The sequence below is a fragment of the Pseudonocardia endophytica genome (assembly GCF_004339565.1).
GTDB lineage: Bacteria > Actinomycetota > Actinomycetes > Mycobacteriales > Pseudonocardiaceae > Pseudonocardia > Pseudonocardia endophytica.
In genome coordinates this window covers 339957-395777 of sequence record NZ_SMFZ01000002.1, presented here as the reverse complement: position 1 = coordinate 395777, position 55821 = coordinate 339957, and the positions used below count along the sequence as shown (strand labels likewise).

The window sequence follows — 55821 nt, the reverse complement described above, 5'->3', positions numbered from 1 at the left end:
AACGGGAAGAGCGACTACTCGGTCAAGGTCTGCGCCCCGAACGGGAAGTGCGCGTTCGCGCCGGTGTGGGACATCGGCCCGTGGAACACGAAGGACGACTACTGGAACCCGAGCCCGCAGCGGCAGCAGTTCAAGGACCTGCCGCAGGGCGTACCCCAGGCGCAGGCGGCGTTCCGCGACGGGCACAACGGCGGCAAGGACGGCTTCGGCCGCAAGCCGTCCAATCCGGCAGGCATCGACCTCGGCGACGGCATCTTCTGGGACGCGCTGGGGCTCAAGGACAACTCACAGGTCACTGTGGACTACCTGTGGACGGGCAACGTGAAACTGTCCAAGGTGTCCACGAACGGGACCCCGGACACGCCGGTCCGGGCGGCACCCGCGACGGACGCCGCGGTGGTCGGAATCGCGGCGGACACGGCCGACGTTCCGGTGCAGTGCAAGCAGCCCTCGTCCGAGGGTGACTGGGTTCGGGTCGGGCAGGGCCAGTACCTGCCGGCCTCCCAGGTCGAGGGTGCGGCCGACAACCCCGCGTGCTCGACGGCTCCGGCTCCGCCGACTCCGGACGCGACCGCCGCCGCGTCCGGCCCGGCTACGGCATCGACCGGTTCGCCGGACGCCGCCACTCCGCAACCGGGCACCACCTCCGCCCAGCCCGGTGCCACCGATCGGTCGGGTGCCGCCGCCGCCCAGCCGGGTGCGACCACGGCCCGGCCGCGGGTGGCGAACGCGGCCCCGGAGTCGTCGTCCGCCGGCCCGGCCCCCGTGCCCGGTGCTCCGGCCGCTCCCGGTCCGGTCGACCCGGCCTCGGCTCCCGCCCCGACCGAGACCGGCACCCACCAGGCGGCGGGTACGACCGGCTCCTCCACCCGAGCGCAGTCCGGAACCTGACCGCCCGTCGCCGACGGCCGCGGTTCCGGGTGCTCTCCGGAACGCGCGCCTCGCGGGACACTCGCCTCACGGAACGCGCGCATCGCGGGAACGCTCTCCCGCTGCGAATGTGTGCTCCGCACGGGAACACGTGCTCCGCAGGAAACGCGTTGTGGTTCGGAGAACGCGCTGGGGTTCGCAGAACGCGCTGGGGTTCGCAGAACGCGCTGTGGTCCGCAGAACGCGCCGTGATCCACAGAACGCGCCGTGATCCACAGAACGCGCTGGGGCTCGGAGAACGCGTGCGTCGGGAAGCGTGCGCCGTCCGGGCCGGAGCGCGTTCCACTGATCACCGCGCGTCCCGCGGGCCGGCGTGGGTGAGCGCGAGGATCCGTCCACGCGGTCCGGCCCGGGGCGTCCGCCGGAGAACGCCGCTCGTCAGGTGAGCCATCCGACCGGATCGGTGGGCTGCTCTCGCTCGCCTACCGGCGGAGTCGGCCGGCTCACGTGAGGGCCGGGTCCGGTGCCGGAGCTACCGACCGGCGCCGATCCCGCCACACGTGTGTGGGCGGCCTCCCATCCAGCCCGACGATGATCGGCGGAACCGGCCGAAACGCGCCACTGGCGGCGCGTTTCTGCCACTCCCGGCGATCATGCCCGCCCCGGCCTGGCAGTGATCAGCGGAACCGGTCGGAACGCGCCACATGTGGCGTCCTGCTTCCACTTCTGCCGATCATGGGCATCGGGTTGGTCCGCACCGGGCGCGTCGGCGCTGCCTCGAGTGACCGGTGATCAGCGCAATCGGTCGGATCGCGCCACTGGTGGCGTGTTCCCGCCGGTTACGCCGATCACGGCCCGTCCCGCCGAGGCTCGGGTGGCGAACCGGCCACGTTCCGCGGATCACGGGCCGTGAGCGGGACCGGCGGCCGGCGGGGCGGATAGATTCTCCGGCGTGGCCACCGTCGCGGAATGGGTCGAGGGCGCGCGTCCGCGCACGTTGCCGACCGCGGTATCACCCGTCGTCGTCGGAACGGGGGCGGCGATCGGCGCCGGTGCGGTCGCGCCGGGACCTGCGTTGCTCGCCCTGCTGGTCGCCGTCGCGCTCGTGATCGGCGTCAACTTCGCCAACGACTACTCGGACGGCATCCGCGGCACCGACGACGCGCGGGTCGGCCCGCAGCGGCTGGTCGGCTCGCGGGCGGCGACACCCGCGACGGTTCGACTCGCCGCGTTCGCCTGCTTCGCGCTGGCGGCCGTCGCGGGACTCGTGCTGGTCGCGGTGTCCGGGCAGTGGTGGATGATCGCCGTCGGCGCCGTCGCGATCCTGGCCGCGTGGTTCTACACCGGCGGGAAGCGGCCGTACGGGTACGCCGGTCTCGGCGAGGTCGCCGTGTTCGTGTTCTTCGGTCCGGTGGCCGTGCTCGGCACGACGCTGACCCAGGTCGGGTCGGTCGGGACCGGAGCGTTGCTCGGCGCGGCCGGGGCCGGGCTGCTGGCCTGCGCCGTGCTCGTCGCGAACAACCTGCGGGACATCCCGGGCGACCGCGTCGTCGGCAAGCGCACGCTCGCCGTGATGCTCGGTGACCGGGGAACACGCGTGCTCTGGGTCGTGCTGGCCGGGCTGCCGTTCGTGCTCGGTCTGGCCGCGGCGTTCACGAACCCGGTGCTGCTGGTGACGCTGCTCGCGCTCCCGCTGTTGGTCCGTCCGCTACGGGTGGTGCTCGGCGGCGCGGACGGCATGGCGCTGATCCCGGTGCTCCGGGACACCAGCTTCCTACTGCTGGCCTGGTCGGTCGCCGCCGGAATCGGTCTCGCCGTCGGCGGGTCGCTCGGCCTCTGAGGCGCCCGCCGACGGGGTCACGGAGCCCGTCGCGGCCTCGGCCTGAACGGACGCGGAGCCGGTCGACTCGGAGCCGGTCGACTCGGAGCCGGTCGACGCGGAGCCGGTCGACTCGGGGCCGGTCGACTCGGTGTCGCTCCCGGAGGCGACGTCCCCCCGCAGTTCGGCACGCAGGGCGTCGCGCTGCTCCCGGCGCTTCGAGCCCCGCTCGGCCAGTGCCGCGTCCAGGCGGGCCCGCAGGCGCCGGAACAGCACCGCCGAGAGCGGCAACGCGACGATCAGCGCGATCAGCAACGCGAGCAGGAACGGCATGCCGGTGAGGGTCAGCAGCGCCGCGATGACCGCGAGAACGCCGACGCGGGCCGCCGTGTAGAGGGTGAGCGTCGCGGCCAGGCCGGGCGCCCGGCGCTCCCGGTTCCCGGCCGTGGTCGGCGGAGTGGGTACCGTCATGGGTCCGAGCCTACGTCCGCGGTCGGTGACCCGGACGGGCGTCCAGCGGCGGCAGCTCGTGCCGGTGTCGGCCTCCGCGTCCGGATCCGGCCTCTTGCCCGATTTGCCCTTTAAGAACCCTTTACCTACGGACAACCGTTCGAGTACCCGAGGTCCGAGGTGTCACGATGGTTCTCGAACTCGGACAGTGCCGGACGACGGAGCTAGCGCGACGAACTTCGCAGCCGACAGAGCCGACACCGTGAAGTACTCGGGAGGACGACATGGCAGCTCCTACTCAGGCGCCGGAGCGACTGCTCACCCCTGGCGAGGTCGCGACCCTGTTCCGCGTGGACCCCAAGACCGTCACGCGCTGGGCCTCGGCAGGCCGCATCGGCTCGATCCGCACTCCGGGCGGCCACCGCCGCTTCCGCGAGTCGGAGGTTCGCGGCCTTCTCGCCGACCTGACCAGCGAGGCGACGCTCTCGCACCACTGATGCGGTGACCGGACGCACCTCGCGGTTCGGCCACTTCACCCGCACATCAGGCCACCTCGGATACCCTCGGGTTCAGGAGGTGGCCTGATGCTTTTCCTGTTCTTGTTGATCGGCGCCGCGATCGTCGCCGTCCTCGTGTGGCGCACTCTGGGCGCCGAGCAGGCGCCCTCCGACGACCGGGCGGTCCGGTCCCCCGACCGCCCGGCCGATCCGGTGTCGCGCCCGAGCCCACCGCCGCGGCCGAGTGGCCCCGACGACGACCCGGACTTCCTCCGTCAGCTCGACGAGAAGGTGAAGGGCCGGGACGAGGAACCCCCCGGAACGTGATCGGGAACACACCGAAAGGTCCTCGCGGCACGCTCTCTGCGAGAGTCGTCCGGTAAAGCCCGGTTCAACCGGTGGTCAGGACGGGAAGCCGTCGGCCACGGCGGCGGCGAGCTCCAGCAGGGCCGTGCGGGTGTCCGGTTCGAGGCGGTCGAGGTCGATCTCGGCGCCCTCCTCCAGGTGCCCGTCGAACGGGACCCGCACGACCGCGCGGCAGCGGCCCGCGAAGTGCTCGGCCACGCGGTCCAGGTCGACGCCGCTGCCCGCCCGCCGGTGCACCGTGTTGATCACGACCACGGCGTTGCGGACCAGGTCCCCGTTACCGTGCGCGTCGAGCCAGTCCAGCGTCGCGGACGCGCTGCGCGCACCGTCGATGGACCCCGACGACACGATGACCAGCTGGTCGGCCATGCCGAGCACGCCGTACATCGCGGAGTGCATCAGACCGGTACCGCAGTCGGTGAGCACCAGGTTGTAGAAGTGCTCCAGCAGGTCGACGGCCTTGCGGTAGTCGTCCTCGCTGAACGCCTCGGACACGGCCGGGTCCTGCTCGCTGGCGAGCACCTCGAGCCGCGAGGCGCCCTGCGACGTGTAGGCGCGCACGTCGGTGTAGCGGCGCACGCGCTGGGCGTCGCGCAGCAGGTGCCGCACCGTCGCCGTCGTCTCCAGCGGGATCTTCTGGCTCAGCGTGCCGCGGTCCGGGTTCGCGTCCACCGCGACCACCCGGTCCCCGCGCAGGGAGGCGAACGTCGCTCCGAGCGTCGCGGTGACCGTCGTCTTGCCGACGCCGCCCTTGAGGCTCAGCATCGCGATCTTGTGCGAGCTGAGCAGCGGCCGGTTCACGCGCACCGTGAGCTCGCGCCTGCGGATGTCGGCCGGGCTCTCCCCCGGGTTGACGTATCCGCGGGTCAGCACGTAGACGAGCCGGCGCCATCCGGTCCGCGGAGGACGCTTCGCGTTGCGCACCATCAGGGGCGTGCCGAACTCGAGCTCGGGCCCGCTCTCCTGCTCGCTGCGGCGTCGCTGCGCCTCCCGGGCTTCGACGGCGTCCGGTGCCGTCCAGCGCGGACGTGCGGTCCGGGCAGCGGGCGGCGGCGGGAGGTCGGGGTCGTCGGCCGGGCGGGCCGGCTCCGGGATCCGGGGTTCGACGGCGTCGGCGCGGGTGGCAGCACGCTCGTCGGCCCGGGAGTCGGCCCGCGAGCCGGCCCAGGGGTCGACACGGTCGTCGGTCCGGGTGCCGTTCGTGCCGGACGCCCGGCCGTCGGCGGGCGGGGCCGCCTCGGGCCGCCTCCACACGACGCCGGCCTCCGGCGGCTCGTCGTCGGCGCGGGCGGGCCCCTCGTCGTAGCGGGCCGGGTCCTCGTCGGCGGGTACGGGCGGGGCCGTCCGGTGCCCGTTCGCGTACGGCCGCACCGGATGCGGGCGGGTGACCGGCTCGTCGTCGACCCCGTCGAGCCGGTCGTCGTGGCCGGACGGGACCTCGTCGTGCTTGACGAGGTCCCGCTCCGGCGCCCCGTGCCGCGGACGGGTGCCACGCAGGGCGCTCAGGTCGGTGCCGTGCGGCGGGGTCTGCGGGTCGATCTCCGAGGCCAGGTCGTCGTCGGCGGCCGGAAGGTCTGCACCCCAGGCGATCCCGCCGGGCGGGGTGCGGGTCCCGGTGGCCGTCGACGCGCCACCGGACTCGTCGGAGCTCCGGCCGGACGACGAGGCGGGCTCGCCGTCGTCGGAGCGACGGGAGCGACGACGGACGCGCGCGGGCTCCGCCGCACCCCATCGCTCACGGACGTACCGCCCCACCGACTCGGGCGTCTCGCCCTCCGGTCCCCTGTCGCTCACGGGATTCGACGGTAGTCGGCCACCGGGCGACGGTCGAGTTCTCCTCACCCGAGGCCGGCGTAGGAGTGCAGTCCGGCGACCACCATGTTGATGAAGAACAGGTTGAAGATGATCACCGCGAAGCCGACCACGTTGATCCAGGCCGCGCGCGACATGCGCCATCCGGCGGTCGCCCTGGCGTGCAGGTACGCCGCGTAGACGACCCACGCCACGAACGCGACCGTCTCCTTCGGGTCCCAGCCCCAGAACCGGCCCCACGCCGCCTCGGCCCACACGGCGCCGCAGATGATCGCGAACGTGTAGAACGGGAAGCCGACGATCGTCACCCGGTAGGCGAGCCGGTCCAGGACCTCTGCCGACGGCAGCTTCTCGACCAACCCGGCCGGACGGCCCCATTTCTTGAGCAGGAACAGCAGGCTCGCCACACCGGGGACGAGCAGCAGACCGGACGCCAGCGAGATCGTCGTGACGTGGATGATCAGCCAGTACGACTGCAGCGCAGGCACGACGGGCGCCGCCTGGGCGTACAGGATCGTGCCGGCGATGAACATCAGCAGCGTGACCGGCGTCAGCACGAACATGCCGATCGGGCGCATGGACGGCGTGCGGCGCAACAGGACCAGCCACGCGACGACGGCGAACAGGCACACCGCCGTCACGAACTCGTACATGTTGCCGAGCGGCCAGCGCGACGTCGCGATGCCACGGAACACGATCGATCCCGTGTGCACTCCCACGGCCAGGATCGTGAGCGAGACGCCCATCCGGCCGTAGCGGTCCGCGCGGGTCCGGCCGGGACGGTTACCGGACTCCACGGGAGCCGGATCGGCGACCGCGACGCCACCGGCCCCGGACGCGCCGGCCGCGGCGGCAGCCGGCGCCTTCGTGCGCGCGGCGACGTACTCGGCCGCGTGCGCGAGCAGCGCCACCAGGTAGACGACGACCGCGCCCTGGAACAGGCGGTCGCTCCACATCGACATGACCGGATCGACGAGCATCGCCTCAACCGTCCTCTTCGCGTTTCCTGCGCAGCAACTCGTCGCCGAGCCGCTCGAACTCCTCGCCGTACCCCGCGCGGTCGCTCCTGGCCAGGCCGCCGACCTGCACGATCGAGCCGGTGCCGTCCGGCGACGGCCGGACGCGCACCCAGAACCGTCGCCGCTTCACCGACAGCGACAACGCCAGCCCGCCGACCATCACGACCGAGAACACCAGCACCCAGATCTGCCCCGGATCGTGCCCGACCAGCAGGTTCACCCACGGCGTGACGCTGTCGAGGCGGACCGTCGTGCCGTCGTCGAGACGCACCGAGTCGCCGGGGGCGAGATCGGTCTGCGCGACCTTCTTCAGCGCACCGGAGTCGATCTGGCGCTGGTCCACCTGGAAGATCGACTGGCCGCGGCCGTCGTCGATGCCCAGGTCGCCGCGCAGCACGGACAGCTGGACTACCGGGTTGCGCAGGTCGGGGTAGGCCGAGACGAACCCGCCGTTCGCGTCCATGGCGGCCGTCGGGGCGAACAGGCCGGTGAGCGCCAGCTGGCTGGTGCGGCGCTGCTCGGCGTCGGCGACGCCGGGCCGCTCGAACTTCGTGGCGCCCTCGGACAGGATCGTGGAGCGGTCGACCGGACGCCACTGCACGACGCCGGTGCGCGACTGCCCGTCCGGCCACGTCACCGTGAACTTCGGCGCGTAGCCGTAGCCGGTCAGGTAGACGCGGTCGCCGTCGGTGCGCAGCGGGTGGTTCACCGAGATCGTGTCCGGCCGCCACGTCGACGAGCCGTCCTCCAGATCGCCAGCGGACTGGTAACCGACCTGCGCCTGGAACGTCGACGGCTGCCCGTTCGGCAGCCAGGTGCCCTCGAACGCGTCGGCCTTGACGCAGAACGGGTTCAGCTGGGTGCCGTCGACCTGCAGACCGGCCCGGAACGAGTCGTAGCCGAGGATCGACGTGTTGCAGAACTCGCTGCCGTCGGCGAGCACGATCACGTCGCCGTCGTAGCCGTAGAGCTTCCCGCCCGCGAAACCGAGCAGCAGGCCGATCAGGCTGAGGTGGAAGATCAGGTTGCCGGTCTCGCGCAGGTAGCCCCGCTCCGCGGAGACCGTGCGCATGCCGCCCGGTTCCTCGCGCTCGACCTTGCGCCATCCGCGCAGCACGGTCCGCGTGCGCTCGAGGAACGCGTCCGGGGACTCGTCGAGCGTCCCGGCCGCGTGGTGCGGGAGCCGGGACAGGTTGCGCGGCGTCGCGACCGGCACCGCACGCGTCGCACGCCAGTACTCCAGCGAGCGGGGCAGCACGCAGCCGATCAGCGAGATCATCAGCAGCAGGTAGATCGCGGCGAACCACGGGCTGGCGAAGATCTCGAAGGCGCCGACGGCGTCGAGCACCGGCGCGAGCGTCGGGTGGTCGGCGACGTACTGGTCGACGAGCTGCTGGTTCAACGAGCGCTGCGGCAGCAGCGCGCCGGGCAGCGCGGCGAGCGCGAGCAGGAACAGCAGGACCAGCGCCGTGCGCATGCTGGTCAGGCCCCGCCAGGTGTTGCGCAGGAACGCGAGCGCGCGCAGCAGCGGACCCTGACCGGTCCCGCCGCCGGGCGGTTCGGCGTCGGGGCGGGCCTCGGGTGGCGAGGGCGGCGCGGTCGGCGGGGAGCTCATCAGATCGGCGGCGTGAATCCGGCGATGGCGACCTGCAGCTGCGCGAGCAGCAGCCCCCAGCGGCCGCTGACCAGCAGGACGCCGACGGCGACGAGCAGCACCCCGCCCGCGATCTGGATCGCCCGGGTGTGCCTGCGCAGCACGGCCAGCGCCCGCACCGCGCGCGTCGCGCCGAGCGCGATCACGACGAACGGCAGGCCGAGCCCTGCGCAGTAGGCGAGCGTGAGCAGGACGCCGCGCAGCGAGCCGCCCTGAGTGCCCGCCGCGACGGCGAGGACGCCGGCGAGCGTCGGGCCGACGCACGGGACCCAGCCGAGCCCGAACACGGCGCCCAGCAGCGGAGCGCCCCACAGCCCGGCCCGCGGCACCCAGTGCACGCGACGCTCCCTGGCGAGCGCCGGGACGAGCCCGACGAACACAGCGCCCATCACGATCATCACGACGCCGCCGATGCGCTGCAGCAGCACCTCGTTGCGCACCAGCACGTCGGAGAGCCAGACGACACCGACCAGGATCGCGCCGAACACGACCGTGAACCCGGCGACGAACAGCCCGGCCGCGCCGGCGACCCGCCACGGACGGTCCGGCGTCGTCGGAGCCTCCGAGGGGGCCGGTGCCGGGGCCCCGACCCGCGAGAGGGCGCGCGCCTCCGCCTCGGGAGCGGTCACCGGCGGCGCCTGCGACCCGACGAGTCCGGCCAGGTAGGCGAGGTATCCCGGCACGAGCGGCAGCACGCACGGGGAGGCGAAGCTGACCGCGCCCGCGAGCACCGCGACGACCGCTGCGACCAGCAGCGGCCCCGTCGTCGCGAGCGTCGTGGGATCCATCGGTCACCAGGGTAGGCGGCCGACCGCGCAGGTCGCCCGCCGGGTTCTACAGCATGTAGTCGTCACGCCGCGCCGGGAGGCTCCGCAGCGAGCCGCGAGACGACCGGCATCAGCTGCGAGGTCGTCACCGGCTTCAGGTAGACGGCCGCGACGCGGTGCGAGCGGTCCAGGACGATCGTCGACGGCACGACGTTGCGCGGGTACCCGGACAGCGCGACGAGCGTGCGGCCGGGGAAGTCGTAGACGGAGTCGTAGGTCAGGCCGCGGTCGCGCACGAAGTCCTGTGCCGCCTGACGGTCGTCGCGCACGTCGATGCCGAGGACGGCGGTGTCCTTCGCGGTCGTCGCGACGGCCTCCAGCTCCGGTGCCTCGGTCCGGCACGGGCCGCACCACGAGCCCCAGATGTTCAGCACGACGACCTTCCCCGGGTACGAGCCGATCCCGACCTGGGTCCCCGGCTTCAGCAGGCTCTCCCCGGAGAGATCGGAGACGCGACCGCGCGCCGACGGCGGGTCGTAGAGGATCTCGGTCTGCCCGCCGGGCGCGACGAACTGGAACTCCCCGGACGAGTCGACGGCGTCCTTGCTGGTCGAGCAGCCCGCGACCAGCAGGACCGCGCACGTCGCGAGCAGCAGGCGGCGGATCATGCGCCGGTCACCATGGCCCCGCTCGACCCGGCCGGCTCCGCGTAGTGCAGGCCGGTCATCCGGGCGCCGGTGAACTCGACACTGGTCAGCGACGCGAGCGCGCACTGGCGGCGGCGCGGGTCGTGCCACAGGTGCTGCCCGAGCAGGTAGCGGCGCAGCGTCCAGATCGGGAGCTGATGCGACACGCACACGATCTCCCGGCCGGGCGCGAGCGTGCGCGCCGCGTGCACGGCGCCGAGCATCCGGTGCGCGATCCGCAGGTACGGCTCGCCCCAGGACGGCGTGAACGGGTCGCGCAGCAGCGTCCACTGCGACGGGTGCCGCAGCGCCCCGTCGCCGACGCCGAACACCTGGCCCTCGAACGCGTTGCCGGCCTCGATCAGGCCGTCGTCGGTGTGGATCTCCGCTCCGTGCGCGGCCGCGATCGGCTCCGCCGTCTGCTGCGCGCGCAACAGCGGGGACGCGACGACGGCCGCGATGTCGTTGCCGGACAGGTACTCCGCGACGGTCTTGGCCTGCAGCTCGCCGAACTCGGAGAGCCGGAAGCCCTCCAGGCGGCCGTAGAGCACACCGTCCGGGTTGTGCACCGTGCCGTGGCGCAGCAGGTGGACGGTCGTCCGCGGGCCGCTCGGTTCCGGCGTCGTCATGCCGCGGTCGCCGCGGCCGCCGCCTTCGCCGCGTGCGGGAGGGCATCGGCGATCTGCGAGAACGCGGCGTCGTCGAGCGCGGTGGAGACGAACCAGCCCTCGAACGCGCTGGGCGGCAGGTAGACGCCGCGGTCCAGCATCGCGTGGAAGAACGCCGGGTAGCGCCAGGTCTCCGCGGCCTTCGCCTCCGCATAGCCGTGCACCGGGGTCTCGGAGAAGAACGGCGAGAACATCGTGCCCGCGTACTGCACGACGTGCGGCACGCCCTCGGCGGCCAGCGCGTCGGTCAGCAGCTTCCCGAGCTTCTGCGCGTTCTCCGACAGCCGGGCGTACGCGGCGTCGTCGGCGTGGCGCAGCGTCGTGAGACCCGCGGCGACCGCGACCGGGTTCCCGGCCAGCGTCCCCGCCTGGTACACCGGCCCCGCCGGCGCCAGGTACGACATGTGCTGCACCGACCCACCGAACGCGGCCGCGGGCAGCCCGCCGGACATGACCTTGCCGAACGTGTAGAGGTCGCCCGCGACGCCGTCGCAGCCGTACCAACCGGTGGCCGACGCGCGGAAGCCGGTCATCACCTCGTCGATCACGAGCAGGGCGCCGTGGGCGTGCGCGATGTCGCGCAGGCCCGCGTTGAAGCCCTCGACCGGCGGGACGACGCCCATGTTCCCGGCCGCCGCCTCGGTGATCACGCAGGCGATCTCGTCGCCGCGCTCGTCGAACACGGCACGGACGGCGTCCAGGTCGTTGTAGGGCACGACGACCGTGTCCGCGGCCTGCGCGCCGGTGACGCCAGGGCTGGACGGGAGGCCGAGCGTCGCGACGCCGGAGCCCGCGTCGGCGAGCAGCGCGTCGACGTGTCCGTGGTAGCAGCCGGAGAACTTCACGACGACGGTTCGCCCGGTGATGCCGCGGGCCAGCCGGATCGCGGTCATCGTCGCCTCGGTACCGGAGTTGACGAGCCGGACCTGCTCGACCGGGGTCCGGGCGACGATCTCGGCGGACAGCTCGATCTCACCGGGCGTCGGCGTCCCGAACGAGAGCCCCTTCGAGGCCGCCTCCCGCACCGCGTCGACGACGGCGGGGTGCGCGTGCCCGAGGATCATCGGCCCCCACGACGACACGAGGTCGACGTAGGTCGCGCCGTCGGCGTCGGTGAGGCGGCACCCCTGCGCGCTCACCATGAACCGGGGCGTTCCGCCGACCGAGGCGAACGCGCGGACCGGTGAGTTCACGCCGCCCGGCGTCAGGGCCTGCGCGCGCTCGAACAGGCGCGCGGACTCGGCGGTTCCGGGGGTCACGGACGAGGTGGACACGGCGTCGGTCACCCGGCCAGTCTCCCAGCAGGTCCGCACCACGGCCCGCGGCCCCGGGCGTGAGCCCGGTCGCGGCGAATTCGGCGGACCGGCCGGCCGCCGTCGGCTACGGTGCCGCCCATGGCAGCCGCCGCGACCACCCTCCGCCTGCGTACCCGTCGCTGACGGCGCAGGAGGACACACCCGTTCGCATCTCTGCGCCGCCGGCATCCCCGCCGGGCGGCGCGTCGTGCTGCCCGGCTCCGCCCTCCCTTCCTGGAGCCGATCCGTGTCCGCACATCACCGCCCTGGCCCACACGAGCTGGGCCAGAACCACCTGACCGACCGCCGGATCGTCGACGAGATCGTCGCGCTGGTGGCCGACCGCGACCTCCCTGTCGTCGAGTGGGCCGCGGGTACCGGGGCGATCACTCGTGGCCTCGCCCGGCTGGGCCGCCCGGTCGAGGCCGTCGAGCTCGACCCGCGATCACTCGAGCATCTGCGCCGGATCGCCGGGCCGCACGTCCGGGTGACCGACCACGACATCCTCCGGCACGCCCCGCCGACGACCGACCACGACCTCGTCGCCAACGTGCCGTTCGCCCTCACCACACCGGTGCTGCGACGACTGCTGCGCCTGGGCGCCTGGCAGCGCTCGGTCCTGGTCACCCAGTGGGAGGTGGCCCGCAAGCGGGCCGGAGTCGGTGGCGCGACGCTGCTCACGGCCCAGTGGTGGCCCTGGTACCGCTTCACGCTGCAGCGCCGGATCGCCGCCTCCGCGTTCCGGCCGCGGCCGTCGGTCGACGCGGGGCTGCTCGTGGTCGACCGGCGCCCGCGGGCGCTGGTACCCGAGCGTCCCGGCTACCAGGCCTGGGTCCGGTCGGTGTTCCAGGGACGCGGGCGGGGTGTCCCGGACATCCTGGTGCGCAGCGGGATCCCGCGCAGCGCCGTCCGCTCGTGGGCGAGCGAGCACCAGGTGACCGAACGGTCGCTCCCCCGGGACCTCACTGCCCAGCAGTGGGCTGCCGGACACGCGCTCGCCACCGGGGCCCGCCGGGTGGCCGGGCGCGGGATCCGGCGGTGACGTCCGGCGGCGCGGTCAGCGGCGCGCGGCGAACCAGGCCCGCGACTGCGCGGAGAACATCAGCGTGACGCCGACGATGCTCGTCCCGAGAACGATCACCGGGAGGATCGCGCCGATCGGGTTCGTGGCGGCGGACAGCAGTGCGAGCAGCCAGAACAGGTCGAACAGCACCGTCAGCACGGTCAGCGTGATCAGCGCACCGAGCTTGCCGAGGAACGAGACGACGGCCAGCAGCGCGTAGACCACGGCGAGCACCGCGAGCACGGCACCGAACGTGCGCATCGCGGACAGCAGCTGCTCCATGGTCAGGCCGGACGCGGTCAGCGCCTCCTGGATCCCGGTCTCCGGCGGGAACATGTCCGGGGTCAGCGGCGCGAGCGCCAGTACCAGCCCGACCACGATGAACAACGCCGGTGACACGAGCAGGAACATGAACCCGGTGACCACGTTGCGCGGACGGCCCGTCGCACCGGTCTGCCCGACGTACTGCGGGCCGGTCCCCGCCGGGAACGGGCCTCCGTACGGGTAGGTCTCCTGCGGGCGCGCGGCCGGGTACCCGCCTGCGAACTGCGGCGGCACCCCGGACGAGCCGGGGCCGTACGGGTTCTGCGGGTACTGCGGGTAGTAGCCGGACGACGGGCCCGGCCGGTAGTAGGCCGGTCCCGCGGGGGCCGCGCCGCCGTCACCTGCAGAGGGTTCGGTGCCGTCCTGCGGGCCGGATGGCGTACTCACACCACCCACGGTAGTGGTTGCGCGCGCACCGTCGCCACGACGGACCTCAGCGATCGATCATCCCGGCGACCTCGGACGCCCAGTACGTGAGCACGACGTCCGCTCCGGCCCGCCGGATCGACGTCAGCGTCTCCAGGATCGTCCGCTCGCGCTCGAGCCAGCCCTGTGCGGCCGCGGCCTCGATCATCGCGTACTCGCCGGAGATCTGGTAGGCGGCGACCGGCACGTCGGCGACGTCGGCGACCCGGCTCAGCACGTCCAGGTACGCCAGCGCCGGCTTCACCATGACCATGTCGGCGCCCTCGTCGAGGTCGAGCGCGAGCTCGCGCAGCGCCTCACGCGCGTTCGCACCGTCCTGCTGGTAGGTCTTGCGGTCGCCCCTGAGCTGCGAGTTCACCGCCTCGCGGAACGGCCCGTAGAACGCCGACGCGTACTTGGCGGTGTAGGCGAGGATCCCGGTGTCGGCGAACCCGGCCTCGTCCAGCGCCTCGCGGATGACGCCGACCTGGCCGTCCATCATCCCGCTCGGGCCGACCATGTGGGCGCCCGCACGGGCCTGCTCGACGCCCATCCGCGCGTAGACCTCGAGCGTGGCGTCGTTGTCGACGCGGCCGTCCGCGTCCAGGACGCCGCAGTGGCCGTGGTCGGTGAACTCGTCCAGGCACAGATCGCCCATCACGACGGCGTCGTCCCCGACCTCGGCGCGCACGTCGCGCAACGCGACGTTCAGGATGCCGTCCGGGTCGACGGCGCCGGAGCCGGTCGCGTCGTGGTGCTCCGGGACGCCGAACAGCATGATGCCGCCGACACCCGCCGCGACCGCCTCGGTCGCCGCCTTGCGCAGGGAGTCCCTGGTGTGCTGCACGACGCCGGGCATCGACGAGATCGGCACCGGGTCCGTCGCGCCCTCACGCACGAACATCGGCAGGATCAACTGCCGCGGGCGGACCTCGGTCTCGGCGACCATCCGTCGCAGCGCCGGGGTGGACCGCAGCCTGCGTGGCCGCTGTGCCGGGAAACCCATGCGTCCAGCCTACGACCGGGACTCGTCCCCGTTCGGGTCGGACGGGCCGTCGACCAGCTCGTCGAGCGTGACGAACGGGACGGCGTCACCGCGGGCCACCAGTGCACGGGCGCGGGCGGTGATCCGCTTCAGCTCGTCGGCGGACACCACGCGGGTCTGCACGATCTCGCCGTCGTCGTCGGTCAGCGTGACCGCGACCAGCCCGGTCCCTGGCTCCTCGGAGAACGACAACGGCACGCCCCGAGCCTAGGCAGGACGAGCCGTCGACGCATCCGCCTTGCCGTCGGGGCGCCCCGAGATCCGGGGTGACGTGAACGTGACGGTTGTCCGGGGACCGGCGGGCAGCCGTGGTGTTCACATCGGCAGCGCCCGGACAGCGGACGACCCCGGACCGGTGTGGTCCGGGGTCGTCCCGGGAGTGGTGCGGCGCTCAGCGGCGGCGGGCCTTGACCTTCCGCGGCGGAGGCAGGGCACCCTCGGCGCGGAGCTTCGCGGTGTGCTCGGCCAGTGCGTCGACCAGCGTCGGGACCCGGGCCTCCTCCGGCTGCACGTCCACGCGCAGGCCGAACTCGCGGGCGGTCTCCGCGGTGGCCGGGCCGATGCAGGCGACGAGCGTGCGGGTGTGCGGCTTGCCGGCGATGCCGACCAGGTTCCGCACCGTCGACGACGAGGTGAAGCACACGGCGTCGAACCCGCCGGTCTTGATCGCCTCGCGGATCGGCGCGGCCGGCGGGGCGGCGCGGACGGTCCGGTAGGCGGTCACGTCGTCGATCTCCCAGCCGCGGTCGCGCAGACCGGCGGCGAGCGTCTCGGTGGCGATGTCGGCGCGCGGGAGCAGCACCCGGTCGACCGGGTCGAGCACGTCGTCGTACGGCGGGAAGATCTCCAGCAGACCCTCCGACGTGTTCGTCTGCGCCTCGTCCACGTCCGGCACCAGCTCGGGCACGATGCCGAACTCGCGCACCTTCTCGGCCGTCGCGTTGCCCACGCAGGCGATCTTCACGCCGGAGAACGCACGGGCGTCGAGGCCGAACTCGTGGAACTTCTCCCAGACGGCCTTCACGGCGTTCGTCGAGGTGAACACGACCCACTGGTAGCGGCCGTCGACGAGGCCCTTCACCGAGCGCTCCATCTGCGCAGGGGAACGCGGCGGCTCGACGGCGATCGTCGGGACCTCCTCCGGGATGGCGCCGTGCATCCGCAGCCGCTCGCTCATCACGCCGGCCTGGTCCTTGGTGCGCGGCACCAGGACCCGCCAGCCGTACAGCGCCCGGGACTCCCACCAGGACAGCTCGCCCCGGCGGCCCGCGGCGTCGCCGACGGTGAGCACGAGCGGCCCCTCCAGCTCGCCGCCGTCGGCCGCCATCGTGGCCAGCGACGAGGAGAGCGTCTTCTGCGTCGACGTCGTCCCGCCGGACGTGATCGCCACCGGGGTGTCGGCGGGGGCGCCCTGGTGGGTCAGGCCCTCGGCCACGTCGGCCAGGTGCGCGGCCGACGCGTGCAGCACGACCGGGCCGGGGGACGCGGCCAGCGCGGCCCAGTCGACGCCGGCGCGGACGTCGGCCTCGACGTGCGCGGATCCCAGCGCGACACCGGCGTAGGCGGGCACCGCGGTGCTCGCCGGGACGCCGGGAACCACGTCGAACGGGGTGCCGGACGCGGACACCGCCAGCGCCTCGGCGACGACGGCGTCGTTGGTCAGCGGGTCGCCCGCGACGAGGCGGGCGACGGACCGGCCGCCGTGCGCCTCGGCGAGCAGGTCGCCCGCGACGTCCCCGGGCTGGCCGACGGCCGGGCGCACCTCGGCACCCTCGGCGGCGAGGGCCAGGATCGACTCCGGCACGTCCGGGTCGGCGATCACCAGCGGCGAGGCGGCCAGGACGTCCCGTGCGCGGACGGTCAGCAGCGCCGGGTCACCGGGGCCGCTGCCGACGAAGGCGATGCGCCCCGCTGAGGATGGTCCACGGTTCATTGTTGTTCCACTCCCGATACGTCAGTACCGATGCTCGTCCCGCCTACGCTTCTCTCGCCGCCCATGTCGAGCAGCTCGTGCGCCAGCGCCGCTCCGAGCTTCTCGGCGGCGTCCATCTCTCCGGTCGCGGAGGCACGCAGCAGGGCGCCCTCCGTCAGGTCTCCGATGCCCAGCACGGTCCGCAGCGAGATCCGGTCGATCGCGCGGCCGTCGTCGTCCAGGTCGGAGACGACGTCGGCGTGTGCGGCGATGGGCAGCTCGCATCCGGCTTCCAGCGTGGCCAGCACGGCGCGCTCCGCGGTCACCGCGGCGCGGCTGACCGGGTCGTCCAGTGCGGCCTTCAGGTCGCGGGCGAGGTCCGTGTCGGTCCCGCGGCACTCCACCGCCAGCGCCCCCTGTGCCGGGGCGGGCAGCATCTGCAGCGGATCCAGCAGCTCGTCCGCGTCGTCGATGCGGCCGAGCCTGCGCAGTCCGGCGGCGGCGACGACGACGGCGTCGACCTCCCCGGAGTGCACCTTCCCGATCCGGGTCTCGACGTTGCCCCGGATCGGCACGACCTCCAGGCCCAGGCCGAGCGCGTAGAGCTGCGCCGTGCGCCGCGGCGATCCGGTGCCGACGCGCATGCCCCGGCCCAGCTCGCCGAGCACGCGCCCGCCCGCGACGAGCGCGTCACGGGGGTCCTCCCGGACCGGCACCGCGGCCAGGACCAGCCGCGGATCCGGTGCGCTGGGCAGGTCCTTGTACGAGTGCACCGCGACGTCCACCTCGCCCGCGGCGAGCGCGTCCCGCAGTGCGGACACGAACACGCCGGTGCCGAGCGTGGTGATCGGCGCCATCGAACGGTCGCCGGTGGTCGAGACCGGAACGAGCTCGGCCTCGATACCGGCCGCGTGCAGCCGGTCGGCCACGGTCCCGGCCTGGGTCATCGCCAGGTTCGACGGACGGGTGCCGATCCGCACGGCCGTCACCGGTCGCCTCCCTGCTCCGGCGGGGCGGTACCGATCGTCGTCGCCGCGCCCGCCGTCGACGGGTCGAGCGCCGCGGAGAGGTCCCCGCCCATCTCGACCGGCGTCGCGACGGCGGCCGCGACCTGCGGGTCGAGCTCGAACAACGTCCGCAGCGCGGCCGCGTACCCGGCCCCGTCCGGCCCCTCGGCCAGGCGTTTGACCTGCACGGTCGGCGTGTGCAGCAGCTTGTCGACGACGCGGCGGACGGTGCGCGAGAGCTCCTCGCGGGTCGTGGAGTCCAGGTCCGGAAGTCGCGAGTCCAGCCGCAGCAGCTCGGCGTCGACGACCTCGGACGCGCGGCGACGCAGCGCGGTGACGGTCGGCGTGACCTCGGCGGAGCGCTGCCCGGCGAGGTACTGCTGCGCCTCCTCGGCGATCATCCGGCGGGCGACGGCGACGGAACCCTCGTCCTCGGCGTCCAGCAGCCGCTTCTGCAGCGTGACCAGATCGACGACGCTCACGCCGGGCACGTCCGCGACGGCCGGTTCGACGTCGCGCGGCAGCCCGAGGTCGCAGACGACGAGCGACCGGTCCGGGCGGGCGGCCACGGCGTCGCGCACCGGCTCGACACCCACGACGGCACCGACCGCGCCGGTGCAGGCCATCAGCACGTCGGCGTCGACGAGCTCGGCGCCCAGCTCGGTCAGCGGGCCGGAGCGGGCCGTGCCGCCCTGCTCGCGCACCTTCTCGGCGAGCCGCTCGCCGGACTCCGCGGACCGGTTCAGCACCACCACCTCGCGGGCGCCCGCGCGCAGCAGGTGGGCCGCGGCGAGCGCACCCATCGCCCCTGCTCCGACGATCACGGCGCGAGCCCCGTCGAGCCCGCCGCCCAGCGCCCGGTCGGCGTCGCGCAGCGCCTCGGACACCACGGAGGCACCCGCTGCGTCGATCCCGGTCCCGGCGTGCACACGCTTGCCGACCCGCAGCGCCTGCTGCACCAGCTCGTGCAGGACCTTGCCGACCGAGCCGGACTCGTCGGCCGCGGCGTAGGCCGTGCGCAGCTGGCCAAGGATCTGCGACTCGCCGACGACCATCGAGTCCAGGCCCGCGGCCAGCGAGAACAGGTGCTGCACGGCGGAGCCCGCGTAGTGCACGAACAGGTGCTCGGACAGCTCGCCGAGCTCGAAGCCCGCGTACCGGGACAGCACGTCGGTCACGTGGTTCAGGCCGCCGTGGAACGCGTCCACCACGGCGCAGACCTCGACGCGGTTGCACGTCGAGAGCAGGACCGCCTCGTCGACGTGCGTGCCGTCGAGCATCTCCTCGAGCAGCTTGGGGACATCGCCCGGCGGCACCGCGAGGCGTTCCAGCACCTCGACGGGCGCGCTCCGATGCGACAGCCCGACCACGAGGACACTCATGACGGAGACACCACCGATCCGTTCACCGTTCCGTTCGTACTGCCCAGGGTGCCCGCGACACCGTGGCGGCGCGCCACGTGGAACGCGAGGACCTGCAGCTCGACCGCCAGATCCACCTTGCGCACCTCGACCTCGTCCGGCACCTGCAGCACCACGGGGGCGAAGTTCAGGATCGACTCGACCCCGCCCGCCACGAGCAGGTCGCAGACGTCCTGCGCGACCGGAGCGGGCGTCGCGACCATCCCGATCGTCACGCCGCGCGCGCGACACACGGTCTCGATGTCGCGCACGTGCCCGACCTCGATGCCGTTGATGGTGCTCCCGACGAGGTCGGGGGAAACATCGAACATCGCGTCGATCGGGAAGCCGCGGCCGCCGAAGCCCGCGTACCCGGCCAGCGCGTGCCCCAGGTTCCCGACGCCGACCAGCGCCACCGACTGCCGGTGGTCCAGGCCGAGCACGCGCTCGAGCTGGTGCTGCAGCGCGCCGACCTCGTAGCCGACGCCACGGGTGCCGTACGAGCCGAGATAGGACAGGTCCTTGCGGAGCTTGGCCGAGTTCACCCCGGACGCCGTCGCCAGCTCCTCGCTGGACACGGTCGCCGCACCCTGCTCGGCGAACTGGCCGAGCAGCCGCAGGTAGACGGCCAGACGGGAGACGGTCGCGTCCGGGATCGGGCGCGGGAGACGCACGCCCGCCGGGTCGGCGGCGGCCACGACGCCCGGCGAACCGGATGCGGCGTCGCCTGCGCCGGACTCGGACGCTCGCGTCACGCGGACTCCTGCGGGTCTTGTCCCGCGGGCCGACATCGTCGACACTGTCGACGCCGACAGCCCGTGGTGGGCACGGTCTGTTCTGCTGCCCGCCAGAAGGTGGGCCACGCCGGAGCCGATGGGGCTCGCCCGGCGGGCGCCGGACGAGGGTCAAGCCCCCGATCCGGCGACGAGGACCCACGGTAGCCGCTTGTGAACTCGCGGACAAAGTTGCGATCTTGGTCCTCGACGTGCTCGATCGGGCCGGTGACCAGGACCTACCGGCGAACGAACCAGAGACGCCGCTCGTCGTGTGACGAGCGCTACGCGACGGCTCCGAGCGTTGCCGGGGTCACCGCGCGACCACCCGCCGGGACGGCCATCCGGTCGCCCCGTCCGGCAGCACCGGCGCCTCCTGCGCGGTCTGCGTCCGCCCGTCGCCGTCGGTCGCGCGGCACACGACGTTCCGGCCGCCAGGGGCCATGTCCACGACCGCGCGCCACATCCGCCAGGCGTCGCCGGAGTCGGCCGCGCCGAGCTCGGCGTCGACCCACGGCCCGTCGTCCACCCGGACCTCGACGCGGGAGATGCCGCGCGGCTGCGACCACGCCGTTCCGGCCACGACCACCCGGCCGGCCGCGACGTCGCCGTACGCGGCGGGCACGTCGATCCGGGACCCCGTCTTGATCGGACCGAGCACGCCCCACCCGCGGTCGGCCCAGTACGACGACCGCCCGGCGAACGTCGTCAGCTCCAGGTCGGCCAGCCACTTCGTGGCCGAGACGTAGCCGTACAGGCCGGGCACCACCATCCGCACCGGGAACCCGTGCTCGCGGGGCAGCGCCTCGCCGTTCATCCCGACCGCGAGCAACGCGCCACGGCCCGGCTCCAGCACGACGCCGGTCGGTGTACCCGCGGTCCATCCGTCGGTGCTCGTGGACAGCAGCTGGTCGGCGCCGACGTCGGGCCCCGCCTCCAGGAGCAGGTCGCGCAGCTCGACGCCGACGAACAGCGCGGTGGACGCGAGGCTGCCGCCGACCTCGTTGGAGACGCAGGTCATCGTCACCCGGCGTTCGACGAGTGGTCGGGACATCAGCTCGTCGAAGGAGATCTCGAGCTCGCGGGCGACCCGCCCGTGCACCCGCAGGCTCCAGTCCTCGGCGCGCAGCGAGGGGACGCGCAGCGCCGTGTCGATCCGGTAGAAGTCCGGGTTCGCCGTCACGAACGGCGTCACGCCGGGCAGGCCGAGGTCGGCCCCGGCCGGCAGCGCGGGCGCGCGGCGGACCCGGGCTGCGGCGAGCCGTGCGGTGACCGTCGCCTGCGAGCCGGTCGTCCCGCCCGCGGCGGAGATCCCCGCGCCGAGCGCCGTTCCCGCCGCACCGGCCGCGACCGCTCCGGCACCCGCCGCGGCCGACGCCTGCAGCAGGCGCCTCCGGCTGGTCACCGCGGGACGGCCGGTCGCCGGAGGACGGTCGGTCGCCGAGGGGCTCGCCGCGGACCGGTCCGCCGGAGACCCGGTCGCGGGTCCCGGCGGGTCGGTCGCAAGTCCCGTCGGGTCGGTCGCGGGTCCCGGCGGGTCGGTCGCGGGTCCCGGCGGGTCGGTCGCGGGCGGGCCCGCAGCCCGGGCCGCCCGCCGCGCGAGCCGGTACAGCCTGCGCCACAGCCAGGTCGCGACGATCAGCGACACGGCGGGCGCGAGCAGGTCCAGCGGACCGAACGCGGGCCCGGTGATCACGGCGACCACACCGATCCCGCCGAGGACCGTCAGCACCGCCGTCCCCGGCCGCTCGTCCCGGCGCGAGAGCGCCCCCGCCACGAGCGCCGCCGCGGTCAGCACGGCCAGCACGCCCGCGACCAGGACGATCTTGTCCGCGGCGCCGAACGTCGCGATCGCGAACTCGGTCAGCGCGGTCGGGACCGTCCCGACGACCCGGTCGGCGACGGCCAGCACCGGGGCGGACGACGGCGAGACGAGCCCGCCGAACAGGTGGCCGGCACCGATCCCGGCCGCGGCGGACAGCAGGGAGAGCCCGCACCGCGTGCCCGCCGGGACCGGACGGGTGGTGCTCCTGCTCGCGGCCGGTGCGCTCACGGACCGGTGAGCGCGGCCCGCAGGCGGTCCGGCTCGACCGTCCAGAACCCGTGCTCACGGCCGTCGACCATGATCACCGGTACCTGGTCGCCGTACTCGGCGCGCAGCTCCGCGTCGGAGTCGACGTCGGTCGCCGACCACGGCACGTCGAGCTCCGTGCAGATCCGTGCGACCTCCTGCTCGGCGACGTCGCACAGATGACAGCCGACGCGGGTCAGCACCTCCACCCGGTGCGCCACGGTCACATCCTCGCCAGCGTCCGACGGGCGATCTTGCCGGTCGGGGTGCGCGGCAGGGCGTCGGTGAACGTCACCTCGGCCGGGCGCTTGAACCGGGCGAGGCGGGCGACGCAGTGGTCCCGCACGGCCTGCTCGGTCAGCGAGCCGTCGGACGGGACGACGACGGCCTTCACCGCCGCGCCGGTCCGGTCGTCCGGCACCCCGACGACGGCGACCTCGGACACCGCGTCCAGCTCGGCGATCACCTGCTCGACCTCGCGCGGGTAGACGTTGAACCCGTTCACGATCACCAGGTCCGAGGAGCGGTCGACCAGGTGCAGGTCGCCGTCGGAGTCCAGGTAGCCGACGTCCGCGGTGCGGAACCAGCCGTCGGCGTCCGGGCCTCCGTCGGAGTCCGGCCAGTAGCCGGAGAACAGGTTCGGCCCGCGCAGGGCGATCAGCCCGGTGTCGTCGGACGGGTCGGAGCCGTCCCCGAGGAGGACGTCGCCGTCATCGTCGTCATCGTCGGCCGGTACCAGCGGGTTGCCGTCGGAGTCCACCAGCCGCAGCTCGACGCCCGGCAGCACCCGGCCGACGGAGCCCGGCTTCGGCGGGCGCCCGAGGTCGTTCGAGGTGATCACCGGGCCACCCTCGGAGAGCCCGTAACCCTCGTGCAGCTCCAGCCCGGTCGCCTCGCGGAACGCGGCCAGCCACTCCCGCGGCAGCGGGGCGCCGCCCGAGGTGCACAGCCGCACCCCGCCGAGCGCGGAGCGCAGACGGTCGGCGGGCACGTCGAGCAGGGCGCGGAACATCGACGGGACGCCCGCCACGACGCTGACCCGTTCGGATGCGACGGCGTCCACCGCGACGTGCGGGTCGAAGCGTCCGGGGATCACGACGGTCGCGCCAGCCCAGCAGACCTGCAACAGACCCGCCGCGAGGCCGTACACGTGGTAGAGCGGCAGGGCCAGCAGCACGCGGTCCACCGGGGTCACCGGCGCGGGCCGCAGCGCGGCCGCCTGCTCACGGTTCGCCAGCAGCGCCCGGTGCGAGAGCTGGACGCCGCGCGGACGGCCGGTGGTACCGGACGTGAACACGATGAGCGCCAACGACTCCCCGCCGCCCCGACCGTCCGCCGCCGCTCCGGCACCGGCCGACGCCTCGGTGGACGGCGGGGGCAGCAGCCGGGCACCGGCGGCGTCCGCGGCAGCCGCCACGGTGCGCTCACCCTCCTCGGCCACCACGACCGCGGGCTCCGCCTGGCCGAAGACGATCTCCAGCTCGCGCGGCACGGACCCGGTGCCGACCGGCACTGCGGCGGCACCCGCCCGCATGGCGCCGAGCAGGGCCACGCAGAACGCGGCGCCGTCCGGCAGGGAGACGACGACCCGGTCGCCATCCGTGACCCCCGCGCCCGTGAGGCGCTGCGCCTCCGCGTCGACGGCCGCGTCGAACGCCGCCCAGGTCAGCGACACGCCGCCGGCCAGGTCCCGGATCGCCTCGTGGTCCGGCCGCTCGGACGCGGCGCGCGCGACCATGTCCGCGACGTGCGCGGACCGGGCGGTCTCGGCGCGGGAACTCTGCACGGTGCGACTCCTCGACGACTGCGACGACGGCCGGTGGCCGAGACGTCGGCGGGGGCAGGTGCCCCCAGTCTGACAAAGACCGTCGCACGCACCGGCCGCGTGGGCACGCCGCTCGCCGTGCGAACACGCCGTGTCGGACTGGACACGCTGAGCCACCAGTGCACTGACCGCGCGTAATCGCCCGCTCAGCGGACGACCGCGTGGTGAACCGACGGCGAGTGCGGAGGCCCTCGGGATCACGTCGTATGCTCCGCCGCTACATGAGGTTCAACGCGCGAACCCCTGCGTTCGACGCGCGACTCACCCAAGGGAGTGGCATGCAGCTCGTTGCCAGCGCACCGCGGGGCCTTCCGCGGTGCGATGACCGGTGCCGGCCCCTTCGGGATTCATGACCCGGCCGATGCGACCGCAGCGGCTGCTCCGCCAGCATGTCCGCCCCGACGTCCGGACCGACACCGGCGAACACCGCCCGGTCGGACCGGACCGGACCGACACCGTCCGCCCCCAGCCGGACGGGGAGGCACCGATGCCGTCTGCAAGCTCCCCCACCCCGACGATGGCCCACACCGAGGCCGTCGCCGAGGGACAAGGACCACCGGGCTCCGCACAGTCGATGCCGCTCCCCCGGCAGCGCCCCCGCGACGTCGCCCAGGCCGACCCCCGAACGGCCGCGGTCGACACCCCGCAGGAGCAGGAGCCGCCGGACCCCTCCACCGAGGAGGGCAGTTCCTGGGCGCTCGTCGAGGCCTGCCAGGCCGGTGACGCCCGTGCGTTCGGCGAGCTCTACGAGCGCTACCACGACGTGGTCTACCGCTACGTGCTGTTCCGGATGGGCGACCGCGCGTTCGCCGAGGACGTGACGCAGGAGACGTTCGTGCGCGCGCTGCGCCGGATCTCCTCGGTCAGCTACCAGGGCCGCGACATCGGCGCGTGGTTCGTGACGATCGCCCGGAACCTGATCTTCGACTACGTGAAGTCCAGCCGCTACCGGCTGGAGTCCACGACCTCCGAGATCGTCGAGCTCTCCCCGGCCACCGGCGGCCCCGAGCAGCAGGTGCTGGAGAACGCGACGAACTCCGAGCTGGTCGCCTCGATCGACAAGCTCAACCCGGACCAGCGGGAGTGCATCCAGCTCCGGTTCCTCAAGGGCCTCTCGGTCGCCGAGACGGCCGAGATCATGGACCGCAACGAGGGCGCCGTGAAAGCGCTCCAGCACCGTGCGGTCCGCCGGCTCGCCCAGCTGCTGCCGGACGGTCTGCGATGACCGCCGCGGCCGTCGTCGACCGCCGATCTGGACGGCGACAGGCCGTAGCAGCGGCGAGCGTACGACTCGATGCGGTGAACGGTATTTCGACCGTAACCTCCGCGCCTGCCCCTCGTTGTGCAGACGAACGCGCCACAAGCGCGTCGCGTCGGGACCGGACAGCGGCGGCCGTAACGCCGTCGGACTCCGGAACGACGTCTACAAGCAGCACAGGACTGCAGTGAGGACGGGCAGCATGCCGGGGGCATGGGACGACGACAGGCCACGGGCCGAGGACGGGCGCGGATTCGACGCGCCCCTCGGCGCGACCGCCGTGGAGGAGCTCGAGCACGAACTCGCGCTGGCCGCGGCGCTGGACCGTAGCCGTCACACGCTCTCCCCCGACGAGCAGACCTCCGCCCGGATGCGCCGCCGCCTGTTCGAGGCGATGGCCGAGGAGAGCTTCGGCCGAACGGAGCAGAGGCAGGATGCCATCCGGCCTCCGGCCCCCGCACCCGAACCCTCCGAACTGACCGCGCCGCTCGGCGCCCCGCCGATCACCGACGCGTCCGGACCGGCCACCCGCCCGGTCGGACCGCCGGTGCCGGACGTGGAGCCGGACGTCCCGGCCGCGTCCGTCGGTCGGGCCGCCGGCGAGCACACGCTCTCGTCGAACGAGACGAGCAGCCTCCCGACCCGGTCCCGCCGGGCGCGGCACGTCCTGCCGTCGGACCACCCGGACCACCCGGTCGAGGCCGAGCAGTCGACGCGCTCGACGCGGCCCGACCGCGACCGCAGTCGCCCCGGCAAGACCGGTGGCCGTCGCAGGCCGAGCATCCGCAAGCGGTTCGGCGTGCTCGTGACGTGCGTCGCGGCGCTCGCGGTGATCGTCGGCGTCGCGGCGACGGCCAGCAAGAACGCGCTGCCGGGTGACGCCCTGTACGGGGTCAAGCGGGCGACGGAGTCGACCGGCGGGCTGTTCACGTGGGGCGACCAGGCCGAGGCGACCCAGCAGCTCGAGGTCGCCAGGACCCGGATGGACGAGGTCCAGGGCATGCTCCAGAGCGGGAGCGCCGACCCGGCCGCCATCACGTCGGCGATGAACGACTTCGACACCGCGACCGCCACCGGCAGCCGGATGATCCTGTCCGGGGACCGCAACGCGGGCGGGTCGGATCTCGCCGACCTGCGGACGTGGGCCACCGCGCAGTCCGACCGGATGGCCGAGATGCAGTCCTCGTGGCCGGCGGCCAACGCGTCGGACGCCGAGGCGTCGAAGACGCTGCTGGACCGCGTGCTCACCCGGACCGAGGCCCTGCGGGCCCGCACCGGCTGCGCCGAGGGTGGCACCGCCTCCGTCGACGACCTGGGTCCGCTGCCCTCCGACGGCCCGTGCACCGGTCAGTCCGGGCAACCCTCCACCGAGGGCCAGCAGTCCCCGGAGGGCACCACGCCCGACAGCACGTCGCCGAGCCCGTCCGGCAGCACCTCCCCGGAGACGTCGACGAGCGGTGGCACGTCCACCGACCCGACGACCGAGGAGCAGCGCGGCCTGCTGCCGCCGCTGCTGGGCAACGACACGGCGAAGTCGCGCAGCGGTGGCGAGCCGAGCACGTCGTCGTCCACGACGACGACCAGCAAGGACTCGGACTCCCTGCTGCCGCCGATCACGCTGCCGCCGCTGCTGCCCGGGCTCGGCCCGGTCACCATCGGCTGAGGCACGACCGCGTCGAAGTCCCGCCTGCCGGTCGGGCAATCGCAGTAAGGTGAACGTCGTAGTTGCTCGACCGGCAGGAAGGCTCGCGTGGTGACAGATCCCGGGTCGCGGTCCGACGAGCCCGAGATCCCGTCCACAGGGCGTCCCGAGGTCGCCGGGATCGCCGAGTCGGACGAGGTCCTCTCACGTGTGACCGCCCTCGATCCGGCCCGCAGGGCCGGCGAGGCGTCGGCCGCCGCCGCGGTCGCCGCGGGCGAGGAGCTCACCGTCCCCGGAGAGGGTGTCGAACCCCCGCCGGACCTCACCGCCGCCGCGTTCTTCGACGTGGACAACACGATGATGGTCGGCGCGTCGATCTTCCACTTCGCCCGCGGTCTGGCCGCCCGCAAGTTCTTCACGACGTCGGACATGGCGGGCTTCGCCTGGCAGCAGATCAAGTTCCGGGTCGGCGGCCGGGAGAGCGACGTGTCCGGGCACCGGGACACGGCCCTCTCGTTCGTCGCCGGGCGGCCGGTCGAGGAGGTCGTCAGGCTCGGCGAGGAGATCTACGACGAGCTGATGGTCGACCGGATCTGGGCGGGCACCCGTGCGCTGGCCCAGATGCACCTGGACGCGGGCCAGCGGGTCTGGCTGGTCACGGCCACTCCGATCGAGCTGGCGCTGATCATCGCGCGGCGTCTGGGGCTCACCGGTGCGCTCGGCACGGTCGCGGAGAGTGTGGACGGCTGCTACACAGGCCGCCTGGTCGGCGAGATCCTGCACGGACCCGCGAAGGCGCACGCGGTGCGCGCGCTGGCCGCGTCCGAGGGTCTCGACCTGCGTCGCTGCACGGCGTACTCGGACTCCGTGAACGACGTCCCGATGCTGTCCGCCGTCGGCACGGCCGTCGCGGTGAACCCGGACTCGGAACTGCGCGACGTGGCCAAGTCCCGGGGCTGGCAGATCCGCGACTTCCGCACCGGCCGCAAGGCCGCCCGGATCGGCGTGCCGTCCGTGCTGGGCGCGGGAGCCCTCGCCGGGGCCGTGGCGGCCGGTGTCGCCTACCGCAAGCGTTAGCCCAGGAACACGTTGCGCCGCTGGGAGAGCAGGCGGTACAGCGTGTGCTGGATCGTCTCCCGGACCTGGTCGGTCAGGTTGAACACCAGCATCGGGTCCTCGGCGTCGGCGGCCGTGTGGTCGTCGGTGCGGATCGGCTCGCCGAACTCGATGTACCACTTCGACGGCAGCGGGATCAGCCCGGCCGGGCCGAGCAGCGGGAACGTCGGCGTGATCGGGAAGTACGGCGCGCCGAACAGCCGGGCGAGCGGCGGGACGTCCCCGATCTTCGGGTAGATCTCCTCGGCTCCGACGATCGCGCACGGGATGATCGGCACCCCGGTCCGCAGCGCGGCCGACACGAACCCGCCGCGGCCGAAGCGCTGCAGCTTGTACCGGTCCCGGTACGGCTTGCCGATCCCCTTGAAGCCCTCCGGGAACACGCCGACCATCTCGCCGCCCGACATCAGCCGCTCCGCGTCCGGGTTGCACGCGAGCGTGGCCCCCGACTTGCGGGCGACCGACCCGGCCACCGGCAGCCGGAACATCAGGTCGGCCCCGAGCAGGCGCAGGTGCCGGTTGTTCGGGTGCGCCTCGTGCACGGCGACGGTCGTCATCAGCGCGTCCAGCGGCAGCGTCCCGGAATGGTTCGCGACGAGCAGGGCGCCACCGGTGTCCGGTAGGTGGTGCGAGCCGATCGTCTCGACACGGAACCAGCGCTCGTAGAGCGGCCGCAGCGCGGGCATGACGAGCGCGTCGGTGAGCTCCGCATCGAACCCGAACTCGTCCACCGTGTAGTCGCCGGACAGGCGGCGGCGCAGGAACGCACACGCTTCGACGAGCGCCTTCTCCCACTCCGGTGGCACGTCCGGCTCGTCGGGCACGGCGGCGACCGGTTCGACGGGTTCGGCCCGGACCGTCTTCCCGGCCGGGCCGGCGACGGGCGTGGCCGACGTCGACGACCGGCGCGTCCGGCTCCCCCGGATCGGGATGACCCGCGCCTCCGCCATCGTCGCGTCCTCCCTCGTCCGCTTCCGGTCGGTCATCGCAGTGCCCTCGCGGCGCCGAGCACGCCGCGCTCGATCGCCTCCAGCCGTTCCGGCCCGAGAACCGGACTCAACGCCTTGCCGCGCACGAAGTCGTCGAACGCCTGGGTGGTGGTCCACCGCGGGGTGAAGCCGAACTCGGTCTCCAGCCGGTGCAGGTCCACGACGCGGCCGAAGTTCAGGAACCGCATCTGTTCCGGCGAGAAGTCGACGAGGCGGGCGCCGCGCAGCACCCGGCTGACCGGCCCGACGGCCGAGCTCGGCACCGGGACGGCGACCTTGCCCGCGCGCCGGATCGCCTGGGACAGCATCAGCACGCCGTGCGCCGCGACGTTGAACACGCCGGGCACCTCGTGCGTCGCGGCCCGCTCGAGCACGGCGAGCGCGTCCTCCTCGTGCAGCAGCTGCACACGGGCGTCGAACCCGAGCACGGTGGGCACGACGGGCAGCGCGAAGTACCGGGTCAGGACCGTGTCGATGCGCGGACCGATGAAGTTGGCGAAGCGCAGCACGGTCGTCGTGACGTCCGGGCGGCGCCTGCGGAAGCCGCGCAGGTAGCCCTCGATCTCGGCGGCGTCCTTCGCGTAGCCGCCGGACGGGAGGTCCTTCGGGCCGGTGGCCTCGTCGAACACGGCCGGGTCACGAGGGCTGGAGCCGTAGACCGCGGTCGTGGACTTCAGCACGACGCGCCGCACCGTCTCCGCCTTCTGGCAGGCGGCGAGCAGCTGCATCGTGCCGATGACGTTCATCTCCTTCATCGTCGCCCGGCCACCGGCGGAACCGGGGCTGGCGGACAGCGAGGCGTGCACGACGGTGTCCACCGACGCGGAGGAGATGACCTTGGAGATGAGCGGGTTGCGGATGTCGGCGCGCACGAACTCGGCACGCCCCATCCGCTTCAGGAGATCGCGCGGCGGCGGGACGGTGTCCACGCCGAGCACCCGGTCGATGTCCGGGTTCGCGGCGAGCCGGGCAGCGAGGTGGCCACCCAGGAACCCGCTCACACCGGTCACGAGGACGACCGAGGGGGTCTCCTGCGGCATGGATCGACCTCACAGCACACGTCGAGGTGGGGCGCCGGAGACGAACGGCGACGCCGGTGAGGAACCAGATCCTAACCGCCGACGTACGCCGAACACACCGGCGACGGGCGGTGACATGCATCGCGGCGGGTTACCGCCGCGACGCGGTGGGTCACTTGCCGAGCTTGCGCCTCTGCACCCGGGTCTTGCGCAGCAGCTTGCGGTGCTTCTTCTTCGACATCCGCTTGCGGCGCTTCTTGATGACCGAGCCCATGGGGCGTTCCTCCTGTTGCTGGACGGTGGTCGGGCGATCCGATCACGCCGGATGGCCGGTGGGTCGGCCTGACCCGCGCGGAGACCGCGACGAGCCACGCGACCGGCGACGGATCGACAGCCGAGAGGTCACTCTACCGTCCGACGTCCGCGGAGCGACCAGGGGACCCTGGGCTCAGCCCGCGTCGAAGTACGCGTTGCGGAGGTAGTCCTCCACCGCGCGCTGCGGTACCCGGAAGGACCGGCCGACCCGCGCCGCGGGCAGCTCGCCGGAGTGCACGAGCCGGTACACGGTCATCTTCGACACGCGCATCATCGAGGCCACCTCGGCCACGGTCAGGAACTGGACCTGCGTCGACCGTGCCGGCTCGGAACGCTCGGGGGGCATCCGGGCACCGCCTTCCCTCTTTGCACCTCCACGGCACGGGCCGTGCGCCGCGCCGTTCCGGTGTTCCCGACGAGAGTACCGGGACAGATGTGACGGATGACGCTCGGCCATGACGCCCGATCGTGGTATTCAGCAGGCCCGACAGAGTGACACCCTGTCACCCGTTACGGGCGAACGGGTTACGCTGAGCTGCGACCAAGATCCACCGACCGCTGGTGTGCCGCCACGATCGCGTCCATCCACGCGGACCGCACGCCGTGGCGCTCCAGCTCGCGCAGCGCGGCGGCCGTCGTACCGGCCGGAGACGTGACGTTCTCCCGCAGGATCGCCGGGTGCTCGCCGGTCTCGCGGAGCATCCGGGACGCGCCGAGCGCGGTCTGCACGGTCAGCTCGGTGGCCGCCGGCCGGGTCAGCCCGAGCGCGACCCCCGCCTCGATCATCGCCTCGGCGACCAGGAAGAAGTAGGCGGGCCCGGATCCGGAGATCGCCGTGGCCGCGTCCTGCTGCGACTCGGCCAGCCGGAGCGTGGCGCCGACCGTGCCGAGCATGGACTCGGTGCGCGACAGGTGGTCGTCGGTCGCGTGGGTGCCCGGCGAGACCGCGCACATCGCGGCGCCGAGCAGCATCGGCGTGTTCGGCATGACGCGCACGACCGGGGTGCCGTCCGGCAGACCGCCCTCGAACAGCGACGCCGGGAGCCCGGCGCACAGCGACACCACGAGCGTGCCCGGTTCCAGGACGTCCTTCAGCTGTCCGAGCAGCGGGGCGATGTCCTGCGGCTTGACGGCGACGACGACGGTCTCCGCGCCCGTCACCGCGTCCGCCACCGGCTCCGTGGCCACGCCGTAGCGTTCCCGGAGCTCCTGCGCCCGTTCCGGGTAGCGCTCGCTGACCACGAGCCCGCCGGCCTCGTACCCGGCCGCCAGCAGGCCGCTCAGCAGCGCCTCCCCGATCCGTCCCCCGCCCAGCACCGCGATCCGTGTCATGGCACCGAGCCTAGAGTTCAGCCTTTCGGCGCCAGCGCCAGCTGCCGTGCCTGGCACACGAGGCGACCGGCCGAGTCGACGACGGAAACGTCCTCGTCGAAGAACGCCCCCGTCACCGACCTGCTCTCCGAGTCAACGCGCAGCCACCCGGGTGCCGGACGCCCGCGCAGCAGCGCGGTCAGCTGGATCGTCGGTGCCCAGCCGAAACGGCCGCCGAGGTTGAACACGGTGGGTGCGAGCACGTCGCCCGCGAGCAGCGCGAACAGCACGTCCGGCTCCTCCCCGAGGGGACGGACCCATCCGCTCATCCGGGGCGGGCCGGTCTCCCCCCGCATGAACGGGTTCGCGTCCGCGGGGAACCGCAGGTCGCACGCTGCGGCGAGACCGACCGCGGGCCGGTCCGGCGTACCGGCGCCGAGGGCGTCCGCCGTCGGCTCGGACGGGTGCAGGACCGGCTCCGCCCAGCGCGGCTCGTCGGCCGGCAGCGTCCCGGCGGTCACCGTGGCGGACAGCATGAGCCGCTCGTCCTGCAGGAGCCGGACGGCGACCACGGACACCGTGCGGCCGGTCTTGAGCACCTCCGTGCGCAGCTCGACGGGGCCGAGGTCCGGAGCGCGCAGGAAGTCGGCCGCGACGACGAGCGGCTCCGGGTCGGTGCCCGGCGCCCCGTCGGCGGCGCGGGTGATGGCGGCGCGGGTCATCACAGCCATCAGCAGCCCGCCGTGCGCCTTCGCCCCGATCGACCACGCCTCGTCGAGGTCGGCACGGAAGCGGCCGTCACCGAGCGGGGTGATGCCGAGCGCGTCGGAGAACGGACGGCCGGTGCGTGCCGGGGCGCTCACGGTCGCGTCCCGCAGATGATCCGCATCAGGCAGACCTACCACCCGTCGGCGACGCGGGCCACGGACGGGCCGTGTGATCTGCGTCAGCGCAGGGCGGGCTCGGGCAACGCGGATCCCACCGGCAGCTCGTCGGAAGCGACGGCCGGCGCGAGGTGCAGCCGGGCGAACAGCAGCGACTCGGCCAGCAGGGCGGTGCGCTCCTGGCGGGTCCGGCATCGTCGGGTGCTGACCTCGAGCACGGCCGTGCCCCCGGCCTGCGCGAACCCTCCGTCGGCGAGCAGCTCGCAGACCTCGGCGCACGGCTGGTTGCCGCGGCCCGGGACCAGGTGCTCGTCCTTCGTCGAACCGGAGCCGTCGGTGAGGTGCAGGTGCGTCAGCCGGTCACCCATCCGCTCGGCCATGGCCAGCGCGTCCGACCCGGACGCCGCCGTGTGCGACAGGTCCAGCGTGTACGCGTGGTGGCCGACCTCGGTCGGGTCGAATCCCGGCGAGTACGGGACGGTGCTGATCGAGCCCCTTGTCACCGGGAACATGTTCTCCACCGGCAGCGAGATCCCGCGGACCTCGCCGGCGCGGGCCACCTCGTCGCGGAACTGCGCGGCGTAGGCCCGTTGCCAGCGGAACGGCGGGTGCATGACGACGGTCCGCGCGCCGAGCCGGTCCGCCGCGTCCACCGAGAGCCGGATGCGCTCGATCGGGTCGGCGCCCCAGACCCGCTGGGTCACGGCGAGACACGGCGCGTGCACGGCCAGCACCGGCACGCCGTACCGGTGCGCGAGCCGCTCGACGGCGCGCACGTCCTGGCTGACCGGGTCGGTCCAGACCATCAGCTCGACGCCGTCGTAACCGAGCTCGGCGGCGATGGCGAACCCCGCCTCGACGCCCTCCGGGTAGACCGACGCCGTGGACAGCGCCACCGGGATCTCGCGCTCGGACGGAGACACATAGCGTGGAGTCGTCCCGGAGACACGCATCGTTACCGGTCCAGGAGCACGAGCAGCGCCGGGGACACGGTGAGCAGCAGACCGACCAACACCGCGAACATGGTCGTGCGAAGGTCGTCGTTGCGCAACAGTGCGCGGACGCCCAGTACGAGACCCACGGTCAGCACGACGGCGAGCGCCAGCGCGACCACCGGCAACGAGTACCAGAGGTAGCGGAACCCGACCCACACGCCGGCACCGACGATCGCGCCGCCGACCCACTGGGCGATGACCATCGCCCAGGCCTGGCCGGTCCCGGCCCCCTTGCCGTCGCCGGACGCCTCAGCCAGGTCGTCGTCGTCGAGCCCGGCGACGGCGCTGCGGCGGCGACCGCGGCGGTACTCGTCCGGGTCGTCCTGCGCGCCGGCGGCGTACTCGCCGTGGTCCTCGTAGTCGTCGTCGGCGCCGTCGAGATCGTCCGGGCCGAAACCGGCCCGGGTCGGCTGGCCGCCGTCGGCGGGCGGGGCCGGGCGGCGCTGCGCCGGCGCGGCGACCGTGGCCTGCTCGTCGGCCATCTCGCCGGTCCAGGCGCGCTGGTCGAAGTCGTCGAGCTCGTCGTCGTCCAACGGGGGTGCGCCCAGCTGCGTGGGCGGGCCGGCGTCGAGGTCCGGCGGCGGTCCGCCGTGCCCGGACGGCGCGGCACCGTGCGCCTCGAACGCACCGGTCGGCGACTCGGGGTCGTACGGACCCTGCGCAGGCGGCATGCCGCCGGGCGGGCCGGGCTCCGGCCCGCGCCGCCCGGGCGGCGGGGGTACCTGGCCGGGCACGGCCGGGCGGCCACCCGCGGGCGCCTGGGGGCCGCCGCGGTTGGGGAACGCCGGGGGCTGCCCGAACGCGTCACCGTCCGGGCCGTAGCCGTCGGCCTCGTATCCGTCGGGGGTGAAACCGCCGCGGTCCGGGCCGTTCGGGGCGCCGTACCCGTTCGGCGCGTACCCGTTAGGCGCGTACCCATTGGCCGCGTAACCGTTGGCCGCGTGGCCGTTCGCGCCGTACCCGTTCTGGCCGTACCCGTTCTGCGCGGGGCCGCCGGGGCCGTGTCCGTTCGGACCCTGGCCGCCCGGCGGCGGACCCTGCGGCTCCGGCGCGTGCCCGCCCGCGAACCGGCCGGTCGCCTGCGGCGGTCCTCCGGGGGCCCCGTACGGCGGGGCGGCACTTCCCTCGTCAGGGGGTGGGCCTGCCTCGAACGGGGCGCCGTCGTCCTCGGCCGCACGCCTGCGACGGCGACGGCCGCTCTGCGCGCCCCCGTTCTCGGCGAGCAGCTCAGCGACGGTGCGCTGTCTCGGCTCTGGGTCCACACTCATCCCGACCACCGTGCCCTGTGCTTTGTCAAGGGTCCAGATCCATCACCCGCATCGTGCGCCGAGCGGTCGGCACTGGTCGTCAGCGTCGACGGATGTTCCGCCGGTTGCGCCCCGTCCAGCATGTCGAAGCGCCGGAGGATGACTCCCTCACGCAACGCCCACGGGCAGATGTCCAGTTCGGACACGCCCAGCGCGTCCATCGCGGCCTGCGCCACGATCGCCCCGGCCACCAGCTGGTGTGCCCGGGAGCTGCTGACGCCCTCCAGCTCGGCCAGGTCGTTGCTCGACATGCGGCTGATGAACGCCGTCAGCTGGCGCAGCCCGACGGCCGTCAGCGTGCGCGGCGTGCGCGGGCCCGCGCTGGACGGGGCGGCGCCGCTGAGCCGGGCCAGCGACCGGAACGTCTTCGACGTGCCGACGGCCCGGTCCGGTTCCCCGGCGACCCGCAGCCGTCCGGCCACCGGCGCCAGATCGGCCTGCACCTTCTCCCGCAGCGCCTCGATCTCGGCGCGGGGCGGCGGGTCCGCGGTGAACCACTCGCGGGTCAGCCTGCCCGCCCCGAGCGGCAGCGACTCGGCCACCTCCGGCATCTCGTCGCGACCCACCGCCAGCTCCAGCGACCCGCCGCCGATGTCGAGCACCAGCAGTCGACCGGCCGACCAGCCGCACCAGCGGCGGACGGCCAGGAACGTGAACCGTGCCTCGTCCTCGCCCGGGAGTGCCTCGAGCTCGACACCCGTCTCGCTCCGGACCTTCTCCAGGACCTCCGCGGAGTTGCGGGCGTCGCGCAGCGCGGACGTCGCGAACGCCATCAGATCGTCGCACCCGGCGGCTCGCGCCGCGTCCCGCGCCTTGTGCACGGTCTCGATGAGGGCGTTCACACCGCCGCGGGTCAGCGCACCGTTCTTGTCGAGGTTCTCGGCCAGGCGCAGCTGGTCCTTGTCCGAGGACATCGGCTTCGGATGCGCGCCGCTGTGGGCGTCCACCATGAGCAGGTGGACCGTGTTGGATCCGACGTCGAGAACGGCGAGACGCACGGGCCCAGGTTACTAAGCCGTTATCCGGGACCCGACGAACGGTGCCCGGTCACACATCGAACTTGTATCCGAGACCTCGCACGGTCACCAGGTGCTGTGGTGCCGACGGGTCGTTCTCGACTTTCGCGCGCAAACGCTTGACGTGCACGTCGAGGGTCTTCGTGTCGCCGACGTAGTCCGCGCCCCACACCCGGTCGATCAGCTGCGCCCGCGTCAGTACCCGGCCGACGTTGCGCAGCAGGTACTCGAGCAGGTCGAACTCCTTGAGCGGGAGCGCGACGTCGGACCCGTTCACGGACACGACGTGCCGCTCCACGTCCATCCGGACCGGCCCGGCCTCCAGGATGCCGAGGTTGCCGTCGGTCTCGGCCGCACCCTCGTTGCCGCGGCGCAGCACGGCCCGGACCCGGGCGATCAGCTCGCGCGCCGAGTACGGCTTCGTGACGTAGTCGTCCGCGCCCAGCTCCAGGCCGACCACCTTGTCGATCTCGCTGTCCCGCGCCGTGACCATGATCACCGGTACGGCCGAGCGGGAGCGCAGCGCCTTGCACACGTCGGTGCCGCTCATCCCGGGCAGCATCAGGTCGAGCAGGACGATGTCGGCGCCGTTGCGGTCGAACTCGGCGAGCGCGTCGTTGCCGTTCGCCGCGACGGCCGTCGTGAAGCCCTCCTTGCGCAGCATGAACTCGATCGGGTCGGCGAACGACTCCTCGTCCTCCACGATCAGCACCCTGGTCATGTCATCCTCCAGCTCGTCCGGCCGCGGCCGGGTCGGGAGCGGCTGTGGTGGTGCCGGCCTCCGCGTCGGGGGTGGCGGGGTCGGTCTGGCGTGCGGAGATCCGCGTGGGCAGGCGCATGGTGAACGTCGATCCGGTGCCGGGGCGGCTCCACAGCCGGACCTCGCCGCCGTGGTTGGCGCAGACGTGCTTGACGATCGCCAGCCCGAGCCCGGTACCGCCGGTCGCCCGCGACCGGGCCGGGTCGACCCGGAAGAACCGCTCGAACACCCGCTTCTGGTGCTCCGGTGCGATCCCGATGCCGCGGTCGGTCACGGCGATCTCCACCGAGCCGTCGACGGCGCGCCGGGTCACCGACACCGACGAGTCGGCCGGCGAGTAGGCGATCGCGTTCTCCACGAGGTTGGTCAGCGCCGTGACCAGCAGAGACCGGTCGCCGTCGACGACGAGTCCGGACGCCGGGTCCGCGGTGATCTCCACCGCGCCGGACTCGGCCGAGTTGCGGCTGCGCGCGAGCGCCTCACCGACGATGTCGTCCACGTCGACGGCCGCCAGCTCGGGCAGCCGTTCTGCGCCGGTGAGCCGGGACAGCGCGATCAGCTCGGAGACGAGGCTGCCCATCCGGTTGGACTCGCGGAGGATCTTCTCGCCGAAGCGTCGTACCTCGGCGACGTCGGAGCCGTCGGAGCCGTCAGGGGGTTCCAGCCCGTCGAGCGTGTCCAGCAGTGCCTCGGCCAGCAGCGCGACGGCGCCGACCGGCGTCTTCAGCTCGTGCGAGACGTTCGCGACGAAGTCCCGCCGGGTCGCCTCCAGCCGCGCGACCTCGGACGTGTCCAGCGCCTCGACCAGCGTGTAGCCCTCGCCGAGCGCCCGGACGATGGCCTGGACGGCGACCGGGCCGCGCGGGGCCCGTTCGAGTGGCGAGAGGTCGACCTCGAGCCGGCTCTCACCGCCGAGCACCCGCTGGCAGGCGGCCCAGGCCCGCGGGTCGAGGCGGCCGGCCGTCACCGCGCCGAGCCGCTCGGCCCGGGCGTTGTGCAGCAGCACGTCGCCGTTGGCCGCGACGACGGCCAGCCCGGACCCGGACTGGCGGAACGTGCGGTGCAGCAGCTCACCGAGGTCGGGCACGTCGGCGTCCGCCCGGCGCCTGCGCGGCGGGTCGAGGGTCTGCGTCGTCGGGTCGGAGGCTCGGCCACCGGCCCGGCGGACACGTCGGCCCAGCACGGCCCCGGCGACGAGACCGAGGCCGAGCGCAGCGGCGACGATCAGCCACGCAAGCGCGGTCACGGCCGCATAGTAGGCAGTCCGGACAGCCGGAACACCACCGTCGGGCCCCGATGGTGACGCTCCCGACCCCCGTCCGAGCAAGTGTTCGGCGCCCGTTCACCGCCGGTTCAGACTGGGCCCGCCGTGCCGCGGGTTCGCTCCGCGAGCGTCGCTCAGCGACCCTGTGCGGCCACCCCCGCGATCGCCTCCTCCGCCGCGTCCGGGTCCAGGTAGCGACCGCCCGGCGTCGTCGGGACGAACCCCTCGTCGAGCTCGTAGACGAGCGGGATGCCGGTCGGGATGTTCAGGCCGGCGATGTCGGTGTCCGAGATGCCGTCCAGGTACTTCACGAGCGCCCGCAGCGAGTTGCCGTGCGCGGCGAGCATCACGACCTTCCCGGCCCGCAGGTCCGGCAGCACCCGCGACTCCCAGTACGGCAGGAACCGGGCCACGACGTCGGCCAGGCACTCGGTCAGCGGCGCGTCCACTCCCTCGTAGCGCGGGTCGGCGTCCTGGGAGAACTCCGAGCCCTTCTCGATCGGCGGCGGCGGGGTGTCGTACGAGCGGCGCCAGAGCATGAACTGCTCCTCGCCGAACTCCTCGAGCGTCTGCTTCTTGTCCTTGCCCTGCAACGCGCCGTAGTGCCGCTCGTTGAGGCGCCAGTCGCGGGTGACCGGGATCCAGTGCCGGTCCGCCGCGTCGAGGGCGATGTTCGCCGTCGCGATCGCGCGGCGCAGCAGCGACGTGTGCACGACGTCCGGCAGCAGGCCCTCGTCGGCCAGCAGCTTCCCGCCGCGCAGGGCCTCCTGCTCGCCCTGCTCGGACAGCGGGACGTCGACCCATCCGGTGAACAGGTTCTTCGCGTTCCAGACGCTCTGACCGTGGCGCAGCAGCACGAGAGTCGGCATGGCGGACAGCCTGCCATCGAGTCCGCGCCGACGTGGCATCCGTGCGCCTCACCGGAACGAACGCCACACCCGTGCCGGGTCAGTCGGGGATGCGGGCCGCGATCGCGGTGAGGATCTCGCGCAGCTGGGCGACCTGCTCGGCGGTGAGCGCGTCGAACAGGTGCTCCCGGACGGCCCGCACGTGGGCGGGCGCCGCCGCGGCCAGTGCGGCGTAACCGGCGTCGGTGAGCTGGGCGAACGTGCTGCGCCGGTCGTCGGCGCACGGGCGGCGCAGCACCCACTGCCGCGCCTCCAGCCGCTTCACCGCGTGCGAGATCCGGCTCGGCGAGCTCTGGGTGATCTCGGCCAGCTCGGTCATCCGCAGCGACCGGCCCGGCGCCTCGGAGAGCATCGCCAGCAGCTGGTAGTAGGCCAACGGCATGCCGGCGTCGCGCTGGAGCTGCCGGTCCAGCACCGCGTCCAGCGCCGCCGTCGTGCCGAGCAGGGCCAGCCAGGTCCGCCGCTCGGCGGCGTCCAGCCAGCACACGTCGTCCACGCGCGGAGCGTAGCCGCGGGACAGCACCTCCACCCCCGTCGCAACCACCCCCTTTCGCAACGAACGGCACCTTCGAGCAATGTGACTGCTCGAAGGTGCCGTTCGTTCGCGGGTCAGGAGTGGAGCACCGCCGCCAGCGCGTCCACCGCCTCGTCGATCTCCGATGCTTCGACGACGAGTGGTGGCGCCAGGCGCAGCGTCTCGCCGTGCGTGTCCTTGGCCAGGACGCCGTGCTCCGCGAGCAGCTCGCACACCCGGCGCCCGGATCCGACGGACGGGTCGACGTCGATCCCGGCCCAGAGCCCCGCGCCGCGGACGGCCGTCAGCCCGTGCCCGACCAGCTCGCCGAGCCGGGCGTGCAGGTGCGCCCCGAGCACGCGGGCGCGCTTCTGGTACTCCCCGGTCTCCAGCAGCCCGACCACGGCCGTGCCGACGGCCGCGGCCAGCGGGTTCCCGCCGAACGTCGAGCCGTGCTCGCCGGGACGCAGCACGCCCAGCACGTCGGCGCGCCCGACGACGGCACTGACCGGCACGATCCCGCCCCCGAGGGCCTTGCCGAGCAGCATCAGGTCACCGACGACCCCCTCGGCCTCGGACCGGAACGTCGTGCCGGTGCGGCCGAGCCCGGACTGGATCTCGTCGATCACCAGCAGCACGCCGCGCCGCTCGGTGATCCGCCGGACGGCCGCCAGGTAGCCGGGCGGCGGCACGATCACGCCGGCCTCGCCCTGGATCGGCTCCAGCAGCACGGCCACGGTGTCGTCGGTGAGCGCGGCCTCCAGCGCGTCCGCGTCGCCGTACGGCACGGCGTCGAACCCGGGGGTGAACGGGCCGAACCCGTTCCGGGCGTCCGGGTCGTCGGAGAAACCGACGATCGTCGTCGTGCGGCCGTGGAAGTTGCCGTGCGCGACGACGATCCGGGCCCGCCCGTCGGGCACGCCGCGCGCCCGGTAGCCCAAGGCGCGCGCGACCTTGATCCCGGTCTCGACGGCCTCGGCGCCGGTGTTCATCGGAAGGACGGTCTCGACTCCGGCCAGAGCCGCGAGTCGCTCCTGGAACGCGGGGAGCCGGTCGTTGTGGAACGCCCGGCTGGTCAGCGTCAGCGTGTCCAGCTGCCGGTGCGCCGCCTCGACCAGCACCGGGTGGCCGTGCCCGAAGTTCAGCGCCGAGTAGCCGGCCAGGAAGTCCAGGTAGGAGCGGCCGTCGACGTCGGTGACCCGCGTGCCCCGTCCGGACGCGACGACGACCGGGAGCGGCGCGTAGTTCCGGGCACCCCAGCGCTCGGCGCGGGCGATCTCGGCGGCGGACCGGCCCAGGACGGCCGTCATGACCGCAGCTCCAGCGTGCAGCACTTCACGCCACCGCCGCCGCGGAGCAGCTCGGACAGGTCGACGCCGATCGGCGCGAACCCGCGCTCGGCGAGCTGCGCCGCGAACCCGGTGGCCTGCGCGGCCAGCACGACGTGGTGCCCGTCGGAGAAGCAGTTCAGTCCGAACACGACCGCGTCGTCCTCACCGACCAGGATCGCGTCCGGGAAGCGGGAGGCCAGCAGCGCGCGGGACGGCTCGTCGAACGCCTCCGGGTAGTACGCGACCTCGTCCTCGCCCTCACCGTCGGACAGCACCGCGAACGCCGTGTCCAGATGGTAGAAACGCGGGTCGACCAGGCCCAGCGAGACGACCTCGCGTCCGAACACCCGGGCCGCCTCCGCGTGCGACGCCGGGTCGCTGCGGAAGCCGCTGCCGGCGAACACGGTGTCCCCGACGAGCAGGAAGTCGCCCTCGCCCTCGTTCGTCGCGACCGGCTCGCGGACGTCGTAGCCGTGGCGGCGGAACCACTCCATGTAGAGCGGCCCCTCCGCGGCCCGCTCGCCGTGCCGGAACCGGGCGCCGTGCGCGACGCCGTCGACGACCTGGCCTCCGTTCGCGGCGTACACCATGTCCGGCAGGCCGGGCACCGGGTCGATCAGCTGCACGTCGAATCCGAGCCGCAGGTAGGTGCGGTACAGCTCCTCCCACTGCCGGACGGCCCTGGCGGTGTCGACCGGGTCCTGCGGCCGCATCCACGGGTTGATCCGGTAGCTCACGGTGAAGTGGTCCGGCCGGCACATCAGGACGGTGCGCGGGACGGCGATGCGGGGGCGGATCTGCGCCATCGTCATGGGTCCAGTCTGCGACGCAGGCGGCCGACGTTTCCCGCTTCGGAGCGCTGGTTTCCCGGATTTTCCCGGGTCGATACGCAAGAATCGTGCGCATGGATGCACTGGATCGCAGGCTCCTCGACCTGCTCCGCGCGAACAGCCGGGCGGGCTGGGCCGAGCTCGGCGACGAGATCGGGCTGTCCGCGTCGGCGGTGAAGCGACGGGTCGACCGGCTCGTCGCGACCGGCGTGATCCGGTCGTTCACGATCCGCGTCGACCCGGCGATCGACGACCGCGGCACCGAGGCCTACGTCGAGCTGTTCTGTCGCGGCACGGTCGCACCGGTGGAGCTGCGCCGCATGCTCTCCCGCGTCCCGGAGGTGGTCGGCGCCGGGACCATCACCGGCGACGCGGACGCGATCGTCCACATGCGATCCCGCGACGTGTCCTCGCTGGAGGACGCACTGGAGCGCGTCCGGGAGGCCCCGAACGTAGAGCACACGCGCTCCGCGATCGTGCTCAGCCGACTCGTGGACCGTGAGGGTGACTAGCGCGTACAGTGGTAGTTGAGAGTTCAACTCAAGGAGGTCCGATGCCCGTCCAGCGCCTCAACCACGCCGTCCTCTACGTCCGCGACGTCGACCGCAGCGTCGCGTTCTACTCCGAGGCCCTGGGCTTCCGGGTGATCACCTCGGTCCAGGGCCGGGCCGCGTTCCTGCAGGCGGAGGGATCGACGAACGATCACGACCTCGGCCTGTTCGGGATCGGCGCGAACGCGGGCGACTCCGGCGCCGGCTCCCGGACCGTCGGGCTCTACCACCTGGCGTGGGAGGTCGACACGCTCGCCGAGCTGGCCCGGATCCAGGACGTGCTGCTCCGCATGGGCGCACTCGTCGGAGCATCGGACCACGGTTCGACGAAGGCGCTCTACGCCCAGGACCCGGACGGACTCGAGTTCGAGGTCAGCTGGCTCGTGCCCGCCGAACTGCTCGGCGAGGACACCGGGATGCGCACCGCGCCGCTGGAGCTCGACGCCGAGATCGCGCGCTACGGCGCCCAGACCCGCGGCGGCGTCGGCGTGTCCGTCCCCACCGCCTGACCCGTTCTGGTCAGGCATCTCCCGCGCGACCGGTGAGCGGGCGGTCCATCAGCCGATCCCTCCGGCCAGCCGTGATCAGCGATGGTGGCGCGGGTCGTTCGCGCAGCGAACGGTGGGCTCCGCAACCGGCGATCATCCGAACGCCCCGACGGCGCGGGCGCAGCGCAGGATCGCCTCGGTGGGGTCAGGACCCGGTCGGGTCGACCAGGTCGACGCGGTAGCCCGCCCGGTCGGAGAACTGGGCGGTCACGCTGAACCGGTCGCCGCGCACCAGCGTGTGCCGCCACTCCACGGCCCGCCCGTCGGCCAGGCCGCACCGCTCGATGGCCAGTGCGGCGACCGTCCCGTCGATCCCGAGCAGGTGCCGCTCGGCGTCGGTCGGGGTCACCGCGCGGATGTTCTCCCGGCCGCCGGTGACGCGGATCCCGCACCGCCTGCGGTACTCGGGGTAGAGACCGGTGTGGCTGAAGTCGACGTCCAGCAGCGGTTCGGCGAGGGCCAGCGGCAGCCAGATCCGGTCGACGGCCAGCGGCTCGGAGTCCGCGAGCCGGAGACGCTCCAGGTAGACCAGCGGCGTCGACTCCTCCAGGCCCATCCGGGAGGCGACGACGCCGTCGGCGCGGGTGTCCAGCACGTGCACGACGCTGCGCTGGGTCCGACCGGTCGCCTCGACGGCGACGAACAGGCTGTACGGCTCGGACAGCGGCTGCTCGATCGGCTCCGGCGTGACCCGCCGGGCCACCCGGCCGCGGGTGGAGACGACGGCCCCGTCGTCACGCAGGCGTCGCAGCGCCTCCCGCACGGTGTGCCTGCTGACCGAGTACTCGGCGGCGATGGCGAACTCGCTGGGCAGGCCGTCGTCGAACTCCCCGGACTCCAGCCTCGCCCGGAGGTCGGACAGCAGCTGGTGCCACAACGGCCGCTCGTTGCTGCGGACCAGCTCCTTCCGGTTCATGGACACACCGTATGGGGTGGGGTGTCAGACCCGGTCGCCCGACCTGCGTCGCGTCACCACGAACGACACGACGACCACCACGACGGCGATCACGGCCGTCATCGCCAGGTCGAACCGGGAGCCCTCGCGGAAGGCCATGTAGACCAGCACCAGCGGGATCACGACGATCACGGCCCAGGTCAGCCCCGGGTAGGCCCACATCCGCACCGGCATCGTCGTACCGTCGCGCTCCAGCGCCCGCCGCATCCGCAGCTGCGACACCGCGATCACGAGGTAGACGAGCAGCGCGATCGCTCCGGACGTGGCGAGCAGCGTGGAGAAGACCTCCTCGGGAAACGCGTAGTTCGCGATCACCGTGAGGAACCCGACCGCGGTGGACGCGAGCACGGCGGTGCGGGGCACGCCCGCCGACGTGGTGCGCATGACGGCCGTCGGCGCCTGGCCGCGCCTCCCGAGCGAGTAGATCATCCGCGACGCCGTGTACAGCGCCGAGTTCAGGCAGCTCGCGACGGCGACGAGCACCACGATGTCGACGATCGTCTTCGCGCCCGGGACGGCGAGCACCTCCAGCGCGGTCTGGTAGGAGCCGTGGTCGGGCAGGCGCGGGTCGGTCCACGGCACGATCGCGACGACCAGCAGGATCGAGGCCAGGTAGAACACCGCGATCCGCCAGATCACCGAGCGGGTGGCCTTGCGGATCCGCTCGGCCGGGTGGTCGGACTCGGCCGCCGCGATCGTGACGATCTCGGTCCCCATGAAGCTGAACATGGTCAGCAGCACGGCCGCGACGACGGCGCCGATCCCGTTCGGCAGGAAGCCGCCCTGGTCGACCAGTTTGGACAGACCGCCGACGTCACCGGCCGGTCCGGGGAACACGCCGAGCACGGCCAGCGCCCCGACCACGATGAACGCGATGATCGCGGCGACCTTGAGCAGCGCGAACCAGAACTCGAACTCACCGTAGTTCGCCACGTTGAACAGGTTCGTGACGGTCAGCAGGAGCGTCACGACGAGCGCCCACACCCACTGCGGGACCGACGTGACGTAGGAGTTCAGGATCGTCGCCGCCGCGGTCGCCTCGACCGGGATCACGAGCACCCAGAACCACCAGTACAGCCAGCCGACGGTGAACCCGGCCCACGGCCCGATCGCACGGTCGGCGTAGGTGGAGAACGACCCGGAGTCCGGCTGCGCCGCGGCCATCTCACCGAGCATCCGCATCACGAGCACGACCAGTGCCCCGGCGAACAGGTAGGCCAGCAGCACGCCTGGCCCCGCCGTCGCGATCGCCTCCCCGGAGCCGACGAACAGGCCGGCCCCGATCACGCCCGCGATGCTGATCATCGTGACGTGCCGGTTGCGCAGACCGGTGGACAGTTCGTCGCGCGTCTGTGTATCCGACATCACGCCCCCTCCCGACGTTCAGCCCATCGTGAGCGTCCGACCCCGGTCCCGCCAGAGCGCAGCGTTACGACTCGGAATCGAACGAGACTGTCGGTGGTCGCTGCCATGCTGCGCGCGTTCCGGTCGTATCCCTCCCGGGAGGTCCCCGTGCTCGACCATCTGTCCATCCCGACCCGCGACACGGCGGCGTCGGCGGACTTCTACGGCTCCGTGTTCGCGCCACTGGGCGCGCAGGTGATCATGCGGTTCCCACGCGGGGACGGCGAGGTCGTCGGGCTCGGCGGGCCGGACGGCAAGCCGAGCTTCTGGCTCGGCGCCGGTCCACCCTCCGGCGAGCTGCACATCGCGTTCGTCGCGCCGGACCGTTCGTCGGTGGACGCCGTGCACGCGGCGGCGGTCGACCGGGGCGCCGAGATCCTGCACGCGCCCCGGGTGTGGCCGGAGTACCACCCGTCGTACTACGCCGTGTTCGTCCGCGATCCGGACGGACACAACGTGGAGGCCGTCTGCCACACGTAGCCTGAACGGCCGTGTCGTTCTGTGCACGGATGCGAGAGGTCACGGCTCCGGTCTGGCGGGCGGCGGTGGAGCACCGCTTCGTCGACGAGCTGTGGTCCGGCGAGCTCGACCGCGAGGTGCTGACGCGCTATCTGGCACAGGACCACCAGTTCGTCGATGCGTTCCTGGCGCTGCTCGGTGCCGCCGTCGCCGGAGCGGACCGTCCCGGGCCGCGGGTGCGGCTGGCCCGCCAGCTCGGGCTCGTCGCCGGTCCGGAGAACGACTTCTTCGACCGATCGCTCGACGCGCTGGGCTCCGACGGCCCGGTCGAGCCGCTCGGCCCGACGACGGCGTTCGTCGAGCTGATGCACGACGCGGCGGGCGCCGGGTACGCGGACGCGCTCGCCGTGCTCGTCGTCGCCGAGTGGCTCTACCTGGACTGGGCGAGCCGCACGGGCACCACGCTCCCCGACGACCCGATCCACGCGGAGTGGATCGAGCTGCACCGGGGTCGGGAGTTCGCGGAATGGGTGGAGTTCCTGCGCGACGAGCTCGACCGGGCCGCGGACGGCTTGGACCGCGATCGCGCCGGCCAGGTCGCGACCCGGTTCGTGCGGGCCGTGGACCTGGAGCTGGCGTTCTTCGACGCCGCGTACGGCTGAGCCGGGTCCGGTTTCTGTCCGCGATCGCGGCCGGACGGTCCGGACCGAAGCCATCTGTCGCGAGCCCGGAGATCGGCCCTCATGGTGACGTCGACCCTCCGAGGTTCGGCCGTCACGACGTGGCGGTGGCGACGACCGCGACGTGACCGTCGACGCCGCGTCCGGTTCGAGAGTCACCTCCCGGTCACGCGGACAGCCGGGACGTGGCAACCGATCGGCGACGCTGGTCGACGTCGGATCCGTATCGACCCCGCGCAGCCACCGGATCGGCTGGGGCGCCTACTACCGGGGTTCGCAGGGGCGGGTGCCCGGGTGGACCGCGTCGGGCCGGGTGGAGCGCGTCGGGCCGGGTGGAGCGCGCCGGGCCGGGTAGCGGCGCGCCGACCGGCGGCAGTGACGAGGCAGCGCCGCGGATCGACGACGGCACGGTGCCGACTGCCGCCGGCCCGACCACCCCGGCCCGCCGGACCGGGCAGACGGCCGACCGAGCTCCCCACGGGAGGACGAGGCGGTCCACGTGATCGACACCGGTTGAGATGGCGCTCATGGCTCCCCCACCCGTGATCGAACAGCCATGACTGCCATCTCGCGGGATCGGGCGGCGGCCGGACGGGACAGCGGTGGCGGGATGAGGCGGCGACGGCCAGATGAGGCGGCGGCGGCCGGGTCAACCGCACCGGAGCGCCCGGGCCGGGCGCTCGTCGACACGTGTCGGGTTCCGCACGGGCGGGTTCCGCTCCGGACCCGTCGCGCGCCACGGTGGGCCGGTGACCGGATCACCGAACCGCCGCGCCGTCGTCGTCGGAGCCGGGATCACGGGCCTGACCTGCGCGATCCGGCTGCTGGAACGCGGCTGGTCGGTGCGTGTACTCAGCGACGCGCCGGTCGAGGGCACCACGTCGCACCTGGCCGCCGCCGTCTGGTTCCCGACCCGGGCCGGCCCTCGCGACCGGGTCCTGGACTGGGGCAGGCGCACGTTCACCGAGCTGGCCGCGCAGGCGCGGGCCGGCGTGCCCGGCGTCGTGATGCGAGAGAGCCTGGCGCTGTACCGGTCCGAGCCGGAGGAGCCGTGGTGGGCGGCCGCCGTCGACGGTCTGCGACCGGCACGCGCCGACGAGCTCCCGCCCGGTTACCGGTTCGGACTGCGGTTCGCGGTACCGCTCGTGGAGATGCCGGTGCACCTGCCGTGGCTGGCGGCCGAGCTGGAGCGGCGCGGTGGGACGCACGAGACCCGACGCGTCGCCTCGCTCGCCGAGGCCGGTCGCGGCGCCGACGTCGTCGTGCACTGCTCGGGCCTCGGCGCCCGGACGCTCGCGGGCGACGCATCGGTGATCCCGGTGCGCGGGCGGATCGTGCGGGTGCCGAACCCCGGACTGACGCTGTCGGTGCGCGACGAGCAGCACCCCGACGGCCGCGCCTACGTCCACCCGCGCGCCGACGACTGCATCCTCGGCGGCACGCTGGACGAGGACGAGTGGGACGCCACGCCGGACCCGGCGGCGAGCGCGGCGATCGTCCGTCGCTGCACCGACATCGTCCCGGCGTTGCGGGACACCGAGATCCTGGAGCACGTCGCCGGCCTGCGCCCGGCCCGCCCGGAGGTCCGGCTGGAGATGGAACCGGCCACGGCCGACCGTCCGCCGGTGATCCACGACTACGGCCACGGCGGCTCCGGGATCACGCTCGGCTGGGGCTGCGCCGACGACGTCGCAGCGCTCGCCGATCGTGTGACATGAGTCACACTCGTCGGACAATGATCATGGATAGAGTGCTGTCTTGGGGCGGTGCGCGATGACGAGATCCGCGAGTACCTGACCGCCCACTTCCCCGGGACCCGCCTGCTCGAGGCGAACGGCGACGCGTTCGCCGTCCACGACCCGGGCGGCGACCTCCCGCCGGAACGCCGGCTGCCGTGGGCCACCGTCGTGACCGCCGACATGTACACGCCCGACGGCGATCCGTGGGACGTCGGCTCGCAGCTCGACCGCCCCGGGATCTTCCGGCTGAACATCGGCCTGCCGCGCGCCGCCTACCGCGAGCTGGACCCGCCCGAGGGCGACCTGACCGCCGTCGACGTCCTGCTCCCGCACCCGACCTACGCCTCGATCGGCTGGGTCTGCGTGCTCAACCCGGACCGGACGTGGCCGGACGTCGTCGGGCTGCTCGACGAGGCGTACGGCTTCGCCGCCCGGAAGTACGAGAACGCCAGGGACCGCCGGTAGCGTGCGGCGCATGCCCGCCGAGCACGTCGTCGTCGCGTCCACCACCGACAGCGAGTCCGAGGCCCGCTCGCTCGCCGCCGGCGCGATCGAGGCGCGGCTCGGCGCGTGCGCACAGATCGTCGGACCGGTCACCAGCGTCTTCCACTGGGAGGGCGCGGTGCAGACCGAGCACGAGTGGCGCGTCGAGATCAAGACGGCGGCCGACCGGGTGCCCGCGCTGACCGCGCACCTGCAGGCGGCCCACTCCTACGACGTCCCGGAGATCATCGCAATGCCGATCGAGGGCGGCAGCGCCGCCTACCTGTCCTGGCTCGTCGACGAGACCCGCTGACGTCTCGGTCGGCACCGCGGCCGGAGAGCCTCGCGCACGACCGATGAGTCCCGGCCGCGGCGGCGGTCGGCCCTGCATGGCACGACAGCTCGTGATCACCCAGAACATCACGCTCGACGGCGTCGTCGAGGCCACCGACGACTGGTTCGGCCCCGCCGACAGCGACGGCGACGGCGGCACGGACATGCTCGCGACCGTCCGGGAGCACATGGCCGAGGAGGTCGGCTTCCTCGTCGGACGGCAGACGTTCGAGGACATGCGCGGTTTCTGGCCGAACCAGACCGGCGACACGACCGGCATCACGGCTCACCTGGACGACGTCGCGAAGTACGTCGTCTCCTCCACCCTCACCGACCCGCGGTGGCAGAACTCGACCGTCCTGCGTGGTGGCGACACGCTCACGAAGGAGGTCGTCGAGGTCCTCGCGGACGGGCCGGACGGCACCGTCGGCGTCACCGGAAGCATCCGGCTCTGCCACGACCTGCTCGCCGCCGACCTGGTGGACGAGATGCGCCTGTTCGTGTTCCCGGTGGTGCTCGGCCGCGGTCGGCGGCTGTTCCCGGACGGAGTGGAACTGCGGTCGTTGTCGCTGGCCGGGTCCCGCTCGTTCCGCTCCGGCGTCACGCTGCAGCGCTACCGCCTGCGCTGACCTATCCGTCCCATCCCGCGCGGCGCAGGATCTCCATGATCACCGGCCGTTTGGCCTCGGCGTAGTAGTTCACGTCCGGCCACTCGCGGCCGGTGAGCGAGCGTTTCGTGTCCTCGTAGAGGCGCCGGTCGGCGTCGTCGGAGCGCAGGCGGTCACGGAACAGCAGGTAACGATGCACCTCGTCGTCCTCCGGCCGGTAGCAGTGCAGGTTGACCGGCTCGTCGGGCTCTCCGATGCGCAGGCACCGGTGTCCCGGTTGGCGGACGCGCACGTCGTAGCCGACGGCCTCCAGCTCGGGGAGGTAGGCGGGTTCGTCGTCCGGGTCGTCGATGCCGACCACGATGTCCACGATCGGTTTCGCGGCCAGGCGGGGCACCGCCGTCGAACCGATGTGTTCGACGAGCCGTGCCCGTCCACCGAGCGCACGGCGAAGTTCGGCCGCCCGGACCGCGAACCGGTCCGCCCACGCCGGGTCGTGCTCGGCCAGTTCGACACGGACCGGTGTCGGTCCGCGAACCAGCGTGGAGCGCAGCACGTCGTCGGTCAGCCCACGGTCGGACACGGGCGCACCTCTCGTCGGGGCGGACCATGATGGCTCGACGACGGTCGTCGACGCAGCCGGATTCCGGCGCGGGCTACCGTCGAATCATGATCACTACCCGGCGGGCGGAGTCGCGGGACGCCGACGCGGCCGCGCGGCTCGCCCGCGACGCATACCGGCACTACGTCGATCGTATCGGCAGGGAACCGGCTCCGATGACCGCCGACTACGCGGCCGCCGTGGACGCCGCGACGCTGTGGGTCGCCGAGGACGCCGGCCGGATCGTCGGCATCGCCGTTCTCGTCGACGAGGGAGACCACCTGCTGCTCGAGAACGTCGCCGTGGACCCGGCGTCGCAGGGGCGCGGGATCGGCGGCGTGCTCCTCGCACTGGCCGATGACGAGGCCCGCCGCCTCGGCCACGACCGGATCACCCTGTACACCAACGTCGCCATGACCGAGAACATCGCGTACTACCCCCGCAGGGGGTACGTGGAGACGCACCGGGCCGAGCAGGACGGCCGCCACCGGGTCTTCTTCACGAGGACCCTCGACAGTGGACCTCCGCCCGCACTGTGAGCGGCGCCCTCCGGCACTAGGGTCCGCGCCCATGACCAACCTCGCGGCCAACCTCGTCCGATCGGCAACCGAGCACGGCGACCGGGGCGCCGTCCGCCTGGACGACGCCGTGCTCACCTACACCGACCTGCACGCGGGAGCCGCAGCCGTCGCCGGCATGCTCGTCGACCGCGGGGTGAAGCCGGGCGACCGCGTGGGACTCGTGCTCCCGAACGTGCCGGCGTTCCCGATCCTGTTCTACGGCTCGCTGCTGGCCGGTGCCGCAGTGGTTCCGATGAACCCGCTGCTCAAGGCACGCGAGGTGGAGTACTACCTCACCGACTCGGGCATGTCGCTGGTGTTCGGCTGGGACGGCGGGGGCGACGCCGTCGCCGAGGCCGCGACGTCCGTCGGGATCGACTCCGTCGTCGTCGGAGCGATGGGGCCGTCACCGGAGCAGCTCACCGGCACGCCGGTGACCGACGCCGTCGAACGCGCCGACGACGACACCGCGGTGATCCTCTACACCTCGGGCACCACCGGCCAGCCCAAGGGCGCCGAGCTGACCCACCACAACCTGGACACGAACTGCCGCACGTCCGCCGAGACACTGATCGAGATCGGGCCGGACGACGTGGTGATGGGCTGCCTGCCCCTGTTCCACGTGTTCGGGCTCACCTGCGGGCTGAACGCGTCGGTCGCGAGTGGCGCCTGCCTGACCCTGATCCCCCGCTTCGACGCCGGCAAGGCACTGCAGGTGATCGGCCGCGACGAGGTCACCGTGTTCGAGGGCGTCCCCACGATGTACGCCGGGATGCTGCACCACGACTCCGCAGGCAGCGCCGACGTCTCGTCGCTGCGCACCTGCATCTCGGGCGGTTCGGCGATGCCGGTGGAGATCATGAAGGCGTTCGAGGACGCGTTCGGCTGCATCATCCTGGAGGGCTACGGCCTGTCCGAGACGTCGCCGGTCGCGTCGTTCAACCAGCCCGGCCGGGACCGCAAGCCCGGGTCGATCGGCTTCGAGGTGCGCGGCTGCGAGATGAAGGTCGTCGACGACGACGGCAACGAGGTCGGGGTCGACGAGCCCGGCGAGATCGCGATCCGCGGCGAGAACGTGATGAAGGGCTACTGGGGGCGCCCGGAGGCGACCGCCGAGTCCATCCCGGACGGCTGGTTCCGCACCGGGGACGTCGCCACGAAGGACGCCGACGGCTACTACACGATCGTCGACCGCAAGAAGGACCTGATCATCCGCGGCGGCTACAACGTCTACCCGCGCGAGATCGAGGAGGCGCTCTACGAGCACCCCGCGGTGGCCGAGGCCGCGGTGATCGGCATCAAGCACTCCGAACTGGGCGAGGAGGTCGGCGCCGCGGTGGCGTTCAAGCCCGGCGAGTCCGCCGAGCCGGACGACGTCCGGGCGTTCGTCAAGGAGCGGGTGGCCGCCTACAAGTACCCGCGCCACGTGTGGACGGTCGACGAGCTGCCCAAGGGCCCGACGGGCAAGATCCTCCGGCGCGAGGTCCACGCGCCGGAGGGCACCGGGGACTGACCGTCCGGCCGTCGGGTCAGGCTCCGTCCCTCTCGCGGTCCTCGACGACAGGATCTTCCGCCAAGCGGATATCGCTTTCCTGAGGGCGGAGCAGTCGGGACAGCGGGTCGGAGCAACTTCACACCGATCCGACACATGACCGATCCGGACGGCGGCGGGAACCGAACCACATGGTCCGAGCGGCTACGAACCACACCACGCTCGCGATCGGAGGTCACCGATGTCGAACGCGATCCGCGGCTACCTCGGCGTCATCCCCTGCCTGCTGTACTCGAACCCGTCCGCCGCCGCGGACTGGATCGCCCAGGTACTCGGATTCCGCGAGTCACCGCGATGCGCGGAGCAGTGCCGGTGCGCGGCCGGGCAGGTCGAGCTGGAGCGTCGTGACGGGGCGATCCTCGTCCTCGGCCGCAGCGACACGTCGTGGCGCGGCACCCGCAGTCACACCCGTGTGATCGTCGACGACGTCGACGACACCTGCCTGCGTGCGCTCTGCGCCGGCGGCGCGGTGGAGCGTGGTCCGACGGACGAGCCGTCGGCGCTGGTGTCCGATCCGGAGGGCAACCGCTGGGAGCTCGTGCCCGCGCCCGTCTGAGTCGGCACCGATGAGAACCACCGCGCGTTCCGGTCACTGAGGCGGGACCGGCCGGGGTTCCCGTGACCTGACCGCGGAGGGACGCGCATGGGACAGCTGATCTACGTGACGCCGACGTCGTTGGACGGCTTCATCGGCGACGGCGACTACTCCTGGGCGGAACCGGACCCGGAGTTCCTGGCGGCGGTCACGGCGACCGTCGCGCAGGCGGGCACGTACCTCTACGGCCGCCGGACCTACGAGACGATGATGGTCTGGGAGACCATCCCCGAGCTGGCCGAACAGTCCGACGGGGACGCCACCTTCGCCGCCACGTGGCAGGCCGCCGACAAGATCGTGTTCTCGTCGACGATGGCGCAGGCGGACGTACCGACGCAGCGGACCCGGGTGGAACCGCACCTCGACGTCGGCGCGGTGCGCGAGCTCAAGGCCGCGAGCCGGACCGACCTCACCATCGGTGGGCCGGCCCTCGCCGCCGAGGCGATGCGGCTGGACCTGGTCGACGTCGTGCAGCTGTTCTGGTTCCCGGTCCTGTTCGGCGGCGGCGGGATCCCGGTGCTGTCGGCGGGCGTGCGCCGGCAGCTGAGGCTGCGCGACGAGCGCCGGTTCGCCAGTGGCGTGGTGCAGGCGACCTACGACGTCCTGTTCCAGAGCTGATGGGTGAGCCCGCTCGGTGAGGTGATCGACTCGACGGTGAAGCGGTCCGCGACGTCGCCCAGCCCCTCCCACAGCGACACGCCCCGTCCGAGCGTGATCGGCACGACGACCAGGTGCATGAAGTCCACCAGGTCGGCCTCGAGGAACTGGCGGATCGACGACGGGCCTCCTCCCAGCCGGACGTCCTGCCCGTCCGCGGCGTCCTGGGCCATGCGGAGCACCTCCTGCGGCGTCCCCCCGACGAACCGGAAGCTCGTCCCGTCGGCGAAGTCGATCTGCGGACGCGGGTGGTGGGTCATGACGAACACCGGCGTGCGGAACGGCGTCTCGTCGCCCCACCAGCCCTGCCACCCGTCGTCGGGCCACTCGCCGGTCTGCGGACCGAACTTGCGACGTCCCATGATCTCGGCACCGATCCCCTGGCCCCACAGCGTGGTCAGGGCCCGGTCCACCGTGACGGGAGCGTCGACGTCGTCGATCCCGTGGATGAACCGCCCGTCGAAGTTCCCGAAGAGCCGGCCTGCCCCGCCGATCGGCTCGTCGAGGGTCACGTGCTCGCCGGCTGCGTAGCCGTCGAGCGAGATGTTCAGGTTGTGCACCCGGGTCCGGGGCATGGCGCCTCCTCGGTCGATCACTGTCCTGGTGGTCGACCGAGGAGGACGCCGAAAGTCATCGGCCCGACGTCAGGCGTTCTCGCGCGCCCGGAGGTCCTTCCGGAGGATCTTGCCGCTGGCCGACTTCGGGATCTCGTCGATGAACTCGACGACCCGGACCTTCTTGTGCGGGGCCACCTTTCCCGCGACGAACGACATGACCTCGTCCTCGGTGAGGTCGGCGCCCGCGGCCTGCTTCACGACGAACGCCTTCGGCACCTCCTCGCCCTCGGCGTCCTTCACGCCGATCACGGCGGTGTCGGCGATCTTGTCGTGCGTCAGCAACAGGGCCTCCAGCTCGGCGGGCGGCACCTGGTAGCCCTTGTACTTGATCAGCTCCTTGACCCGGTCGACGATCGAGTAGACGCCCTCGTCGTCGACCACGGCGATGTCGCCGGTGTGCAGGTAGCCCTCGGCGTCCTTGGTGGCGTCAGTGGCATCGGAGTTGTTCAGGTATCCGACCATCACGTTCGGTCCCTTGACCCACAGCTCGCCGCGCTCCCCGACGCCGACCTCCTGGCCGGTCTCCGGGTCGACGAGCTTGCACTCGATGTTCGGCAGCGCGAAGCCCGACGAGTTGAGGTCCAGGTCGGAGCGGTCGTCGGGCATGCAGTGACTGACCGGGGACAGCTCGGTCATGCCGTAGCCCTGCAGCACGATGCAGTCCAGGCGCTTCGCGACGGCCCGGCCCAGCTCGCCGTCCAGCGGTGCCGCGCCGGAGAAGATCGCCTTCACGCAGGACAGGTCGAACTTGTCGACGATCGGGTGCTTGGCCAGCGCGACGGCGACCGGCGGCGCGATGTAGAGCCGGTCGACCTGGTGCTCGGACGTGATCGTCAGGAACTGCTCGAGGTCGAACTTCGGCATCGTCACGACGGTGGCCCGCGCGTGCAGACCCTGGTTCATCATCACGGTCATGCCGTAGATGTGGAAGAACGGCAGGAACGCCATGATCTTGGTCTCGGACGTCACCTCGCCCATCACCGCGACCTGGCACAGGTTCGCGACGAGGTTGCGGTGCGTCAGGATCACGCCCTTGGCCAGGCCCGTGGTGCCCGACGAGTACGGCAGCACGGCCGTGTCCTGCGCCGTCCGGTTCGCCGTGGGCGGAGTGGCCGACGTGCCGAGCAGGTCGGCGAGCGACTCGTGCCCGTCGGCGGCGTCGATCGTCAGGACGTGGTCCGCCTCGATCCCGGCCTCCTTCGCGCCGGGCAGGGCGCGGTCCAGGAACGGCGACACCGTGATCAGCAGCTTGGCGCCGGAGTCCTTGAGCTGGTGGGCCAGCTCGCCGGCCGTGTACATCGAGTTCGCGCTCGTCACGATCCCGTTGGCGCGCAGGATGCCGTGGAACAGCGCGGCCCACTCGGGCAGGTTCGGCGCGAACAGCGCGACGACGTCGCCGTCGGAGATCCCGCGCTCCGCCAGTGCCGCGGCGATCTTCTCGACATAGCCCACGAACTGCGTGTAGGACAACGACTTCCCGGTGGTTCCGTCCAGGAACGCCGGCGCGTCCGCCCGGTCGCCGAACCCGTCGGCGAACAGGAACTCGGTCAGCGAGACGTCGGGGATCTCGACGTCCGGGTACGGGCTGCGCATCGACAAGGGTCGCTCCTTCGCGAGATCCGGCGTCGGACAGGAAATGTCCGGTTCTGCGGTCTGCGCGCCATGGTATGGCGCCTAGGCGAACAGGTGCTCGAAGGCCTTCAGATTCGCCGTCGACTCACCGTTCTCGGTGCGCCACGCGTACTCCCGCCGGATCGAGTTCGCGAAGCCGAGCTCGAGGAACGTGTTGAAGTCGCCGTCGGCCGCCTCGAGCACCGAGCCCAGCACGGTGTCGATCTCGTCCGGTGTGATCGCGTGCCTCGGGACGCGCCCGACGAGGTGGATGTCCCCGACCCGGTCGATCGCGTAATGCACGCCGTACAGCTTCGCGTTGCGCTGCAGCATGAACCGGTAGACGCCCTCGTGGTTCTCGTCCGGCCGGCGGCAGACGAACGCCTGCACGCCCATCGTCTGGTCGCGGATCAGAAGCCAGCAGTGGGTCTGCAGCCGCGCGGTCCCGGGCAGCGTGACGATGAACTGGCCGTCGCCGCGGTGGACGTGGTCGACCTCCATCTCGCGCAGCGCGTCCAGGACCAGCCGGTCCAGCTCGGTCATGAGGCTCGGTCAGCTCCTCCGGCCCGCGCCCGGTACTCGGTGCGGGCCTCGTCGTAGGCGCCCAGCAGGGCGTCGGTGGTGCGGTCCCATGAGAACTTCTGTGCGTGCCCGGCCGCGGCCGTCGCCATGCGTTCCCGG

Annotated in this window: 60 protein-coding genes (2 of these 60 running past the window's edge); 20 read left to right on the top strand and 40 right to left on the bottom strand. The window is 73.0% G+C overall.

Features of this window, described 5'->3' with window-relative positions; translation table 11 throughout:
- Both EV378_RS20690 and EV378_RS20685 read left to right on the top strand, forming a co-directional pair.
- Positions 1-891: the 3' portion of a hypothetical protein gene (locus EV378_RS20690; protein ID WP_165922405.1), read on the top strand. 714 nt of this gene lie to the left of the window's left edge; the window shows 891 of its 1605 coding nt (coding positions 715-1605); its start codon lies beyond the left edge, outside the window; its stop codon occupies positions 889-891.
- A 931-nt stretch (positions 892-1822) separates the two neighbouring features.
- Positions 1823-2710 carry a 1,4-dihydroxy-2-naphthoate polyprenyltransferase gene (locus EV378_RS20685; RefSeq protein ID WP_132428795.1) on the top strand — a complete coding sequence of 296 codons (888 nt, stop codon included), beginning with the start codon at positions 1823-1825 and terminating at the stop codon, positions 2708-2710.
- On the opposite strand, the gene EV378_RS20680 is transcribed toward EV378_RS20685, so the two are convergent.
- Complete coding sequence (locus tag EV378_RS20680; protein ID WP_132428793.1) at positions 2645-3160, bottom strand: DUF4229 domain-containing protein; 516 nt, start codon at positions 3158-3160, stop codon at positions 2645-2647. The genes EV378_RS20685 and EV378_RS20680 overlap by 66 nt on opposite strands.
- A 263-nt stretch (positions 3161-3423) precedes the next feature.
- On the opposite strand from EV378_RS20680, the gene EV378_RS20675 reads away from it, so the two are divergent.
- Both EV378_RS20675 and EV378_RS20670 read left to right on the top strand, forming a co-directional pair.
- Positions 3424-3636 (top strand): BldC family transcriptional regulator, encoded by a 213-nt coding sequence (locus EV378_RS20675; RefSeq protein WP_132428791.1) that lies wholly within the window; start codon positions 3424-3426, stop codon positions 3634-3636.
- 87 nt (positions 3637-3723) lie between these two features.
- Positions 3724-3963: a hypothetical protein gene (locus EV378_RS20670; protein ID WP_132428789.1), complete on the top strand. Its 240-nt coding sequence runs from the start codon at positions 3724-3726 to the stop codon at positions 3961-3963.
- 75 nt (positions 3964-4038) lie between these two features.
- Here the strand turns inward: EV378_RS20670 and EV378_RS37100 are convergent, their stop codons facing one another.
- The 7 genes from EV378_RS37100 to hemL form a co-directional block, all read right to left on the bottom strand.
- The gene (locus tag EV378_RS37100; RefSeq protein WP_424511247.1) at positions 4039-5796 is read right to left on the bottom strand and encodes a MinD/ParA family ATP-binding protein; all 1758 of its coding nucleotides are present in this window, start codon (positions 5794-5796) and stop codon (positions 4039-4041) included.
- 44 nt (positions 5797-5840) lie between these two features.
- A complete protein-coding gene (ccsB, locus tag EV378_RS20660) occupies positions 5841-6794 on the bottom strand; it encodes a c-type cytochrome biogenesis protein CcsB (RefSeq protein ID WP_132428787.1) in 954 nt (317 codons plus the stop codon).
- Positions 6795-6798: 4 nt separating this feature from the next.
- On the bottom strand, positions 6799-8448 hold the full coding sequence (resB, locus tag EV378_RS20655) for a cytochrome c biogenesis protein ResB (protein WP_132428785.1): 1650 nt from the start codon (positions 8446-8448) through the stop codon (positions 6799-6801).
- On the bottom strand, positions 8448-9275 hold the full coding sequence (locus EV378_RS20650) for a cytochrome c biogenesis CcdA family protein (RefSeq protein ID WP_132428783.1): 828 nt from the start codon (positions 9273-9275) through the stop codon (positions 8448-8450). The genes resB and EV378_RS20650 overlap by 1 nt, the downstream gene beginning before the upstream one ends.
- Before the next feature lie 62 nt (positions 9276-9337).
- Positions 9338-9922 carry a TlpA family protein disulfide reductase gene (locus tag EV378_RS20645; protein WP_207908815.1) on the bottom strand — a complete coding sequence of 195 codons (585 nt, stop codon included), beginning with the start codon at positions 9920-9922 and terminating at the stop codon, positions 9338-9340.
- Positions 9919-10569: a histidine phosphatase family protein gene (locus tag EV378_RS20640; RefSeq protein WP_132428781.1), complete on the bottom strand. Its 651-nt coding sequence runs from the start codon at positions 10567-10569 to the stop codon at positions 9919-9921. The genes EV378_RS20645 and EV378_RS20640 overlap by 4 nt, the downstream gene beginning before the upstream one ends.
- Positions 10566-11894: a glutamate-1-semialdehyde 2,1-aminomutase gene (hemL, locus tag EV378_RS20635; protein ID WP_243653677.1), complete on the bottom strand. Its 1329-nt coding sequence runs from the start codon at positions 11892-11894 to the stop codon at positions 10566-10568. The genes EV378_RS20640 and hemL overlap by 4 nt, the downstream gene beginning before the upstream one ends.
- Positions 11895-12150: 256 nt before the next feature.
- On the opposite strand from hemL, the gene erm reads away from it, so the two are divergent.
- A complete protein-coding gene (gene erm, locus EV378_RS20630; protein ID WP_132428779.1) occupies positions 12151-12945 on the top strand; it encodes a 23S ribosomal RNA methyltransferase Erm in 795 nt (264 codons plus the stop codon).
- Between the two features lie 15 nt (positions 12946-12960).
- On the opposite strand, the gene EV378_RS20625 is transcribed toward erm, so the two are convergent.
- From EV378_RS20625 to EV378_RS20580, 10 genes are all read right to left on the bottom strand, one after another.
- Positions 12961-13677: a hypothetical protein gene (locus EV378_RS20625; protein ID WP_132428777.1), complete on the bottom strand. Its 717-nt coding sequence runs from the start codon at positions 13675-13677 to the stop codon at positions 12961-12963.
- Positions 13678-13723: 46 nt separating this feature from the next.
- Positions 13724-14701, bottom strand: a complete 978-nt coding sequence (hemB, locus tag EV378_RS20620; protein ID WP_132428775.1) for a porphobilinogen synthase — start codon at positions 14699-14701, stop codon at positions 13724-13726.
- 9 nt (positions 14702-14710) lie between these two features.
- Complete coding sequence (locus EV378_RS20615; RefSeq protein WP_132428773.1) at positions 14711-14938, bottom strand: hypothetical protein; 228 nt, start codon at positions 14936-14938, stop codon at positions 14711-14713.
- 193 nt (positions 14939-15131) lie between these two features.
- Entirely contained in the window at positions 15132-16673 is a 1542-nt protein-coding gene (locus tag EV378_RS20610; protein WP_132428771.1) for a bifunctional uroporphyrinogen-III C-methyltransferase/uroporphyrinogen-III synthase, read from the bottom strand.
- Positions 16670-17599: a hydroxymethylbilane synthase gene (gene hemC / locus EV378_RS20605; protein ID WP_243653936.1), complete on the bottom strand. Its 930-nt coding sequence runs from the start codon at positions 17597-17599 to the stop codon at positions 16670-16672. Before hemC ends, EV378_RS20610 begins: the two co-directional genes overlap by 4 nt.
- 38 nt (positions 17600-17637) lie before the next feature.
- Complete coding sequence (locus EV378_RS20600) at positions 17638-19041, bottom strand: glutamyl-tRNA reductase (RefSeq protein ID WP_132428767.1); 1404 nt, start codon at positions 19039-19041, stop codon at positions 17638-17640.
- Positions 19038-19850 (bottom strand): redox-sensing transcriptional repressor Rex, encoded by an 813-nt coding sequence (locus EV378_RS20595; RefSeq protein WP_132428765.1) that lies wholly within the window; start codon positions 19848-19850, stop codon positions 19038-19040. The genes EV378_RS20600 and EV378_RS20595 overlap by 4 nt, the downstream gene beginning before the upstream one ends.
- Positions 19851-20145: 295 nt before the next feature.
- Positions 20146-21885 (bottom strand): molybdopterin-dependent oxidoreductase, encoded by a 1740-nt coding sequence (locus EV378_RS20590; RefSeq protein ID WP_243653676.1) that lies wholly within the window; start codon positions 21883-21885, stop codon positions 20146-20148.
- Complete coding sequence (locus tag EV378_RS20585; protein ID WP_132428763.1) at positions 21882-22124, bottom strand: glutaredoxin family protein; 243 nt, start codon at positions 22122-22124, stop codon at positions 21882-21884. The genes EV378_RS20590 and EV378_RS20585 overlap by 4 nt, the downstream gene beginning before the upstream one ends.
- 2 nt (positions 22125-22126) lie before the next feature.
- On the bottom strand, positions 22127-23641 hold the full coding sequence (locus tag EV378_RS20580; protein ID WP_132432453.1) for an AMP-binding protein: 1515 nt from the start codon (positions 23639-23641) through the stop codon (positions 22127-22129).
- A gap of 661 nt (positions 23642-24302) precedes the next feature.
- Between EV378_RS20580 and EV378_RS20575 the strand changes: the two genes are divergently transcribed.
- The 3 genes from EV378_RS20575 (at position 24303) to EV378_RS20565 (ending at position 27705) form a co-directional block, all read left to right on the top strand.
- The gene (locus EV378_RS20575) at positions 24303-24953 is read left to right on the top strand and encodes a sigma-70 family RNA polymerase sigma factor (protein ID WP_132432451.1); all 651 of its coding nucleotides are present in this window, start codon (positions 24303-24305) and stop codon (positions 24951-24953) included.
- A gap of 235 nt (positions 24954-25188) precedes the next feature.
- Positions 25189-26649 (top strand): DUF5667 domain-containing protein, encoded by a 1461-nt coding sequence (locus tag EV378_RS20570; protein ID WP_132428761.1) that lies wholly within the window; start codon positions 25189-25191, stop codon positions 26647-26649.
- A gap of 159 nt (positions 26650-26808) precedes the next feature.
- Complete coding sequence (locus EV378_RS20565; protein WP_165922632.1) at positions 26809-27705, top strand: HAD family hydrolase; 897 nt, start codon at positions 26809-26811, stop codon at positions 27703-27705.
- Here the strand turns inward: EV378_RS20565 and EV378_RS20560 are convergent.
- From EV378_RS20560 to ddaH, 15 genes are all read right to left on the bottom strand, one after another.
- Positions 27702-28730: a lysophospholipid acyltransferase family protein gene (locus tag EV378_RS20560; protein WP_132428759.1), complete on the bottom strand. Its 1029-nt coding sequence runs from the start codon at positions 28728-28730 to the stop codon at positions 27702-27704. The genes EV378_RS20565 and EV378_RS20560 overlap by 4 nt on opposite strands.
- Positions 28727-29773, bottom strand: a complete 1047-nt coding sequence (locus EV378_RS20555) for an NAD-dependent epimerase/dehydratase family protein (protein ID WP_132428757.1) — start codon at positions 29771-29773, stop codon at positions 28727-28729. The genes EV378_RS20560 and EV378_RS20555 overlap by 4 nt, the downstream gene beginning before the upstream one ends.
- Positions 29774-29924: 151 nt before the next feature.
- The gene (locus tag EV378_RS20550; RefSeq protein ID WP_010241351.1) at positions 29925-30026 is read right to left on the bottom strand and encodes a 30S ribosomal protein bS22; all 102 of its coding nucleotides are present in this window, start codon (positions 30024-30026) and stop codon (positions 29925-29927) included.
- A gap of 174 nt (positions 30027-30200) precedes the next feature.
- Positions 30201-30413, bottom strand: coding sequence for a helix-turn-helix domain-containing protein (locus tag EV378_RS20545; protein ID WP_132428755.1), 213 nt, complete (start codon positions 30411-30413; stop codon positions 30201-30203).
- A 179-nt stretch (positions 30414-30592) separates the two neighbouring features.
- The gene (proC, locus tag EV378_RS20540) at positions 30593-31399 is read right to left on the bottom strand and encodes a pyrroline-5-carboxylate reductase (protein WP_132428753.1); all 807 of its coding nucleotides are present in this window, start codon (positions 31397-31399) and stop codon (positions 30593-30595) included.
- Between the two features lie 17 nt (positions 31400-31416).
- Positions 31417-32241, bottom strand: coding sequence for a thioesterase family protein (locus EV378_RS20535; protein WP_132428751.1), 825 nt, complete (start codon positions 32239-32241; stop codon positions 31417-31419).
- A gap of 83 nt (positions 32242-32324) precedes the next feature.
- On the bottom strand, positions 32325-33185 hold the full coding sequence (locus tag EV378_RS20530) for a sugar phosphate isomerase/epimerase family protein (RefSeq protein ID WP_243653674.1): 861 nt from the start codon (positions 33183-33185) through the stop codon (positions 32325-32327).
- Positions 33186-33217: 32 nt separating this feature from the next.
- Complete coding sequence (locus tag EV378_RS35425; RefSeq protein ID WP_165922404.1) at positions 33218-34525, bottom strand: hypothetical protein; 1308 nt, start codon at positions 34523-34525, stop codon at positions 33218-33220.
- Positions 34522-35562 (bottom strand): Ppx/GppA family phosphatase, encoded by a 1041-nt coding sequence (locus EV378_RS20520; RefSeq protein ID WP_132428746.1) that lies wholly within the window; start codon positions 35560-35562, stop codon positions 34522-34524. Before EV378_RS20520 ends, EV378_RS35425 begins: the two co-directional genes overlap by 4 nt.
- A gap of 49 nt (positions 35563-35611) precedes the next feature.
- Positions 35612-36301, bottom strand: coding sequence for a response regulator transcription factor (locus EV378_RS20515; protein ID WP_132428744.1), 690 nt, complete (start codon positions 36299-36301; stop codon positions 35612-35614).
- Position 36302: 1 nt separating this feature from the next.
- The gene (locus tag EV378_RS20510) at positions 36303-37586 is read right to left on the bottom strand and encodes a sensor histidine kinase (protein WP_132428742.1); all 1284 of its coding nucleotides are present in this window, start codon (positions 37584-37586) and stop codon (positions 36303-36305) included.
- Between the two features lie 152 nt (positions 37587-37738).
- Complete coding sequence (locus tag EV378_RS20505) at positions 37739-38473, bottom strand: phosphoglyceromutase (protein WP_424511246.1); 735 nt, start codon at positions 38471-38473, stop codon at positions 37739-37741.
- Positions 38474-38552: 79 nt separating this feature from the next.
- The gene (locus tag EV378_RS20500) at positions 38553-39008 is read right to left on the bottom strand and encodes a MarR family transcriptional regulator (RefSeq protein WP_132428740.1); all 456 of its coding nucleotides are present in this window, start codon (positions 39006-39008) and stop codon (positions 38553-38555) included.
- Positions 39009-39121: 113 nt separating this feature from the next.
- On the bottom strand, positions 39122-40336 hold the full coding sequence (rocD, locus tag EV378_RS20495; protein ID WP_132428738.1) for an ornithine--oxo-acid transaminase: 1215 nt from the start codon (positions 40334-40336) through the stop codon (positions 39122-39124).
- Positions 40333-41169, bottom strand: coding sequence for a dimethylargininase (ddaH, locus tag EV378_RS20490; RefSeq protein ID WP_132428736.1), 837 nt, complete (start codon positions 41167-41169; stop codon positions 40333-40335). Before ddaH ends, rocD begins: the two co-directional genes overlap by 4 nt.
- 92 nt (positions 41170-41261) lie before the next feature.
- On the opposite strand from ddaH, the gene EV378_RS20485 reads away from it, so the two are divergent.
- Positions 41262-41699 carry an Lrp/AsnC family transcriptional regulator gene (locus EV378_RS20485; protein WP_132428734.1) on the top strand — a complete coding sequence of 146 codons (438 nt, stop codon included), beginning with the start codon at positions 41262-41264 and terminating at the stop codon, positions 41697-41699.
- A 41-nt stretch (positions 41700-41740) separates the two neighbouring features.
- Positions 41741-42247 carry a VOC family protein gene (locus tag EV378_RS20480; RefSeq protein ID WP_132428732.1) on the top strand — a complete coding sequence of 169 codons (507 nt, stop codon included), beginning with the start codon at positions 41741-41743 and terminating at the stop codon, positions 42245-42247.
- A gap of 184 nt (positions 42248-42431) precedes the next feature.
- On the opposite strand, the gene EV378_RS20475 is transcribed toward EV378_RS20480, so the two are convergent.
- Together EV378_RS20475 and gabP are read right to left on the bottom strand one after the other, a co-directional pair.
- Entirely contained in the window at positions 42432-43202 is a 771-nt protein-coding gene (locus EV378_RS20475) for a GntR family transcriptional regulator (protein ID WP_132428730.1), read from the bottom strand.
- Between the two features lie 24 nt (positions 43203-43226).
- Positions 43227-44606 carry a GABA permease gene (gene gabP / locus EV378_RS20470; protein WP_132428728.1) on the bottom strand — a complete coding sequence of 460 codons (1380 nt, stop codon included), beginning with the start codon at positions 44604-44606 and terminating at the stop codon, positions 43227-43229.
- A 93-nt stretch (positions 44607-44699) separates the two neighbouring features.
- Between gabP and EV378_RS20465 the strand changes: the two genes are divergently transcribed.
- The 6 genes from EV378_RS20465 (at position 44700) to EV378_RS20440 (ending at position 48968) form a co-directional block, all read left to right on the top strand.
- Complete coding sequence (locus EV378_RS20465; RefSeq protein ID WP_243653673.1) at positions 44700-45125, top strand: VOC family protein; 426 nt, start codon at positions 44700-44702, stop codon at positions 45123-45125.
- 29 nt (positions 45126-45154) lie between these two features.
- Positions 45155-45766, top strand: a complete 612-nt coding sequence (locus EV378_RS20460; protein ID WP_132428726.1) for a TenA family protein — start codon at positions 45155-45157, stop codon at positions 45764-45766.
- 767 nt (positions 45767-46533) lie between these two features.
- Positions 46534-47502, top strand: a complete 969-nt coding sequence (locus tag EV378_RS20455) for an FAD-dependent oxidoreductase (RefSeq protein WP_243653672.1) — start codon at positions 46534-46536, stop codon at positions 47500-47502.
- Positions 47503-47550: 48 nt separating this feature from the next.
- A complete protein-coding gene (locus tag EV378_RS20450) occupies positions 47551-47988 on the top strand; it encodes a DUF6194 family protein (RefSeq protein WP_132428722.1) in 438 nt (145 codons plus the stop codon).
- Positions 47989-47998: 10 nt separating this feature from the next.
- On the top strand, positions 47999-48319 hold the full coding sequence (gene cutA, locus EV378_RS20445; protein ID WP_132428720.1) for a divalent-cation tolerance protein CutA: 321 nt from the start codon (positions 47999-48001) through the stop codon (positions 48317-48319).
- Between the two features lie 76 nt (positions 48320-48395).
- The gene (locus tag EV378_RS20440) at positions 48396-48968 is read left to right on the top strand and encodes a dihydrofolate reductase family protein (protein WP_132428718.1); all 573 of its coding nucleotides are present in this window, start codon (positions 48396-48398) and stop codon (positions 48966-48968) included.
- A gap of 1 nt (position 48969) precedes the next feature.
- Here the strand turns inward: EV378_RS20440 and EV378_RS20435 are convergent, their stop codons facing one another.
- Positions 48970-49530, bottom strand: a complete 561-nt coding sequence (locus EV378_RS20435; RefSeq protein WP_132428716.1) for a GrpB family protein — start codon at positions 49528-49530, stop codon at positions 48970-48972.
- A gap of 86 nt (positions 49531-49616) precedes the next feature.
- Between EV378_RS20435 and EV378_RS20430 the strand changes: the two genes are divergently transcribed.
- The 4 genes from EV378_RS20430 (at position 49617) to EV378_RS20415 (ending at position 52873) form a co-directional block, all read left to right on the top strand.
- Entirely contained in the window at positions 49617-50087 is a 471-nt protein-coding gene (locus EV378_RS20430) for a GNAT family N-acetyltransferase (RefSeq protein WP_132428714.1), read from the top strand.
- 31 nt (positions 50088-50118) lie between these two features.
- Positions 50119-51621: a long-chain-fatty-acid--CoA ligase gene (locus tag EV378_RS20425; protein WP_132428712.1), complete on the top strand. Its 1503-nt coding sequence runs from the start codon at positions 50119-50121 to the stop codon at positions 51619-51621.
- 220 nt (positions 51622-51841) lie between these two features.
- On the top strand, positions 51842-52216 hold the full coding sequence (locus tag EV378_RS20420; RefSeq protein WP_132428710.1) for a VOC family protein: 375 nt from the start codon (positions 51842-51844) through the stop codon (positions 52214-52216).
- Positions 52217-52303: 87 nt separating this feature from the next.
- Positions 52304-52873, top strand: a complete 570-nt coding sequence (locus tag EV378_RS20415) for a dihydrofolate reductase family protein (protein WP_132428708.1) — start codon at positions 52304-52306, stop codon at positions 52871-52873.
- Here the strand turns inward: EV378_RS20415 and EV378_RS20410 are convergent.
- From EV378_RS20410 to mshA, 4 genes are all read right to left on the bottom strand, one after another.
- Entirely contained in the window at positions 52849-53487 is a 639-nt protein-coding gene (locus EV378_RS20410) for a dihydrofolate reductase family protein (protein ID WP_132428706.1), read from the bottom strand. The genes EV378_RS20415 and EV378_RS20410 overlap by 25 nt on opposite strands.
- A gap of 69 nt (positions 53488-53556) precedes the next feature.
- Entirely contained in the window at positions 53557-55122 is a 1566-nt protein-coding gene (locus tag EV378_RS20405; protein ID WP_207908965.1) for an AMP-binding protein, read from the bottom strand.
- 81 nt (positions 55123-55203) lie between these two features.
- On the bottom strand, positions 55204-55683 hold the full coding sequence (locus tag EV378_RS20400; protein ID WP_132428702.1) for a type III secretion system chaperone family protein: 480 nt from the start codon (positions 55681-55683) through the stop codon (positions 55204-55206).
- Positions 55680-55821, bottom strand: the 3' end of a protein-coding gene (mshA, locus tag EV378_RS20395; protein WP_132428700.1) for a D-inositol-3-phosphate glycosyltransferase. The gene runs 1163 nt beyond the window's last position; 142 of the gene's 1305 nt are visible here — the last part of the coding sequence; its start codon lies beyond the right edge, outside the window; the stop codon is at positions 55680-55682. Before mshA ends, EV378_RS20400 begins: the two co-directional genes overlap by 4 nt.

Bases quoted from the DNA above. Each gene is read 5' to 3' on its own strand.
- EV378_RS20645 (WP_207908815.1), bottom strand. From the start codon at position 9,922: ATGATCCGCCGCCTGCTGCTCGCGACGTGCGCGGTCCTGCTGGTCGCG.
- EV378_RS20485 (WP_132428734.1), top strand. From the start codon at position 41,262: ATGGATGCACTGGATCGCAGGCTCCTCGACCTGCTCCGCGCGAACAGC.
- EV378_RS20610 (WP_132428771.1), bottom strand. From the start codon at position 16,673: ATGAACCGTGGACCATCCTCAGCGGGGCGCATCGCCTTCGTCGGCAGC.
- ccsB (WP_132428787.1), bottom strand. From the start codon at position 6,794: ATGCTCGTCGATCCGGTCATGTCGATGTGGAGCGACCGCCTGTTCCAG.
- hemC (WP_243653936.1), bottom strand. From the start codon at position 17,599: ATGACCCAGGCCGGGACCGTGGCCGACCGGCTGCACGCGGCCGGTATC.
- EV378_RS20640 (WP_132428781.1), bottom strand. From the start codon at position 10,569: ATGACGACGCCGGAACCGAGCGGCCCGCGGACGACCGTCCACCTGCTG.
- EV378_RS20430 (WP_132428714.1), top strand. From the start codon at position 49,617: ATGATCACTACCCGGCGGGCGGAGTCGCGGGACGCCGACGCGGCCGCG.
- EV378_RS20600 (WP_132428767.1), bottom strand. From the start codon at position 19,041: ATGAGTGTCCTCGTGGTCGGGCTGTCGCATCGGAGCGCGCCCGTCGAG.
- EV378_RS20575 (WP_132432451.1), top strand. From the start codon at position 24,303: ATGCCGCTCCCCCGGCAGCGCCCCCGCGACGTCGCCCAGGCCGACCCC.
- EV378_RS20410 (WP_132428706.1), bottom strand. From the start codon at position 53,487: ATGCCCCGGACCCGGGTGCACAACCTGAACATCTCGCTCGACGGCTAC.
- EV378_RS20680 (WP_132428793.1), bottom strand. From the start codon at position 3,160: ATGACGGTACCCACTCCGCCGACCACGGCCGGGAACCGGGAGCGCCGG.
- EV378_RS20595 (WP_132428765.1), bottom strand. From the start codon at position 19,850: ATGTCGGCCCGCGGGACAAGACCCGCAGGAGTCCGCGTGACGCGAGCG.
- rocD (WP_132428738.1), bottom strand. From the start codon at position 40,336: ATGACGGCCGTCCTGGGCCGGTCCGCCGCCGAGATCGCCCGCGCCGAG.
- EV378_RS20400 (WP_132428702.1), bottom strand. From the start codon at position 55,683: ATGACCGAGCTGGACCGGCTGGTCCTGGACGCGCTGCGCGAGATGGAG.
- ddaH (WP_132428736.1), bottom strand. From the start codon at position 41,169: ATGACGATGGCGCAGATCCGCCCCCGCATCGCCGTCCCGCGCACCGTC.
- EV378_RS20480 (WP_132428732.1), top strand. From the start codon at position 41,741: ATGCCCGTCCAGCGCCTCAACCACGCCGTCCTCTACGTCCGCGACGTC.
- EV378_RS20420 (WP_132428710.1), top strand. From the start codon at position 51,842: ATGTCGAACGCGATCCGCGGCTACCTCGGCGTCATCCCCTGCCTGCTG.
- EV378_RS20570 (WP_132428761.1), top strand. From the start codon at position 25,189: ATGCCGGGGGCATGGGACGACGACAGGCCACGGGCCGAGGACGGGCGC.
- EV378_RS20405 (WP_207908965.1), bottom strand. From the start codon at position 55,122: ATGCGCAGCCCGTACCCGGACGTCGAGATCCCCGACGTCTCGCTGACC.
- EV378_RS20675 (WP_132428791.1), top strand. From the start codon at position 3,424: ATGGCAGCTCCTACTCAGGCGCCGGAGCGACTGCTCACCCCTGGCGAG.
- gabP (WP_132428728.1), bottom strand. From the start codon at position 44,606: ATGTCGGATACACAGACGCGCGACGAACTGTCCACCGGTCTGCGCAAC.
- EV378_RS20580 (WP_132432453.1), bottom strand. From the start codon at position 23,641: ATGGTCGCGCGCGCCGCGTCCGAGCGGCCGGACCACGAGGCGATCCGG.
- EV378_RS20460 (WP_132428726.1), top strand. From the start codon at position 45,155: ATGCGAGAGGTCACGGCTCCGGTCTGGCGGGCGGCGGTGGAGCACCGC.
- EV378_RS20545 (WP_132428755.1), bottom strand. From the start codon at position 30,413: ATGCCCCCCGAGCGTTCCGAGCCGGCACGGTCGACGCAGGTCCAGTTC.
- EV378_RS20650 (WP_132428783.1), bottom strand. From the start codon at position 9,275: ATGGATCCCACGACGCTCGCGACGACGGGGCCGCTGCTGGTCGCAGCG.
- EV378_RS20555 (WP_132428757.1), bottom strand. From the start codon at position 29,773: ATGCCGCAGGAGACCCCCTCGGTCGTCCTCGTGACCGGTGTGAGCGGG.
- EV378_RS20670 (WP_132428789.1), top strand. From the start codon at position 3,724: ATGCTTTTCCTGTTCTTGTTGATCGGCGCCGCGATCGTCGCCGTCCTC.
- EV378_RS20550 (WP_010241351.1), bottom strand. From the start codon at position 30,026: ATGGGCTCGGTCATCAAGAAGCGCCGCAAGCGGATGTCGAAGAAGAAG.
- resB (WP_132428785.1), bottom strand. From the start codon at position 8,448: ATGAGCTCCCCGCCGACCGCGCCGCCCTCGCCACCCGAGGCCCGCCCC.
- EV378_RS20440 (WP_132428718.1), top strand. From the start codon at position 48,396: ATGGCACGACAGCTCGTGATCACCCAGAACATCACGCTCGACGGCGTC.
- EV378_RS20560 (WP_132428759.1), bottom strand. From the start codon at position 28,730: ATGACCGACCGGAAGCGGACGAGGGAGGACGCGACGATGGCGGAGGCG.
- EV378_RS20505 (WP_424511246.1), bottom strand. From the start codon at position 38,473: ATGCCGACTCTCGTGCTGCTGCGCCACGGTCAGAGCGTCTGGAACGCG.
- EV378_RS20515 (WP_132428744.1), bottom strand. From the start codon at position 36,301: ATGACCAGGGTGCTGATCGTGGAGGACGAGGAGTCGTTCGCCGACCCG.
- EV378_RS20415 (WP_132428708.1), top strand. From the start codon at position 52,304: ATGGGACAGCTGATCTACGTGACGCCGACGTCGTTGGACGGCTTCATC.
- EV378_RS35425 (WP_165922404.1), bottom strand. From the start codon at position 34,525: ATGAGTGTGGACCCAGAGCCGAGACAGCGCACCGTCGCTGAGCTGCTC.
- EV378_RS20475 (WP_132428730.1), bottom strand. From the start codon at position 43,202: ATGAACCGGAAGGAGCTGGTCCGCAGCAACGAGCGGCCGTTGTGGCAC.
- proC (WP_132428753.1), bottom strand. From the start codon at position 31,399: ATGACACGGATCGCGGTGCTGGGCGGGGGACGGATCGGGGAGGCGCTG.
- EV378_RS20425 (WP_132428712.1), top strand. From the start codon at position 50,119: ATGACCAACCTCGCGGCCAACCTCGTCCGATCGGCAACCGAGCACGGC.
- hemB (WP_132428775.1), bottom strand. From the start codon at position 14,701: ATGGGTTTCCCGGCACAGCGGCCACGCAGGCTGCGGTCCACCCCGGCG.
- cutA (WP_132428720.1), top strand. From the start codon at position 47,999: ATGCCCGCCGAGCACGTCGTCGTCGCGTCCACCACCGACAGCGAGTCC.